42 protein-coding genes and 3 pseudogenes (2 of these 45 only partly in view) are annotated in these 57,671 nt (G+C 49.9%); 36 read left to right on the plus strand and 9 right to left on the minus strand.

Annotated features, from left to right (window positions below):
- From ET464_RS02165 to ET464_RS02180, 4 genes and pseudogenes are all read left to right on the plus strand, one after another.
- A protein-coding gene (locus tag ET464_RS02165) for an ABC transporter ATP-binding protein (protein ID WP_244226634.1) crosses the window boundary here: on the plus strand, positions 1-235 show its 3' end. The gene continues 1,496 nt to the left of window position 1, outside the view; the window shows 235 of its 1,731 coding nt (coding positions 1,497-1,731); its start codon lies off the left edge, out of view; it ends in the stop codon at positions 233-235.
- The gene (locus ET464_RS02170; RefSeq protein WP_129437860.1) at positions 210-2,021 is read left to right on the plus strand and encodes an ABC transporter ATP-binding protein; all 1,812 of its coding nucleotides are present in this window, start codon (positions 210-212) and stop codon (positions 2,019-2,021) included. Before ET464_RS02165 ends, ET464_RS02170 begins: the two co-directional genes overlap by 26 nt.
- A gap of 50 nt (positions 2,022-2,071) precedes the next feature.
- A pseudogene (gene cysK, locus ET464_RS02175) lies at positions 2,072-3,015 on the plus strand (cysteine synthase A).
- A 280-nt stretch (positions 3,016-3,295) separates the two neighbouring features.
- On the plus strand, positions 3,296-4,471 hold the full coding sequence (locus tag ET464_RS02180) for a serine hydrolase domain-containing protein (protein WP_129437862.1): 1,176 nt from the start codon (positions 3,296-3,298) through the stop codon (positions 4,469-4,471).
- 122 nt (positions 4,472-4,593) lie between these two features.
- Here ET464_RS02180 and ET464_RS02185 read toward each other — a convergent pair whose 3' ends face one another.
- Both ET464_RS02185 and ET464_RS02190 read right to left on the minus strand, forming a co-directional pair.
- The gene (locus ET464_RS02185) at positions 4,594-5,268 is read right to left on the minus strand and encodes a helix-turn-helix domain-containing protein (RefSeq protein WP_129437864.1); all 675 of its coding nucleotides are present in this window, start codon (positions 5,266-5,268) and stop codon (positions 4,594-4,596) included.
- The gene (locus ET464_RS02190; RefSeq protein ID WP_129437866.1) at positions 5,220-5,465 is read right to left on the minus strand and encodes an AraC family ligand binding domain-containing protein; all 246 of its coding nucleotides are present in this window, start codon (positions 5,463-5,465) and stop codon (positions 5,220-5,222) included. Before ET464_RS02190 ends, ET464_RS02185 begins: the two co-directional genes overlap by 49 nt.
- 127 nt (positions 5,466-5,592) lie before the next feature.
- On the opposite strand from ET464_RS02190, the gene ET464_RS02195 reads away from it, so the two are divergent.
- Positions 5,593-8,268, plus strand: a complete 2,676-nt coding sequence (locus ET464_RS02195; RefSeq protein WP_129437868.1) for an alpha-L-rhamnosidase — start codon at positions 5,593-5,595, stop codon at positions 8,266-8,268.
- 155 nt (positions 8,269-8,423) lie between these two features.
- Here the strand turns inward: ET464_RS02195 and ET464_RS02200 are convergent, their stop codons facing one another.
- Positions 8,424-10,826, minus strand: coding sequence for an MMPL family transporter (locus ET464_RS02200; RefSeq protein WP_129437870.1), 2,403 nt, complete (start codon positions 10,824-10,826; stop codon positions 8,424-8,426).
- A 42-nt stretch (positions 10,827-10,868) separates the two neighbouring features.
- A complete protein-coding gene (locus ET464_RS02205) occupies positions 10,869-11,483 on the minus strand; it encodes a TetR/AcrR family transcriptional regulator (protein WP_129437872.1) in 615 nt (204 codons plus the stop codon).
- Positions 11,484-12,157: 674 nt separating this feature from the next.
- On the opposite strand from ET464_RS02205, the gene ET464_RS02215 reads away from it, so the two are divergent.
- The 4 genes from ET464_RS02215 (at position 12,158) to ET464_RS02230 (ending at position 15,813) form a co-directional block, all read left to right on the plus strand.
- Complete coding sequence (locus ET464_RS02215) at positions 12,158-13,366, plus strand: ABC transporter substrate-binding protein (RefSeq protein WP_244226635.1); 1,209 nt, start codon at positions 12,158-12,160, stop codon at positions 13,364-13,366.
- A gap of 80 nt (positions 13,367-13,446) precedes the next feature.
- Positions 13,447-14,337, plus strand: coding sequence for a carbohydrate ABC transporter permease (locus tag ET464_RS02220; RefSeq protein ID WP_129437878.1), 891 nt, complete (start codon positions 13,447-13,449; stop codon positions 14,335-14,337).
- A 32-nt stretch (positions 14,338-14,369) separates the two neighbouring features.
- Entirely contained in the window at positions 14,370-15,203 is an 834-nt protein-coding gene (locus ET464_RS02225) for a carbohydrate ABC transporter permease (protein ID WP_129437880.1), read from the plus strand.
- A 385-nt stretch (positions 15,204-15,588) separates the two neighbouring features.
- Positions 15,589-15,813 (plus strand): RHS repeat-associated core domain-containing protein, encoded by a 225-nt coding sequence (locus ET464_RS02230; protein WP_165279870.1) that lies wholly within the window; start codon positions 15,589-15,591, stop codon positions 15,811-15,813.
- Positions 15,814-16,087: 274 nt separating this feature from the next.
- Here the strand turns inward: ET464_RS02230 and ET464_RS02235 are convergent, their stop codons facing one another.
- Complete coding sequence (locus ET464_RS02235; RefSeq protein ID WP_129437884.1) at positions 16,088-20,647, minus strand: hypothetical protein; 4,560 nt, start codon at positions 20,645-20,647, stop codon at positions 16,088-16,090.
- Positions 20,648-20,881: 234 nt separating this feature from the next.
- Between ET464_RS02235 and ET464_RS02240 the strand changes: the two genes are divergently transcribed.
- The 3 genes from ET464_RS02240 to ET464_RS02250 all read left to right on the plus strand — a co-directional run bounded on the left by ET464_RS02240 (position 20,882) and on the right by ET464_RS02250 (position 21,887).
- On the plus strand, positions 20,882-21,133 hold the full coding sequence (locus ET464_RS02240; RefSeq protein WP_244226636.1) for a CopG family transcriptional regulator: 252 nt from the start codon (positions 20,882-20,884) through the stop codon (positions 21,131-21,133).
- Between the two features lie 138 nt (positions 21,134-21,271).
- Positions 21,272-21,580 (plus strand): DUF6809 family protein, encoded by a 309-nt coding sequence (locus ET464_RS02245; protein ID WP_129437886.1) that lies wholly within the window; start codon positions 21,272-21,274, stop codon positions 21,578-21,580.
- Entirely contained in the window at positions 21,555-21,887 is a 333-nt protein-coding gene (locus tag ET464_RS02250; RefSeq protein WP_129437888.1) for a DUF6061 family protein, read from the plus strand. Before ET464_RS02245 ends, ET464_RS02250 begins: the two co-directional genes overlap by 26 nt.
- A gap of 456 nt (positions 21,888-22,343) precedes the next feature.
- Here ET464_RS02250 and ET464_RS02255 read toward each other — a convergent pair whose 3' ends face one another.
- Positions 22,344-22,586 (minus strand): helix-turn-helix domain-containing protein, encoded by a 243-nt coding sequence (locus tag ET464_RS02255; protein ID WP_129437890.1) that lies wholly within the window; start codon positions 22,584-22,586, stop codon positions 22,344-22,346.
- A gap of 134 nt (positions 22,587-22,720) precedes the next feature.
- Between ET464_RS02255 and ET464_RS02260 the strand changes: the two genes are divergently transcribed.
- The 5 genes and pseudogenes from ET464_RS02260 (at position 22,721) to ET464_RS02280 (ending at position 25,122) form a co-directional block, all read left to right on the plus strand.
- Entirely contained in the window at positions 22,721-22,900 is a 180-nt protein-coding gene (locus ET464_RS02260; protein WP_165279871.1) for an aspartyl-phosphate phosphatase Spo0E family protein, read from the plus strand.
- A 183-nt stretch (positions 22,901-23,083) separates the two neighbouring features.
- Positions 23,084-23,440, plus strand: a pseudogene (locus tag ET464_RS20160) (DUF6075 family protein).
- A gap of 387 nt (positions 23,441-23,827) precedes the next feature.
- Positions 23,828-24,196 carry a DUF6984 family protein gene (locus tag ET464_RS02270; protein ID WP_129437894.1) on the plus strand — a complete coding sequence of 123 codons (369 nt, stop codon included), beginning with the start codon at positions 23,828-23,830 and terminating at the stop codon, positions 24,194-24,196.
- A gap of 123 nt (positions 24,197-24,319) precedes the next feature.
- Positions 24,320-24,652 (plus strand): transposase, encoded by a 333-nt coding sequence (locus ET464_RS02275; protein ID WP_129437896.1) that lies wholly within the window; start codon positions 24,320-24,322, stop codon positions 24,650-24,652.
- Between the two features lie 29 nt (positions 24,653-24,681).
- A complete protein-coding gene (locus tag ET464_RS02280; protein WP_129437898.1) occupies positions 24,682-25,122 on the plus strand; it encodes an IS3 family transposase in 441 nt (146 codons plus the stop codon).
- Positions 25,123-25,173: 51 nt separating this feature from the next.
- On the opposite strand, the gene ET464_RS02285 is transcribed toward ET464_RS02280, so the two are convergent.
- On the minus strand, positions 25,174-26,394 hold the full coding sequence (locus tag ET464_RS02285) for an IS256 family transposase (protein WP_129437127.1): 1,221 nt from the start codon (positions 26,392-26,394) through the stop codon (positions 25,174-25,176).
- A 383-nt stretch (positions 26,395-26,777) separates the two neighbouring features.
- Here ET464_RS02285 and ET464_RS02290 point away from each other — a divergent pair, with 383 nt between their 5' ends.
- On the plus strand, positions 26,778-31,658 hold the full coding sequence (locus ET464_RS02290) for an immunoglobulin-like domain-containing protein (RefSeq protein ID WP_129437900.1): 4,881 nt from the start codon (positions 26,778-26,780) through the stop codon (positions 31,656-31,658).
- Positions 31,659-31,754: 96 nt separating this feature from the next.
- Here ET464_RS02290 and ET464_RS02295 read toward each other — a convergent pair whose 3' ends face one another.
- Positions 31,755-32,663, minus strand: coding sequence for an AraC family transcriptional regulator (locus ET464_RS02295; RefSeq protein ID WP_129437902.1), 909 nt, complete (start codon positions 32,661-32,663; stop codon positions 31,755-31,757).
- Between the two features lie 169 nt (positions 32,664-32,832).
- Here ET464_RS02295 and ET464_RS02300 point away from each other — a divergent pair, with 169 nt between their 5' ends.
- From ET464_RS02300 to thiI, 17 genes and pseudogenes are all read left to right on the plus strand, one after another.
- Complete coding sequence (locus ET464_RS02300) at positions 32,833-34,629, plus strand: ABC transporter ATP-binding protein (RefSeq protein WP_244226637.1); 1,797 nt, start codon at positions 32,833-32,835, stop codon at positions 34,627-34,629.
- Between the two features lie 176 nt (positions 34,630-34,805).
- Entirely contained in the window at positions 34,806-36,206 is a 1,401-nt protein-coding gene (gene uxaC / locus ET464_RS02305) for a glucuronate isomerase (RefSeq protein WP_129437904.1), read from the plus strand.
- A 57-nt stretch (positions 36,207-36,263) separates the two neighbouring features.
- Positions 36,264-38,330, plus strand: a complete 2,067-nt coding sequence (locus ET464_RS02310; protein WP_208543888.1) for an alpha-glucuronidase family glycosyl hydrolase — start codon at positions 36,264-36,266, stop codon at positions 38,328-38,330.
- Positions 38,331-38,730: 400 nt separating this feature from the next.
- Complete coding sequence (locus ET464_RS02315) at positions 38,731-39,699, plus strand: carbohydrate ABC transporter permease (RefSeq protein ID WP_129437906.1); 969 nt, start codon at positions 38,731-38,733, stop codon at positions 39,697-39,699.
- Positions 39,696-40,547 carry a carbohydrate ABC transporter permease gene (locus ET464_RS02320; protein WP_129437908.1) on the plus strand — a complete coding sequence of 284 codons (852 nt, stop codon included), beginning with the start codon at positions 39,696-39,698 and terminating at the stop codon, positions 40,545-40,547. Before ET464_RS02315 ends, ET464_RS02320 begins: the two co-directional genes overlap by 4 nt.
- A 100-nt stretch (positions 40,548-40,647) precedes the next feature.
- Positions 40,648-42,390: a sensor histidine kinase gene (locus tag ET464_RS02325; RefSeq protein WP_129437910.1), complete on the plus strand. Its 1,743-nt coding sequence runs from the start codon at positions 40,648-40,650 to the stop codon at positions 42,388-42,390.
- Positions 42,391-42,508: 118 nt separating this feature from the next.
- Entirely contained in the window at positions 42,509-43,825 is a 1,317-nt protein-coding gene (locus ET464_RS02330; RefSeq protein ID WP_129437913.1) for an ABC transporter substrate-binding protein, read from the plus strand.
- Positions 43,826-43,919: 94 nt separating this feature from the next.
- Positions 43,920-45,539 (plus strand): response regulator transcription factor, encoded by a 1,620-nt coding sequence (locus tag ET464_RS02335; RefSeq protein WP_129437915.1) that lies wholly within the window; start codon positions 43,920-43,922, stop codon positions 45,537-45,539.
- 177 nt (positions 45,540-45,716) lie between these two features.
- On the plus strand, positions 45,717-46,256 hold the full coding sequence (locus ET464_RS02340) for an NADPH-dependent FMN reductase (RefSeq protein ID WP_129437917.1): 540 nt from the start codon (positions 45,717-45,719) through the stop codon (positions 46,254-46,256).
- 160 nt (positions 46,257-46,416) lie between these two features.
- On the plus strand, positions 46,417-47,625 hold the full coding sequence (locus ET464_RS02345; protein WP_129437919.1) for a hypothetical protein: 1,209 nt from the start codon (positions 46,417-46,419) through the stop codon (positions 47,623-47,625).
- A 6-nt stretch (positions 47,626-47,631) separates the two neighbouring features.
- Complete coding sequence (locus tag ET464_RS02350) at positions 47,632-49,056, plus strand: MBOAT family O-acyltransferase (RefSeq protein ID WP_129437921.1); 1,425 nt, start codon at positions 47,632-47,634, stop codon at positions 49,054-49,056.
- A 511-nt stretch (positions 49,057-49,567) separates the two neighbouring features.
- On the plus strand, positions 49,568-50,494 hold the full coding sequence (locus ET464_RS02355; RefSeq protein WP_129437923.1) for a prenyltransferase: 927 nt from the start codon (positions 49,568-49,570) through the stop codon (positions 50,492-50,494).
- Positions 50,495-50,554: 60 nt separating this feature from the next.
- Positions 50,555-51,292: a DUF6081 family protein gene (locus ET464_RS02360; RefSeq protein ID WP_129437925.1), complete on the plus strand. Its 738-nt coding sequence runs from the start codon at positions 50,555-50,557 to the stop codon at positions 51,290-51,292.
- A 232-nt stretch (positions 51,293-51,524) separates the two neighbouring features.
- Positions 51,525-52,885 (plus strand): annotated as a pseudogene (locus tag ET464_RS02365) (dicarboxylate/amino acid:cation symporter).
- A 187-nt stretch (positions 52,886-53,072) separates the two neighbouring features.
- Positions 53,073-53,786 carry a lytic transglycosylase domain-containing protein gene (locus ET464_RS20520; RefSeq protein ID WP_129437927.1) on the plus strand — a complete coding sequence of 238 codons (714 nt, stop codon included), beginning with the start codon at positions 53,073-53,075 and terminating at the stop codon, positions 53,784-53,786.
- A 94-nt stretch (positions 53,787-53,880) separates the two neighbouring features.
- Positions 53,881-55,044 carry a cysteine desulfurase family protein gene (locus tag ET464_RS02375; protein WP_129444000.1) on the plus strand — a complete coding sequence of 388 codons (1,164 nt, stop codon included), beginning with the start codon at positions 53,881-53,883 and terminating at the stop codon, positions 55,042-55,044.
- 10 nt (positions 55,045-55,054) lie between these two features.
- The gene (thiI, locus tag ET464_RS02380) at positions 55,055-56,284 is read left to right on the plus strand and encodes a tRNA uracil 4-sulfurtransferase ThiI (protein ID WP_129437928.1); all 1,230 of its coding nucleotides are present in this window, start codon (positions 55,055-55,057) and stop codon (positions 56,282-56,284) included.
- 58 nt (positions 56,285-56,342) lie between these two features.
- Here the strand turns inward: thiI and ET464_RS02385 are convergent, their stop codons facing one another.
- Positions 56,343-57,044 carry a TerC family protein gene (locus ET464_RS02385; protein WP_129437930.1) on the minus strand — a complete coding sequence of 234 codons (702 nt, stop codon included), beginning with the start codon at positions 57,042-57,044 and terminating at the stop codon, positions 56,343-56,345.
- Positions 57,045-57,187: 143 nt separating this feature from the next.
- Between ET464_RS02385 and ET464_RS02390 the strand changes: the two genes are divergently transcribed.
- A protein-coding gene (locus ET464_RS02390) for a TerC family protein (RefSeq protein ID WP_129437932.1) crosses the window boundary here: on the plus strand, positions 57,188-57,671 show its 5' portion. The gene runs 188 nt beyond the window's last position; only the first 484 of its 672 coding nucleotides appear in the window; the start codon lies at positions 57,188-57,190; its stop codon lies beyond the right edge, outside the window.

Genomic DNA, 57,671 nt, shown 5'->3' on the forward strand with positions numbered 1-57,671 from the left:
GGAAAAAGAAATTATCGCGTCGATACGCAGAGAAAGAGCGGATAAGACCACCATTATTATCGCGCATCGGATAAGCGCGCTTAAACACGCCGATGTCATCCTGGTGCTGGATGAAGGCGCAATCGTCCAGAAGGGCACACATGAGCAGCTGCTGCGCGAGCCTGGATTATATGCGGAGCTTTATGCCATACAAGAGGAGGGCCTTCACCATGCGACCGGCACAAGCTATTCATAACTGGCAGATGGATCAGAAAACCGAACCGAACATGCCGGAACAAAAACCGCAATATGTATCCGCATTCCGTACGCTGCTGCGTTATATTAGGCCGCATCTTGTTTCATTCGGGCTGGTCTTCCTGTTTACGGTCATTGCCATTTTGTCGGATTTGCTGCAGCCGTATTTGATGAAAATCGCCATCGACGATAATCTGATCGTCGGCCATAACGACTACCGGGGTTTGCTGCTCATATGCGCTGCTTATTTCGCCTTATCGGCGACCAGTTTTCTGTTTACGTATTTACAGAATAATCTGCTGCAGCGGGTGGGGCAAAGCATCGTCGGATTAATCCGGAAGCAGCTGTTCAGCCATATTTTAAGGCAGTCGATGCGTTATTTCGACCGGATGTCGTCAGGCAGCCTTATTACGCATATTTCAAGCGATACGGAAGCTTTGAATCAATTTTTTAATCAAGTGCTGCTTAGCCTGTTCCGGGACGGCTTGACGCTGATCCTCATTGTTGTATTGATGTTTCATCTCAATGTACAGCTTGCATTGTATTGTCTCGTACTGCTGCCAATCATTATGATAATCGCGATTGCATTCCGGTCGTTCATGCGCACTACTTATCAGCTTGCAAGGACGCGGCTGTCGCGGATGGTTGCATTCGTAGCGGAAAATTTGGCAGGCATGAACCTTGTGCAGGCATTCCATCAGCAAAGGCAGCAGGAGCAGCATTTCAACGAACGGAACGGGTTGTATTTTCAAGCGAATATTAGGGAAATCCGGACAAACGTCCTGTTCGGCCGGACGTTTGACGTACTCAGCAATTTATCCATTGCATTCGTCACCTGGGCCGGCGGAAAGGCTGTCCTGAACGAGAATTTGGAGTTTGGGGTGCTGTATGCCTTCATTACGTATATCCGCCAGTTTTTTCAGCCGATTAATACGATTACGCAGCAGTGGAATACGCTGCAATCCGCTACGGTCGCCATATCCCGGATATGGACTGTATTTGACAGCGAACCGGATGTGCGAGATCCAAAGAAAGCCCCTTCGGGCTGGGACGAAGAAAACATTCGCGGCCGGATCGAATTTGATCGCATTTCATTCGCCTATGAGCCGGATGTGCCGGTCATTCGTCATTTGCAGCTGACGATCGAGCCAGGCGAAATGATTGGTGTCGTCGGAACTACCGGTGCGGGGAAAAGCTCGCTCATCAGCCTGCTGTGCCGATTCTACGACGTTCAGGAAGGGGCCGTCCGGATTGACGGCGTCGATGTCAGACATATTCCGCAAGCATCACTCCATCGGATCATCGGTTTGGTGCAGCAAGATCCTTACCTGTATTCCGGCAGCATAATTGACAACGTCCGCCTGTTCGACGATTCGGTCAGCCGGGAAGAGGTTATCGCTGCTTGTGAATTTGTAGGGGCAAGCACGGTTATCCAGAAGCTTGCAAACGGTTATGATACGAAGCTGTCGGAGAGAGGAAGCGGACTATCGTCCGGCGAGCGGCAGCTGATCTCCTTTGCAAGAATTATTGTGTTTAAGCCTAAAGTGCTTATTTTGGACGAGGCCAGCGCCAATTTGGATTCCCAGACGGAGCAGCTGATCCAGAACGCACTGCATGCCGTCTCCCGGAACCGGACGACGATTGTGATTGCCCATCGGCTGTCAACGATTCAGCAAGCAGACCGCATCCTCGTTATGAGCAAAGGCGAAATCGCCGAAGAAGGCACGCATGAGCAATTAATAGAAGCCGGCGGCCATTATTCGCAGCTGTATGAAAATTCCAAATAAAAGAAATGGCGCTGCTGTTGTCCGGCAGCGTCCAATGAGGAGGAACGATCATGAGTCTGGTCGTCAACAATATTACGGAGCTGATCGGCAGAACACCGCTTGTCCGCTTGAACAGCCTGGTGCCGGCTACAAGCGCGGATATTTATTTGAAGCTGGAATATTTTAATCCCGGGAGCAGTGTGAAGGACCGGATCGCTATCAGCATTATTGAAGAAGCGGAGCAAGCCGGACGGTTGAAGAAAGGCGACACCATTATCGAGGCCACAAGCGGCAACACCGGCATCGGTATCGCGCTTGTTGCTGCTGCGAGAGGATATAAGGCAATATTGGTTATGCCGGAGACGATGAGCCTGGAGAGGCGCAACTTGCTGCGGGCTTACGGAGCGGAGCTCGTGCTTACCCCGGACTGGAAGGAATGAAGGGCGCAATTCGTGTTGCACAAGAGCTGGCGGCGCAGCACCCCGATTACTTCCCGGCAGCCCAGTTCGACAATCCGGCCAATGTCAAAATCCACCGGGAAACGACAGGGCCAGAAATTGTGAAAGCTATCGAATCCATTGGCGGAATGCTGGACGGTTTCGTAGCCGGAGTCGGAACCGGTGGCACGATTACCGGAGCGGGCGAAGTGCTGCGCCAGCATTATCCGGGCATCCGTATCGCAGCTGTCGAGCCGGCGGCATCGCCCGTATTATCGGGAGGTACCGCCGCTCCGCATAAAATTCAAGGCATCGGAGCAGGATTTGTGCCTTCGATCCTAAACACAAGCATTTATGATGAAATTATACAAGTCAAAAATGAATCGGCTTTCGAGATTGCGAGGCGGCTTGCAAAGGAGGAAGGGATTCTTGGCGGCATATCCTCGGGAGCGGCTGTATACGCCGCGCTTCAGCTGGGCGAGAAGCTTGGACCGGGCAAACGAATTGTAGCGGTCATTCCCAGCAACGGGGAACGCTATTTGTCGACGGTGCTTTACCAGCAGGAACAAACATTATAAGCCGCAAGTAAATGCTAGAGAAAACGGAGCCAATGGACTGGCTCCGTTTTTGTTATGCAATTTCGCTTATTGCTTCTCGCAAGCAAGCCGGCACATGCTGGCTGTCGTGCCGCCATCGGCAAGCAGGTCTATGCCGGTCATGGAGGACACGCAGCCGCTGCATAAAAAATAAACAGCGGATGCGGCTTCGGACCGATTAGTTTCTCGAAAGCGTTTACCTCAGCTTGAAAACGGTTTAAAATTTACAACGAGACTTAAATTGAAGGAGGAGAGGACAAGTATGCTAGATCAATTTGCAGTCAAGCAGCTGAAGAACACATTAAGGAACGGCATTGAATCGAACGAAATTGCCGGTGCGAATTTGCTTGTGCTGAAAGAAGGCAGCGAGCTTTTTTACCATGAAGACGGATTGGCGGACCGCGAGACGGAGAAGTCCATAACAAGAGATTCTATATTCCGCTTATATTCGATGACGAAGCCGGTTACCGCTGCTTCCGTTATGATATTGCTGGAGCGGGGCATGATTGATTTGTTTGATCCTGTAAGCCGTTACCTTCCGGGGTTTAAAAATCAGACTGCAGAAGTAAACGGGGAACTGGTGCCTGTTCATCGGGAGGTTACCATTCACGACCTGCTGTCGATGACATCCGGATTGTTGTACGGGGGGACAAACCGGACCGGGAGAGCAACCGAAGCGCTATTCGAGGAAGTCGACCGCCGTTTAACCGGCGATTCACCGATGACGACGCAGGAAATCGCCAACCGGCTTGGCCAAGGGCCGCTTGCTTTCCAGCCGGGCTCGTATTGGGCGTACGGCACGTCTGCAGATGTGCTTGGCGCGGTCGTTGAAGTGGCTTCGGGTATGCGTTTCGGGGAGTTTTTGAAGCAGGAAATATTCGAACCGCTGGATATGCACGATACCGGCTTTTGGGTGGAACCATCCAAAAGAGAGAGGCTTGTGAATACGTACCAAAATAACAGCGAAGGCGGACTGGCGCTGTTTGCGGGCAGCCATCTTGGCATTAACCACCGGATGGACCGCCAACCGGCTTACGAAGCGGGAGGCGCCGGCCTTGTTTCAACGATTGACGATTACGCCCAATTTGCTTCTATGCTGCTGAATGAGGGCACTTATAAGGGAGTGCAAATACTGCGGCCGACAACAGTGCGTTACCTCACTTCGGCTGTTCTGAACGAAAAACAGCAAAAAGGTTTCGAGAACTGGCATATGTTGACCGGGCACAGCTATGGCAATCAAATGCGAGTTATGACCGACAGCAGAAGAGCGGGGATTATAGGCACAACCGGCGAATATGGCTGGGACGGCTGGCTAGGCGCTTATTTCAGCAACAGCCCGCAGGACAAGCTGACGGTTCTGTTTTTGACGCAAAAGAAAGACGCCGGAACGCTGCCCGTTACCCGCAAGCTTCGCAATATTGTATACAGCTGCCTGTAGTCCCTGCCGGCATAAGCTTGCTGCGGGAAGGAGCGGCGAATTGATATCGGACGCTCCCGGCGCAGGAACGAGCATCGGGGCAGCCAGCTTTCGCTGCGGAAATGCCGCGGGTATGCTTCGGCTTACAGATGGCGGCTGCGGGCGGCCGCTTCTTTCCGGTATTCGCTGGGAGACAAACCGGTTACTCGGCGAAATAACCGGTTAAAGTAGCCGATATCCTGGTAGCCGGCCGCCGCCGCGATGTCGGCCATTTTGCGGTCTGTCGTGCGGAGCAGCAGGCATGCCTTATCCATTCGCACAGACTGGACATATTCGATAAAGGTCATTCCTGTACGCGCCTTCAATTTCCGCAAAAACTGGCGTTCGCCAAGGGCTGCAAGTTCGGCGATTTCCTTTACTGTAATGGCAGCATCAAACCGGGTGTGGATTACACGCAGCGCCGCCTCCATGCCCGGTGACGATGTTGGGTGCGCCTGCTTACCCTCTTCCGCCGGGCAGCGGTGGAGATACAGCAGCAGCTCCAGCACCGCTGCAAAAAGTCCGGCCTCCCACCCCGGCCGCTTGGAGCTGTATTCGTCATGAAGCTTATGAAACAGCATCCGGCATTCCCCGCGGCCGTCATGATAATGCTGCCAGTCCGGCTCGTCAAGCAGCGGTTCAAGCAGCTTTCCGCCAGGGAAGCTGAGCAGGATCGGCCGGAACCGATCCGCCGCCACAACACAATTGTAAACGATAAGCGGGCGGCTGCTCACAGCCGGCCGGAATACATGAGAGACGCCAACCGGAATAAGAAACATATCCCCTGATGCACCTGCACCGTCTGATCCCCGATATAATGCGTGCCGGAGCCTTCCCCTACACAGCAAATTTCTACAAAGTCATGTTTATGTTCAATGAGGTCAAAAGCTTCCGCAGCCCGGTTGACGAAAACCGGTATCTCCGGACGGAAAAAGGTTTCGCCTTTCAATAATTCGATTGGACGCTGAATCGTCACGGATGTAGACCTCCTATTGGGATTCGATGTCGGAAATGGCTACTATAAAAGTCGCAAATACCTGCATGTAAGCGTTCTTCTTCATCTTATGATGATATCGATACGAGTTCAAGCAGGAGGGATTGTCATGACCGAATTGCAGGTTGCCCAAATAACGGCTGAATATCGCCGGAACTGGCTGGGGACGGATGTACGCAAGCCCCGCTTCAGCTGGCAGGTGAAATCCGGCAGGCGCGGGACAATGCAAGCCGCTTACCGGCTGCAGGTGGCTGTCGCAGATACCGGATTTACCGATTTACAGTGGGATTCGGGCAGGGTGGAGCATGCCGGATCGCTTCATGTGGAATATGGCGGCCGTCCGCTTCAGTCCCGGACCCGCTACGTCTATCGTGTTAAGGTATGGGACGGGTTCGGGCGCGAATCCGCCTGGAGCGATGAGGAATGGCTGGAGACGGCGCTGCTGGATGCCGGCGAATGGCAGGCGAGATGGATTACGCCTTCAGCGGAAGCGATTGATCCGGCTTCCGAGCCGGTTTTTATGCTGCGTACAACGTTTAAGGCGGATAGCCCAATTCGTTCGGCGCGAATATATGCCAGCGCGGCAGGCGTATACGAAATCGAATTAAACGGCTGCCGCGTGTCGGATCCGTTTATGGCTCCCGGATGGACAAGTTACCACAAACGGATCCAGTATCAGACCTATGATGTGACAGGCGCCCTGCGAGCAGGGGATAACGGAATTGGCATTATGCTTGCTGACGGTTGGTATAAAGGCAATATCGGTTTTGGCGGCCGAAGAAATGTTTACGGCGAACGGAGAGCCGCTTTGCTGCAGCTTCATATTGTCTATACAGACGGAACAGAGCAGATCGTGGCAACCGATCCATCCTGGAAAGCTTCCACCGGTCCGATTCGTTATTCCGAAATTTATCATGGCGAAACGTACGATGCACAGCTGGAGCAGCAAGGCTGGAGCGAAGCCGGCTTCAACGATTGCGCTTGGGCGGCTGTAGAGACAATTGATCTGCCGATGTTCACGCTGGTCGCCCAGGAGAACTGGCCGTCGCGTGTAACGGAAATTGTGAAGCCGGTTTCTTATATCCGTACGCCTGCCGGTGAAGCGGTGCTGGATATGGGGCAAAATATGGTTGGTCGGATCCGGTTGTCCGCGGAAGCCCCCGCCGGAACGGAAATACGGCTGCAGCATGCGGAAGTGCTGGATCAGAACGGCAACTTCTATACAGGCAATTTGCGATCCGCCAAGCAGACCGTTAATTATATTGCAAAAGGCGGCGGGCTTGAGACGTATGCACCGCATTTTTCGTTTCAAGGGTTTCGGTATGTAAAGATCGAGGGCTATCCGGGGCAGGAGAACGGGCCGCCGCTGGATCGTTTTGCCGGCGAGGTCATTCACTCGGACATGGAACCAACCGGCGAGTTCGAATGTTCGAACAGCATGGTCAACCAGCTGCAGCGCAACATCGTGTGGGGACAACGCGGCAACTTTCTCGATGTGCCGACAGACTGCCCGCAGCGGGACGAGAGGTTAGGCTGGACAGGGGATGCGCAAGTTTTCGTCCGTACGGCTGCTTTTAATTACAATGTGGCGCCTTTTTTCACCAAATGGATGCGCGATATGAAAGCCGATCAATTGCCGAATGGCGGCGTGCCGTATGTTATTCCTCATATGCTGGAAGAAACCGCACATTCTTCTGCGGCCTGGGGAGACGCTGCGGCCATTTGCCCTTGGACGATGTATTTGGTGTACGGAGATACAAGGCTGCTTGCGGAGCAATTTGACAGCATGAAGGCATGGGTGGACTATATCCGGAGTCAGGGCGAAGACGAATATTTGTGGAACACGGGCTTCCATTACGGGGACTGGCTTGGTCTGGACGCGAAGGAGAATAGTTATATCGGGGCTACGCCCAAAGATCTGATTGCATCCGCTTTTTATGCGTATTCCACACGGCTTGTGAAGGACGCTGCGGCCGTGCTCGGCTATACCGGTGAGGCGCAGATATACGGCGAGCTGCTCGATCGGGTCGAGCAGGCATTCCGCCATGAATTTATTACGCCGGCCGGCCGCATTGCCGCGCCAACCCAAACCGCATATGCGCTGGCGCTTAAGTTCGGCCTCGTGGAAGGGACGGCAAAGGAGAGAGCGGCGCGCGAGTTAAATGAAATGGTTGTCCAAAACGATTATCATTTGACGACCGGTTTTGTCGGAACGCCATATTTATGCCGCGTTTTGTCGGATAACGGTTATCATCATACAGCGGTCAAGCTTCTGCTTCAGCAGTCGTATCCATCTTGGCTTTATCCGATTACGAAAGGCGCGACGACGATTTGGGAGCATTGGGACGGCATTAAGCCGGACGGTTCCTTCTGGAGCGACGATATGAACTCTTACAATCATTATGCATACGGCGCAATAGGGGAGTGGCTGTACCGTTCGGTTGCGGGGCTTGATCTGGATGAGTCGGCTCCGGGTTATAAACGCCTTCGTATCGCTCCGCAGTTCGGAGCCGGCGAATTAACAAGCGCCCGGGCATCGCTTGCCACGCCGTACGGGCAAGCTGAATCGAGCTGGCGCAGCGAAGCGGGAGAAACGACGCTTTCTTTGCAAATACCGGCCAATACAATCGCTGATGTGCTGCTTCGCGGGACATGGCTGGAACAGGTGCGCGAGAGCGGCAATCGGCTGGAGGATGCCGAAGGCGTCAGCCGCTGCCAGCAGACCGCGGACGGCGTTCAGCTTACCGCCGGATCGGGTTCTTACGAATTTACTTGGCCTTCATGAACAAAACGCCTCATTCCGCTGCCGGAACGAGGCGTTTTGCCGAGGGCGCAGGGCAACCGTCATAATCGTTTATATGAAGAAGCGGCTGCCCGCTGTTTGCGGGAGCCGCTTCTTCATGTTGCCAATGCTATTGCTAAAGGGGCTGCCGCCGCTCTTTAATGGGCACGGGAAGGGATGCCCGCCGCTTTGGGCGCGCTGCTCTCGCTCTCCTTCAGCTGGGCAAGCAGCTTGTCTCCTTCAACATCCAAGTTTGGAAGCAGGCGGTCCATCCATTTTGGCAGCCACCAGGCTTTGTCGCCGAACAGCGCCATCACGGCAGGAACAAGCAGCATGCGAACGATAAAAGCATCGATCAGAATGCCGGCCGCAAGCGCGAAGCCAATCTGCTTAATCATAATGTCGGCTGCAAAAATAAAGCCGGCAAATACGGATACCATGATGACGGCTGCTGCGACAACGACGCGGCTCGCCTGGCCGTAGCCATGGATGACGCTCGCGGTTCCGCGGCGGCCGTGCACATACGACTCGCGCATGGAGCTGACAAGGAACACCTGATAGTCCATGGCCAGGCCGTACAAAATGCCGGTAACCAGAATCGGCATAAAGCTGAGCAGCGGTCCGCCGGTGTCGAAGCCAAACAGCGAGTGGAGCCAGCCCCATTGATAAACGGCGGTCGTAATGCCAAACGTTGCTAAAATGCTGAGCAGGAAACCGACGGTAGCTTTAATCGGCACAATAATGGAACGGAACACAAGCAGCAAAATGATGAGCGATAAAAGAACGATGACACCGACATAAACCGGAAAAGCGCCCGCCAGCTTCGAAGACATATCAATATTGATAGCGGTGAAGCCGGTAACGCCAATTTTTACGCCATACGTTTGCGCGATTGGCGAGTCAGGATCACGCAAGTCGTTTACCAGCTGTTTGGTTGCTTGATCCGTCGGGCCGGATTTCGGAATGAGGCTGATGATGGCGATATTTCCAGCTTCGTTCAAGCCCATCGGCGATACGACGGATACATCTTCGTATTGCTGCAGCTCCTGCGTAATGCCGGCGAGCGTTTTGGCGGACAGTAGCTCCGAGGGCTGGCCAGGTTCGGCCACGATCAGGAGCGGGCTGTTATAGCCTTCGCCGAACCCCTTCGCAATGGCGTCATAACTTTGCCTCGAAGGCGTATCCAGGTTTGCCGTGCCTCCGGAAGGGATGCCCATTTCCATCTTGGCGACGGGAATCGCAACAATGCCAAGCAAGGCAATAACAGCGATCACAATAAGCACGCGGAACTTCAGAACGCCCGAAACCCAGCGCTGTGCAAATCCAAGGCGGCTTTGGCCCGCAGAAGCATTCGTTTTGAGGCGTGCTTTTCGGGAGCAGATGCGTTCCCCGACAAGGCCAAGCAGCGCCGGCAGGATGGTTAATGCAATTAATACGTTGACGAACACCGCTACTGCGGCAACAAGCGCCATGGCGGACAAAAACGGAATGCCGATAACGAGCATGCCGCAAAGCGCGATAATGACGGTCAGGCCGGCAAAAAATACCGCGCTTCCCGCAGTGCCAACTGCGCGGCTTGCCGCTTCCCGGGCGCTTAAGCCCTGGTCCAGAATCATGCGCCGCTGACGGTTTACGATAAACAGCGAATAATCGATCCCGACGGCGAGTCCGACCATCAGCGCCAGAACCGGCGTAATATCAGTCATCTGGATAAACTTCGAGAATGCGAAAGCGCCTCCGACGCTGATCCCTACGCCAAGCAAGGCTGTAATCAACGGCAAACCGGCAGCGACAACCGAACCTAGCGTCATAAACAGTACAATGGCCGCCACCACAAGCCCGATAGCTTCCGTTGAGCCGATGGCCGGCTTGCTCGACAGCGAATCGCTAGGCAGCGGAGTAATGCCCGCCTCCTTAACCGGCTGCGCCGCAGCGATCACTTGATCCGGCACTTCTGCCGGCAGCGACATTTGCTGGACGGTGAATTGAAATTGGAACAGCGCGACACTCCCGTCACCTGAAAGCATAACACCCGGAACAGGGGCGCCGTTTACGATTAGCGGCCCATAGGACGGCGCGCCGCCGGTAGCAGCCTGCTGTGCAGCGCCGGCGGAAGAACCGTCCTGGCCGGCTCCGCTGCCCGTGCCGGCAGCATCCGCGCCAGCGCCGGCCTGGCTGTCCGTTCCTGCAGACGCCTCCGAACCGGCGGCAGCGCCGGAAGCTGCGGCCATTTCGGCCGGATTGTTCACATAGGGATTGTGATACACGTTTTGAACGGCTTTGGTAATAGCTTCGAGGCGTGCCGGCGTGTCCAGCCGTTCGCCTTCCGGAGCGGTAAAGACGATGCTGGCTTGCCCGCCGGAAGCTTCCGGCAGCTCATGAGCCAGCTGATCGAGCACCTTCTGCGATTCTGTGCCTTCAATCTTCATCTCGGAGCCGGCATGAATGCCGTTAATGCCAAGCAACACAAGCGCAGCGGCAAGAATGGCAATCCAGCTGACGATAAACGGCCACGGCTTGCTGTAAGCGGTTTTTCCTATTTTATACAGGAATGTCGACATATACGTAAGTTCTCCTTTAGGAAACGGTTTGTGGGAGCAGGTTTAAAAACCGCTGCGCAAATAGCTGAATATGGAATCTAAATATTGATCGAGCGGTATAGCTTCCGGGCTTCGTTCTTCCGGTTCACCGGGCAGCAGTACATCCAGGCTGCCGTCAAGCAATGGCATGGCAGCCCCATAGACGGCGCCGGCAAGCAAATGGCTGTAACCCGCCGGATATTGGCCATGGGACAGCTCATCCAATGTTTGCTGTGCCGTTGTTTGCAGGTCGTGAAACGTGCTGAAGATGTAAGGTTCCAGCGACGGGGTATCTTTGGACAGCGATACAATCTGGCGCAGCTTGCGGAGCAAGTCCGCGGTAAGCTGCATTCTCATCAGCCGGTGCAAAATATCAAGCGGGGATGCGTCATGCGGCAGCTGGGCAATCAGATCTTCCGCTTCCGATTTGCTCTTGAACGTAACGGCTCCGGATACGACCGCTTCTTCCTTGCATGAAAAATGGTTGGCGAACGTTCTTCGGGCATAGCCGGCTTTCTGAACGATGTCATCGACGGTAAAACCGTCCATGCCGCGCTCCAGTACAAGCTCGAATGCTGCATCGGCCAGCGCGTTGGCCGTCGCTTCTTTTTTTATATCTCGCAGATTTTGTTTGTTCATAGATTATCGCTGCAGCGCGTGCCTCCTTTCCTGTAAAATCCTTATTCTAAACTAATTATAGTGATATTGTTGCCCAATAGGCAATTATGCCCAACGGGCAATGTATTACGAATATGTGTCAAATTTCTGGAAGATCGGCATTTGGCCGCTATTGGCCGGAAGCAAAGAAAGTAGCAGCATAGGAATTGGGAGATTTAGGGGGCGGCGTCTATTGCCGCTTTTTTGTATGCAACCAGCTGCCGGTCTAATCGCTATACCGAAGGTTACATGCAGGCGAAGTCATCTATTTTGAGTATCATGTCGCAATCTTATAGTCAAATCTCTTGATATTCATCGCATATTGCGAAAAGAACTTTAATATCTATTGAATATAGCACAATGAAAGCGCTTTATAGAAAACAGTTCAATAGGGAGGGTTCATATTTGAAGACCGGTAAAAAAATGTGGTCAGTAACCGCCTCGCTCGTATTGTGTTCAGCATTATTGTTTGCCTGCTCGAACAATTCCGGCACGAACAATGCTGGCAGCTCGAGTAATCCAAGCAGCACCCCGCAGCCATCTGCTTCGGCATCGGCTGATACGGCAACGGATAATGGCGGGGGACGAAAACCGACGGGCAAAAAACAGTCGTCTCGATCACGTACCGCGATGACGGCATCGGCGAACAGGGCGTCATGTACAAATGGATTCAGGATATTGCGGCAAGCTTCCCGGATAAAAGCATTGAAATTAAGCCAACGCCAATCCAGGCGTCCGAAGGCGATTATTTTGCCAAAATCGCATTGGCGCTGAAATCGAAGGATACGGCGCCGGATATCGTGACGGAAGATACGTTCATTCTGAACTCGGATGCAAGCGCCGGTTATTTGGAGCCGCTTGATGACAAGCTGACCGGCTGGGAAGACTGGAGTAACGGCTCGTTTATCGAAGCGCTGAAAAAAGGCGTTACCGCCAGCGACGGCAAAGTGTACGGCGTACCTTACAACACCGATTCCCGCGGTCTCTGGTATAACAAGACGCTCTTTAAACAAGCGGGGCTTCCGGAAGACTGGGCGCCAAAAACGTGGGATGAAGTGCTGGACGCCGCCAGAACGATCAAGCAGAAGCTTCCGGATGTCGTGCCGTTCTGGATGAACATGGGCAAGGCAACAGGCGAAGCAACGTCCATGCAAACGTACGAAATGCTGCTGTATGGCACGGGCGAACGGTTGTATGATAACGCTACCAGCAAATGGATTACGAAAAGCCAAGGCATTCTCGACGCGCTGCAATTCATTCAAACGATCAACAAAGAAAAGCTTGGCCCTCCGCTTTCCAAAGTATTAAACGGCCAGGCGGGCAATACGTCAGCACGCGAATATTTGCCGCAGGGCAAATTGGCGATATCGCTTGACGGCTCGTGGATTCCAGGCAACTACCTGCCGAATGGAGCAGCTCCTTGGCCGGAATACAAAGACGTTCTTGGCTTTGCGCCGATGCCGACAAGCAAAGGCCAAGCACCGGGATCGATTACGCTGGCCGGCGGCTGGGCGCTGTCGATTCCAAGCAATTCGCAGCATAAGGATGCGGCATGGGAAGTCATCAAGTATGCGCTCAACAAAGAAAACTCGAAGAAGCTTGTCATCGCATCGGGCAACATCACGGTACGCGCCGACGTCGCGCAAGATCCGGAATATACGGCGATGCCGTTTAACGACTTGGCAACGGCTTATCTGGCTAACGCCGAATTCCGTCCGGCGCAGGACAAATATCCGGAAGTATCGACGCAAATTCAAACGATGGTGGAATCCGTTGCGACAGGCACTTCGCCTGCGGACGCCGCCAATAAATACGCGCAGGATGTGACGCGTATCGTAGGGGACGGCAATACAATCGAGAAATAACTGAATAAGCAGGCTTGCTCAAGCGCTTCATCCGAATGCCGCTTGAGCAAGCTTTCTTTGTACAAGGAGGGAATTGCGGCATGAGCAGCTTGGCAGTTGCAAGCGCGGGAAGACGAAGAAAAACATGGACGTGGCTCTACTTTTTGCTGCCCTCACTCGCCATCATGCTTGTCTTCTTTATTTACCCCATTATATTAACGGTGTTTTATTCGTTTACGAACTTGGCGCTAACCGGTGAAGCGGCCAAAAATTTGAAGTTTATCGGGTTCGATAACTACACGCATATGTTTGAAGACCCTACAGTACGGACCAGCATCTGGAACACGCTTGTATTTCTGATCGGCTCGGCAGTTGTTGGCCAGCAGGTGCTCGGATTTCTGATTGCATTGTTTATGAAGCATAAAAACAAATGGTTCCGAAGAGTGGTCGGGACGATCGTACTGGCCGGCTGGGTCACGCCGGAAATTGTGTGCGCGTTATGCTTGTACAGCTTTTTTAGCGATGAAGGGACGCTTAATGCGATGTTGCAATCGGTAGGCATACCGGAGGTGACATGGCTGTACACTGTCCCGATGATTACAATTATCCTTGCCAATATTTGGCACGGGACGGCATTCTCTATGCTGGTGTTCCAAGCGGCTTTAGACGATGTGCCAAGCGAGATCGAAGAAGCGGCCGTTGTGGACGGCGCAACAAAATGGCAGATTTTGACCCGGGTAACGATCCCTTATATTAAAGAAACGATTACGACGAACATGATGCTGGTTACGCTGCAGACGCTTGGCGTTTTCGGCTTGATCTATGCGATGACCGGCGGCGGACCGGGCACTTCCACGACAACTTTGCCGATCTTTATGTACAATCAGGCGTTTGTTAATTACCAGCTTGGATACGGCACCGCTATTTCGCTGCTGCTGCTTTTTATCGGTATTATATTGAGTTTGTTCTATATCCGTTCGATGCGAGACTAGAAAAAGTACATGAAAATAAGGAGAACAACCTTATGAATTCGAAACAGCGCAAATGGATTTATAACATTTTGCCTTATACCATTCTAGCTATTGTGGGCATCTGTTTTTTACTTCCCTTGTTATGGGTGCTGGTCGCGTCTGTGGACCCCCATGCGATGCAGTCGCTTAAAATGCCTGACCGGCTGACCGGCAACAACTATGTCGATGTGCTCAAAAACCCGGATAATCAGCGCGCATTCCTGATCGGGCTGCTGATGTCCGGCGGCCAAGCTTTGATGGTAGTCTTATTAGGCCTGCTGGCGGCGTATCCGCTGTCCAGATATCAGCTGAAATTCAAAAAGCCGTTTATGCTGACAATTTTGTTCATGACCTCACTGCCGATCACGGCCGTTATGGTACCGGTCTATCAGCTTTTTTTAATCCTCAAGCTGTATAACAACATTTTTGGCGTCATCTTGTTTTTTATCGCTTCGGCGATGCCTTACGGCATATGGATGCTCAAAAACTTTATGGACTCCGTATCCATCGAGTTGGAGGAAGCGGCATGGATCGACGGAGCGTCGGTGTTCACCGGCATCCGTAAAGTGATTGCGCCGCTTATGGTTCCCGGTATATGCACAGTCGCGATCTTCACCTTTTCCGGCAGCTGGGGAAACTTTTTTGTCCCGTACATTCTGCTGCAATCGCCGGAACGGTTCCCGGCTTCGCTCAAAATTTACCAGTTCTTCGGGCAATACGGGATGGCTGACTACGGCAAGCTGGCGGCTTTTTCCGTGATGTACGCCATTCCTTCGATCGTGCTGTACATATTGTCCCAGCGCTTTATGTCCAAAGGCTTCAGCATGCAGGGCGGGATGAAGGGGTAAGAGAGAGGGAAGGGAGTAAAAGGGTCGAAGGTAGAGGAGATCATCCAAGAAGCTCATCTCTAATGGATGGAAGCACAAGCGACCATTTACAGGTGAGCTTCTTTTTTGTGCTTGAAGAGTGTATTGGACCTAATTTCGTGTAACTATTACAACAATTTCCTGATATTTAAGACAGGACCAATGTATTCAACAAAGAAGACCAGCTAAGCAAGTAACCACGAATGGGACAACCGTCGATTATCGGAATAACGGAGATGGACTTCTGGTTGAACGTACGCAGAATAAGGAGACCACACGCAACTACTATGACGGAGATCAGATTATGAAGCAACTGCTGTAAACGGGACCCCGCAATTCAAAGTGCATTATATACGGGGGAATTCAGTTGGAAGCAAACCAATATGCTGATGTAAGTAAGGCTTATGTATCTTATAATGGTCATGGAGATATTGTGGAACTTAGAAATCAGAACGGGACGCTGTTGAATACCTACACTTACGATGTATGGGGTAATCCAACAACAGAGGAGGAGCAAGTATACAAACCATTCCGTTATTCCGGCGAATTATGGGATAGCACTACTCACCTGCAATATTTGCGAGCCAGATAGTACAGTCCGAGTGTCGGTTTATTAATAAGGATACGTATGAGGGGCAGATTGATAATCCGCTGAGTTTAAATCTTTATACGTATGTAAATAACAATCCGGTGTTCTGTTTTTTACGAGGTGGATTTGAAACATGGGAATCGGCAATAAATCGGCATGAAAGACCATCTTCCGAACAATAAGGAGGTGGCCTTTTCATATATCCTTGGAGAGGTGGCGTCGTTGCCGCGCCACCTATTATCGACGCCATATGTCGCTTAAAATAGAAAATCTATTGCTATCTTTTCATCATTTCATGGCTTAGTCTTCTAACTGGTCCGATCTGCTTTTCAAACATTAAATCCCAAATGTCCAGGCATTCTTGTGCTATGTGCTTTAACTCCGGCCTAGTATCTCCAGAAGTCTCATCGTATAGTCCAATCACCAGTTTAGATATTTCGTCATGTATCCCCCACGCACCCTCGTAGTTCTTAGTGTCATTCTGGATTAAATGACGGCTCATTGATAGTATTATATCTTTGTATTCAACTACCGACTTTGCTTCTTCTTCTAGGTAATGCACAAATGCATGCAGTGTTCTACGACTTAAATTCGAACTCATTATTTCTATCAAAAAATCCTTATCTCGCTCTAAATTAATTCGATTATCATAAAATAATCTTGAAACCGGCATTTCTAAATCCAGTGTGCTTGTTTTAAATTGAAGTATGATATTTTTAGCTAATGCGTTGTACTCTTCTTTGTTAAAGTACAACATGACCATATATACAACCTGTTCAGCTTGTAATTTGCTCATAGTATCTACATTTGTCATTTCATTTACAAATTCATTTTTAAGAAAGAACATTTCTGACAAGCAATGTGCTCCACATTTTATCAATTCTTCATCTTCAGAATTGTAGCATTGCATAATAATTTTTAATATGCGTTGACGATACTGAGGGTACAATAAAAAAAACATATTTTTTGTATCATGAAATCCGGCTAGTCGAAAATCTTGTTCATAGAGATAAAGAATCTTTTCAGATGCCCAATCTCTATCAATATTATATGAAGGCCATAATGCAAATAAACTTGCCAGTCTTACCGCAGGATTTTCATCCATTACTAACTGTTCAATTGTTTTTTTAAATTCTATAAAAAGTTCACTTTCTTTCCATAATAATTGAGCTATTGCTCGGGACGCCCTGCCTCTTACGCAATTCAACGCATTGCTTTGTAACATATCAAAACTGCGCATTTCTTTATCTTCATTATTGGTCACATTCGGTTTTCCAATTTCAGGATTTATGTGGTAAATCGCAATGTCCTTAAGAAAATCCAATATCTCCTGTGACCACTCCGACCTACCGCTATTTTCAATAATCGTACATATAGAACTTGCCCTATAAGAAGCGAAATCGAATGAGAACTTCAAAATCATTTCTTCCAGCATATTCAATGGAACATTCTTTAATGTTTTACTATAAGCTACTCCGCTAAATAACGAATCAATGTAGATATCCAAGATCGTATTATTACATGAAAGCATCAGCTGTATCATTCTTTCAGGTTCTTCGGATACGGCATTACTAAAAGAGCTTGAAAAAGATTCAATCGAACTCTCTACAAATCCCCCAGAGACTTCTTTCCAACGGGAAGCATGTTTTTTTCTAAGTTTATCATTAGTCAATATATCTATCCATTTTTTATTACTGAGCTTTTTCCCTGCAACAGGGGAACTTACAAATCCACTGTGTCCATGAGAATACTTATATAAAGTAGTTTCGTTTGAGAATTTACGCCTTAACACATGAACTAAACCTTTGGCTTTTTCACTAAGTCGATTATATGGCAACACTTCTAGGACTTCGTTTTGTAAATCCCCCCAAAAGCTCCAATAAACTATGTAACCATTATCTTCACGGTTAAATTCAATTCTACGTCGATATCGTTCTTTAGCTCGTGGCGATACGTAACCAATAACCGTTTTTTCTAGCACATTAAAAATAGCTGAGTCACAGTGTTCGGAGTGTCTTGCTAAAACTTGTTTGGCAAGTAACAATTCATCGCCATTACCACTTGTTCTTTCAAATATGTTTTTGTCAAAATCATTACATAAATATTCGACAATAGCGTTACTAAAGGAAGTTGGCAACTTAGACATTGCATCTAATATAATCTCGTTGTACAAATCATTTCCTATTCCCATGTATTCTTTATACCGATCCCAAAATGCTTCTGGGTTTGAAGAAATTACTGCTGCACTGGCTTTTTTTAAGATTTGAATGCATGTCCTTTCAAGACCTCTTCTGTGAGAGTATCTTCCAGACCAATCACTAAAAAATGAATTTTCATCATCTAAAATCGGAATATAAGGTAATAATAAGTCTATGACTTCTATACCTTTTTCAATTAAAAATTCCGAATCTTCTACCAAAAATTCTTCTTCATATCTATATAAAGATTGGGTATGTCGGTTCAGTTTGTTTTCCAAAAGAAATGCAAACACTCGTATTGTTCGCATTTCACATTTTTTTAGCATTGCCTTAAAATCTAGATAATTTTCCGCCATTTTTGGATATTGACGATAAAATTTCATTCGTAATTCAAACATCTCATCGATATCCTGATTGATATCATGTAAAAAACATTGAGAAAAACGAGTATCATCTTCTTGAGATTGAAATGCATACTTTTCTATAAAATAAACATCTTCTATATCATAATTAGATGAATTGCTAATAATTAAATTAAATACGAGATCTTTCTTCTCACTACTTTCAAACCATTTATCTAGAATACCACGTTTCCTAAGTAATTTAATGTACTGTGGTTTGGAATATATTACATTATTAATGATATGAGGACCATGAGCTTCGTCTTCACAACTATTAATAATATAGTTCTGAATATTCTCGTCCAAATCTTCCAACTGATTTAATAATTCAAAAAACACAAACTTTACACAATATCGGATCTGCTCAGATGTCAACATCTTTTGACCTGCGTTAAGAAAATCCGAGCTGTCGAATTCAATTAAGTTCTGTAACAGCATTTGGACTTGGTATCTTCTTCCAGGTGTTTGCTTTTCCTTAATCCCAATAACTTCTAGGATATTCTCGGTCTCATAGTACTGTTTCAGCATCATTTCGGCCAGAAAGCAGTCTAATATCGATTGATGAGCAAATGAGATCCTATTTCCCTGTATTACAAGGAAACCATTTGAAGATAAAAAATCTAGACTTGATCTATTGACACTTAATAAATTTAATGGAATAGATATCCGACCTAACTTATCAAAATAACTTATAATTTTCTCCTTAGTTCCATTCAGATCTCCCTCACTTAGTCCGAATTCAAAACATTTTCTTTCTAATTGCCTCCACCATTCCGAAACTAGATGATTGGCAGTCGAACATTCATTGTACTCTCTATTGCTGTCTAAATGCTTCCATATATATAGATTACTCGGAATTCTCAATATTTCCTTTAATTTTCCTGTCAAGCTTTCATATCGGTTTCCAATAACATTTCTAACTGTCTCATCATACAACTCATTGATTTGAACATTATTCCACTTCAAAACTGATCTTTGTTTATCATCATTTTTAAACAAGGATTTAATATTATTATCATTTTCTAAGTCGTACGTTCTACATACAAAAACCACTGAAATCTTATTTTCTCTTTCTAAATTCACTCGTTCTACTTGATCTATTATTTGAGTACATACCAATAAAGCTTCCCTTGAGTGTGCTTGAGTCCAGCGTAATGCATCTAATTGATCCAATATAATTACAGCATTTTCGGTCTTAGACACACTGTGGATACAATGAACTAGAGAAGAGGGCAGCCCTAAATCTTCACCCCATTTCTGGGCATTTCCACTTGGAATACGTTTATCTAATTTTATAGCTATATACGGTATAGCATTTTCTCGACAATAGTTAATAATATCCTCTGTACAACCACTTTTTCCTCTTCCGGCCTTTCCGTGTATTATCAGTGACTCTCCTGAACTTATTACCTGTCTACTTTCGGAGAATTCATTTCTATTAATCAGTTCATTATTTACTGGTTTAAATACAGATCTATATTCTCGATTCAACTCCTCCAATCTAGGAATAATTCGTTGATCCGATGCAAGATTCTTTAGTTTAATCTCTTTCTCACTAAATAAATGATAGATGACGGATTGAGTAATTTGTTTCCCTAAGATATCCCCGTCTATAACCCAAGTCACCAATGTCTCATATATGTCTTCTTCATTCCCAAGCAACAGATAGTTGATTTTTGATAAGATCAATTTTTTTAATTCGCTATCTGGAATTTGGCGATATGATATCTTCTTCAAAAGAGAAATACATTTTATTAAATCAGCATCTTCTTCGGGTTTTAAATCCATTGCTTTACAAAAATTGCTAAAGAAATCTTTTAGTTCTTTACTAGCGCTGAGTACTTGATTATTATAAAAATCTTGAGGTAAGGTACTTGTATTCTTTGCTCTTGTAATTAAATCTTCTAATAGTGTGAAGGCTAATGGGGACACTAATGAAACTGTGTTTGACTCGTTCCTTTCTAATTGAAACTTCCAATTTGCAAAAATGCCTTTTGCATTAGCTGTGCCGTAATCCCAATACTCCTTACTCGAATTTCGTCCTTTACATTGCTGAGCTTCTCTGATGCCATTCTTTTGGCCAGCCCAAATATCAACGCCCCGCTCGTCATCTCCAAGAGCTTCAAGCGTAATATAATCCAGCCTTTCGTCCAATACATCAAGAATCTGATATATTGTCCATCTAATTTCAAATCTATTGCCACTTTTATCTGCTCTTCCACCTAATTCATTTGGCATACTAGATACCTCCGCTTTGGGACGTTATCTGATTGAGAGAATATTAATAATTGACATTCAATAGATGCTTTGTCTCCATGTATCATTAAAAAATTAAATTCGTCAAATAACCCCAATATCCTCCATTTGACCATAACATTTGAGTTACGTGCAACGTTGCAGTGAACAAAGTTTGATGTTCCTGTAAGGAATTTTCTACGGCAATCCAGTAGTAGGTCACAAGAGATATTGCTTGTGCCTGTTTGGATTGACTTTTTGTTGCTACAAATATATATTTATTGTGGACACAAAAAGCGAGGTGAAGAGATGCCGTCCAAGAAGATGGGGCGTCCTCCATCTGACAAGCCCAAAAGCGAATTGATTCGAGTACGGGCCGATCAAGAGATTTTGAGCAAGCTTAATGCTTGCACCGAAAAGCTCAAAACAACCCGTTCCGATGTTATTCGCAAAGGGATTGAAAAGGTGTATGATGAGCTCCAAAAATAAAGAAGGAAGCAGCGTGAGTCCCGAGAAGAACACCGCTACTTCCTACCCGCAATCGCTACATGAGCAGACTGCATAAATATCCTACCATGTGCAGGAATCTCATTCAAGCGATGCGATGACAATGATGGGAGGATGACCATGAAATCGATTCTGGAAGCCTTATACCGCGGACAGCTTCATCCCGAGGAGATCATTGTACCGACTCATCCTGAATATCGGCCGTTAAGCCGACAACTTGGCACTATGACTGAAAAATGGAGAAAGGAACTCAGCGACGAGATGTTTCGTGAGCTTGAGAAGTATTCTGATCTATGTGTGAGCGTGAACAGCCTGCATGTTGAAGCTGCCTTTGTTCATGGATTCAAGCTCGGCGCCAACATGATCATAGAAATCATGGATAAGCGTGAGGAGTTGGTACCGAATGAAGCTGCGGGCGTGTCATTATAATGAATGCAGCTACATCATGACGGTTGTATTTGAGGATGGAACAACACGTCGCCTTAACTGCTCCGAGATCGAAGCAACGTATGATATGCATGCATCAGCGTGTTCTCGTTTGATCTGGCTTAAAGAAAATGACCCGTTTGCTTATGCCGAGTTGGTTCTCAACAACAATTTGAAGCGCTATGCAGAGGAATACAGCCGGGAATACCTGAAGCAGCAGAATGAACTGGCCGAGCAACTTGAAGCTCACTATCAAGATAAGGCCTATGCGCAGGCGATTGCGAGAGAAATCATGATGCGCGGCGATTAACGCTAAGTTTCATTGAGGGAAGCGTCAAAGGCGGAGGAAGCTTTCAAGTCAACCAGTCAAAAGGACGGATGACAATCGAAAGCATCGTCGCTTGACGCTTCCTTCATTCTTTTTCCCGGCAGATGCCCGGAAGGCAACCTCGGACGATGTCCGAAGTTGCAGCAAGCACTGAATTTGGATATCCAAATTCGCTTGTTAGGGGCGAAGCCCCTAATACCCCTTTCGACAGTCGAGATTCATCCATTCATTCCCCCGTCGCTTTTGAATCAGTTCGAAACCATCCATTCACACTTTCCTCCAAATACAGTAAATTTCGATAGCGTCACATCGTACATTGCCGGGGCTTGGGGGCGCAGCCCTCAACAAGCGAATTTGGGAGACCAAATTCAGTGCTTGCTGCACCGTTACATGGCGCCAAAAAGCACCTTCCGGGAACAATAGGAAGGGCTGCCGGAGTCAAGAACGTTTCTTCGCGCGGGGCGGATAAGGCGTTTTTTGATCGGTGCGGCCAAGTAAATAATCGACACTCGTTTGATGGAAGTCGGCTAATGAGATTAAGAGCGCTGTCGGAATATCGAGCTTTCCCCGTTCGTAATCGCTGTACGTTCGCTGTTTGCAATTCAGATGCGCGCATAACTGCTCCTGTGATAGATCCTTATCTTCACGTATGTTTCGTATTCGTTCATAGACCACAAGCATTCACCTCAGGATGAGTATAGTTCAGTGGATAATCCGCTATTTACTTTCAGTGTGTTATACACTAGAATTTTCTATACACGCCTTTACTCATGCCGGGGCGAGCCGGAACGATGTGGTCGGCGAAGGGGGACATCATGGTGAAAGGAGTCGAAGAACTGCTGGCACGTATCGAAAGCGTTCGCCGGGAACTGAATGAGCAAGCCCTGCATGACAGTCTTCCAAGCTCGACGATGCTTGAAAAATCCAGGGAACTCGATCGTCTGTTGAATGTGTATCAAGCGGTCAAGACGGGAGCGCGGCTCACGCAAGGCTGACACCCCTGCTTTTTTTAAGGTAATCGGCACAGAGGTGTCCGATTTAAGCGCGAAAATGAAACGGTTAGTAGAGGGCTGTATTTGAAGAAGCCCTCCGACTAACCGTTTTATTTTGGAGAGGAGAGCGAGAACATGAAGTCTCCCGTCTTTCGTGACGACCAGCATGAAGCTTTTTATTACCGGATGTTAGCCGAACGTCGTTGTACCGACAGCTACCATCGAGCCTTGTTTTACACGCTGGGACTGTCGAAGGATACCCGTGCCCATATTCAGGACTTGTTCGACTTTTCCGATGGTGACATCAAACTGGAAGGTCTGTCTGCTTACTGGCAAACCGGAGGCTCCCTCCGCATCTGACGTTTGGCGTTTAATCTCTGGAACGGCTGGAGCAAAGCGGGCGAGGAACGATATTCAACTCCGTATGAGCTGTTTGATTGCGAAGCAGCTCCCTACTTTTTTGAAGCAATACGACTGCGATATCCGGAATATGTTCGCCAACTGACACCCGTCATCAAGCCTCATGCCGAACGCACGCGGTGAGCCGCGTTTGGGAGATTTACGGAAGGGAGAGACGCGGATGAATGTAGAGAAGCTTCCTTTGTCATCGACTCCGGCAGACCGCGACCGCGATCTGATACACGAGATGCAGTTGGGGAAAAGCTTGTATATCGTGAAATGTCACTTTATCGGTAATGAAACGCTCGGTGATAGAATCGAACGGCTTGTTTTGCGAACGTGGGAGGATGAAGCGCTAAGGAGCCGATGAAGCCGGAAGGGAACCAAAGGACAATTCTACAAGGGACAGGTTAAAATAGGTACTACTACGATTGAACATACTTCATTCGGTTTAACCGATAATAAGGTTAATGTAGGAACATATTATGTTAAGAAATAGAAAGGGAGTTATAGATGCAAGGAACCCATGGAATGAACCTTATTGAATCGGAAAGAGGCTTATCACTAGAAGAGCATCAATGGTTTTCAAAACTTTTATCTGAAAGCTTTGAAGGTAGAGATGGACTTAAAGAACAAGTGAAGAAGTGCTCAGTAGTTGGACGCTGTGGGTGTGGATGTCGTACAATCGATCTAAAAGTAGAAGAGTCAGCCCCTAAGCATTTTTTTGAAACTAGAGTACCAGTTGAAATGCTTGTGCAGACAGATGATGGTATTCCAATTGTATTTTACTTACATGTTGTTGATGGCTATATTAAGGAATTAGAAGTATTTAAGGCGGACTCTTCTCCTATAGTCCGAATGCCTGATATTAGCAAAGCCCTAGTCACAATAAATGTATGAATAATCTCAGCCACATGCGAGTGTAACAACTCCATGTGGTTTCTCTTAAGCCCCAAAATTGGATTTGAGTCTAGGTTACTTAACGTAGTAGGCTAGATGAAGAATCAATGGAGGGGATTTTTTATGCAACGGAGACGATTTACGATCGAGTTCAAACAGCAAGTAATTCATGAAGCCAAAGAAGTCGGGAATGCTGCACAAGTAGCGCGCCGCCATAACATAAATCCGAAGATATTGTACCGTTGGATGGAACAAGCAGAGCACACGGATTGGAAAGCAACCAATTCCTCTGCGAAAGCGGTCAGCGCCTATGTACCTTCGCCACAGGAGTTTCGAACACTTGAAGGTGAAAACAAACAACTGAAGGAGCTCTTGGGCGAGAAGGATTTGGAGATCGCAGTCCTTCGTGACTTGTTAAAAAAGCAGAACCCAGCTTATCGGACAAGATTGAAATAGCCGACAAATGGATTGAGCTGGGGCATGCAGTGAGCCGCATTCTGCGGATCGTCGGTGTAAGCGAACAGACTTATTACAACCGTAAAAAACAGCCAGGCAACCAAGTCTCTGTAAAGCGTAGAGGTGGTCGTCCTGTGCCTGGTTTCTCGATGACCAAGACAGGAATACCGATTAGTGACGGCCAGATCCAGGAATGGCTCTGTGAACTGTTGAACGGAGAAACAGACGTCTATGGTTACCGTAAGCTGACGATTTGTTTGCGACGTGAGTACGAGCTTGTGATTAACAAGAAAAAAGTATACCGGCTGCTCGATGAGATGGAGATGCTTCAGCCACAGCGGCGTAAACGATTAAAGCATCCGCGCAAACTGGCGAATAACCGTGAGATTAAAGCTTCGAACGAGCTCTGGGAAATGGATATTAAGTATGGCTATATCGCAGGAGAACAGCGCTTTTGGGTCTGTCAATAATTTCGTGTAAACTCTTTTGTAAGAATCCTCCCCCGAGGGGGGAGCGGCCGCCTAGCGAAGATGCTGCCCGACCCGGTCCGGAAAAAAGACGGAGAGCTGGAGGAGCATCTGCCCCCAGTTCTGAACGCGGCCGGTCCATTTACGGATCACGTCCATTGTTGAGAGATAAAGCATTTTGAGCAGCGCCTCATCGGAGGGAAAAATGCTCTTACCTTTGGTCACCTTGCGCAACTGTCGATGGTAGCTCTCGATGATGTTCGTGGTGTAGATCAGTTTGCGGATTTCCGGCGGGTACTTGAAAAAGGTGGCGAGTTCCGACCAGTTCGTGCGCCAGGAACGCACGATGAGCGGGTACTTCGTGCCCCAGATTTCCTCAAAGCGATCGAGTTCCACTAACGCAGCTTCCTCTGTGGCGGCCTTGTAGATCGGCTTCAGATCCGCCGTGACTTTCTTGAGATCCTTGTAGGATACGTAGCGCGTGGAATTCCGGATTTGATGAATGATGCACTTCTGGATTTCCGTCTGAGGGTAACAGGCCGTAATCGCTTGGGTGAAGCCGGTCAGGTTGTCCACACAGGTGATCAGGATATCCTGAACGCCGCGGTTCTTCAACTCATTTAAGACGCTGAGCCAGAACTTCGCGGACTCGTTCTCGCCGATCCACATGCCCAGCACATCCTTGTTCCCGTCCAGATCAATGCCGATGACCATGTAAGCCGCTTTATTCACAATGGCGCCGTCTTGCTTCACTTTAAAATGGATGGCATCCAGGAACACGACGGCGTATATGCTCTGCAGCGGGCGATTCTGCCACTCTTTGATGAGCGGCACGATCTTGTTCGTGACATTGGAGATGAGCGTTGGCGACACCTCAATGCCGTACAACTGCTGCAGATGATCCTGAATCTCGCGTGTGCTGACGCCTTTGGCATAGAGGGCGACGATCTGATCTTCGATGCCCGTGACGTTCGATTGATGCTTTTTCACAACCAGCGGCTCAAAGGGGCCTTCGCGGTCCCGAGGAACAGCGATCTCCTGCTCGCCATATTCGCTGGTGACCGTTTTTCGGCTTTTGCCGTTGCGGCTGTTCGTCGTCTGTTTGCTTTTTGCGTCATGCTTTTCGTAGCCCAGATGCGTGTCCATTTCGGCTTCCAGCATTTCCTGCAGCGTCTCGGCAAACAGATCCTTCAGCGCGTTCTGGGCATCCTGTGCCGTCACCAATTGGTTTTCCTTAATAAACGCGCGCAGCTGTTCTTTCGTCCATAATCCCATGTGTGCTCCCCAACCTTTCTTCTGCTTTCATTGTAATCGGTTTTTGGGAGTTTACACATTTTATTTTACAGACTCCAACAGCCCTTCACCCCAGTCTAGAATGCACGTTGAGTATCTTTCAGTAATGACAGTCCTTTCTTTTCTCTCTTTTTGTAGTTACTAATTGTATCGAAATTTATCGAACAAACAAAAAGCCTACTCAAAACCTCGCAAATACAAGCATTTACCCCCTTGTAACATGAAACTAAATGTATCAAAAACTTGATTTTACAACCCTATTATCTTAATTTCACCTGTTTGAATTTGATAATGTAAGCGCTATTATTTGAGTAGACATGCCAGCTAGACTTCCAACATTAAATTACGGGAGGTTATACGGCTACATGAAAAAGAAAAAAAAGGTGACGGCTGCATTATCGGCGCTGACACTTGCGGTTGGTCTCGTTTCATTCTCTCCGTCCGTTTCACACGCGGCAATTCCGGCATCACCGGCGAACTCCACCATATTTGGCCCCAACGTTTACGTGTTTGACGACTCCATGTCCAAAAGCGATATTGAAAGCGTTACCGGCGCGGTCTTTAACCAGCAGGAAAGCAATGAGTTTGGGCCGGAGCGGTATGCGCTTCTGTTCAAGCCCGGCACTTATGATGCCAATGTTAAAGTTGGTTTCTACACATCCGTTGCAGGGATCGGGCAAAATCCTGGTGATGTCACGATTACGGGCGGGGTCAATACAGATGCCCAGTGGGATAATGGCAACGCAACCCGCAACTTCTGGCGTTCGATTGAGAACTTGACGATTGCGCCTACGGATAAGTCCAATCCGTCACAGTTTGCCGTTTCGCAAGCTGCCCCGATGCGCCGTGTCCATGTGAAAAACGACTTGTGGCTATTTGACTTGGATCACACGACATGGAATGCTGGCTGGGCCAGCGGCGGCTATATGGCTGATACACTGGTAGACGGTCAAATTACACCGGCTTCGCAGCAGCAATGGTTCGCCCGCAACAGTTCTTGGAACAACTGGTCCAATGGCGTGTGGAATATGGTGTTTGTCGGTGACGAGAATGTGCCAAGCGGGGTGTTCCCGCAAGATCCCTATACGAAGGTAGACACGACGCCGGTTGTCCGCGAGAAACCTTATTTATATGTGGACGGCGATGGCAACTACCAAGTATTTGTACCTTCACTGGAAACGAATACAAAGGGTGTAAGCTGGGCGGACGGTTCGACGCCGGGCACTTCGATCTCGATTGATGATTTCTACATTGCCATAGAAGGACAGGCGACTTCGGCCGATATTAATGCGGCGCTTGATGCCGGCAAAAATGTGCTGTTTACGCCGGGCAATTATCATCTCGAGGATACAATCCATGTGACCAACCCGAATACGGTTATACTCGGCATCGGCCTTCCGACGCTGATTCCGGATAACGGACAGGACACGATGCTCGTTGACGATGTGGATGGCGTTACGCTCGCGGGTCTTGTGTTTGATGCGGGGGCAAACCATTCTTCCACACTACTGAAGATAGGTGAAGATGGCAGCAACTCGGACCACTCTGCAAATCCAACCTTGTTGTCCGATATTTATTTCCGTACAGGCGGAGCGACAGCGGGAAGCAACGACACTGGCCTTGAAATTAACAGCAATAACGTCATTGGCGATCACTTCTGGATTTGGCGCGCTGACCATGGCGAAGGAGCAGGCTGGACGGATAATGTATCGAGGAACGGCCTTATCGTTAACGGTGAAGATGTAACCATCTACGGCTTGTTCAACGAGCATCACAACGAATACCAGACCGTATGGAACGGCAATGGAGGACGATTGTATTTCTACCAGTCGGAAATCCCGTATGATGTGCCGGACCAGCAATCCTGGATGAGCAACGGCGGGGATACAAACGGGTATGCCTCTTACAAAGTAGGCGATAACGTAACGGATCATGAAGCATGGGGACTGGGCATTTATTCGTACTTCCGGGATGCTGCCGTGAAGCTGAACAGCGCCATTGAAGTGCCGGATAATCCGGGCATCAAGCTTCATCACTTAACGACTATTTGGCTGAACGGTACGGCTGGCAGCGAAATTACGCATATCGTAAACAATCTTGGCGGCAGTGTCACATCAAGCGCGGATATGCGCAAGACGTATACCGAATTTGTGGGCAATGATACGGAAGCGCCAACCGCGCCAACGAATCTTACCGCAACGGCAAGCGGCGGCAGTGAGATCCGATTGGCATGGGATGCTGCTACGGATAATGCGGGTGTAGATTCTTACGATATTTACCGTAACAGTACCTACATTGCATCTACTTATGGCACAACTTTTAGCAATACCGGATTAAAAGCAAATACGACTTATTCGTATAAAGTCGTTGCCAAGGACAGCGTCGGCAATACATCTCCGGCGAGCAATACGGCAAGCGCAACAACTGCGGGAGGAGACGGGAAGCTTGTCCGTACGGGATGGACGGCAACGGCTAATCCGACAAGCGCCGGGGATGTCCCATCCAATATGTTCGACGGAGTGAATACTTCGCGCTGGTCGAGCGGTGCAGCCATGCAAAACGGGCAGTATATTATTGTAGATATGAAGCGTTTTGCCAATATCCAGCAAGTCGTGATGGATTCTAACGGAAGCGGGGACTATGCACGGGGTTATGAAGTGTATGTTTCGGCAGACGGAGAAACATGGGGCGACGCCGTTGCAAGCGGTACCGGCACCTCTTCGCTTCTGGCAATTAACGCAGAAGCAAGCCATGTCAGATACATTAAAGTTGTGCAGACAGGAACTTTGAGCAACTGGTGGTCCATCCATGAGTTTAATGTGTACGGAACCTATGAGGATGAAGGCAGCGTAACGCCGCCGGAGACGGAAATTACAGATAAACCTGCCCTTATATCGAATGATTCTTCGCCTTCCTTCAGCTTCGCCAGCGAAACCGGCGTAAGCTTTGAATACAGCCTTGATAATGGCGGGGAGTTTTATGTGCCTAGCTTCAGTGCTATTACACTGCAAGGCTTGAAAGACGGCGAACATACCTTATATGTCCGTGCTGTAAATGCAGCGGGGGATGTCGATGTAACGCCTGCAGCTTACGCCTGGACAATCGACACGGTGAAGCCGGTTATTACCTTGAATGGCGACAGCGCAATTACGCTGGAGCAAGGAACGGCATTTAACGATCCGGGAGCAACAGCTTCGGATGATCTCGCTGGTAATTTGACCGAAGCGATTGTGGTAACGGGAACGGTGGATGTGAGCGTACCAGGCGTTTACACCTTGTATTACAATGTCAGCGATACGGCCGGCAATGCGGCGGATCAAGCGGTTCGTACGATCCAGGTGAACAGCGGAGATACAGGCGAACAACCGCAAGCACCGGACACTTCCATTATAAGCGCTCCTCCATCGGTGTCTAACAATAGCAGCCCGGCATTTACATTTGGCAGCGATCAAGAAGAGGTAACCTATGAATACAGCTTGGACGGAGAAACCTATTTGCCGAACGAATCCAACGCCGTTACGCTTTCAGATTTGCCGGACGGCGAATATACGCTGTATGTCCGTGCTGTTAACGCGGCAGGGGATGCCGATGAAACGCCGGCGTCCTACAGCTGGACAATCGACACGGTGAAGCCCGTTATTACCTTGAATGGCAACAGCACAATCACACTGGTGCAAGGTACAGCCTTTACAGATCCGGGGGCAGCAGCATCGGACAATTACGATGGTGACCTTACCGATGCCATTGTTGTATCGGGAACAGCAGATGTGACGGAACCAGGCACTTACACGCTGGATTATAATGTAAGCGATGCGGCCGGCAATGCGGCGGATCAAGTTACCCGCACCGTTATTGTCCAAAGCGCTGAAGAGCCGGAGGCGCTGGACACGACGATTGCCAGCAAGCCTGCTTCTGTAACCAATGCAACAAGCGCGGCATTTACGTTTAGCAGCAATAATGAGCAGGCATCGTTCGAATACAGTCTGGACGGCGACAGCTACTCGGCAGCTGAATCCGGCGCCATCACGCTTTCGGATTTATCGGACGGTGAATATACGCTGTATGTCCGGGCTGTTGATGAAGACGGCAATGTCGATGAAACGCCTGCTTCGTACACCTGGACAATTGATACGGTGAAGCCGGTAATCACGCTTAATGGCAACAGCTCCATTATCGTAGAGAAAAGCTCCTCCGCGTTCACGGATCCGGGAGCAACGGCTTCGGATAATCGGGACAGAGGCTTGACCGACGCGATCGTCGTAACCGGTTCGGTTGATCAAAGCAAAACAGGCACTTATTCGCTTTATTACAACGTGAGCGACGAAGCCGGCAATGCGGCAGATCAGGTGACCCGCACGGTGCGTGTTGTATCGGGCGTTAACCCTTCGCCTCCGTTATCCAGCAACGCGAATCTGAAGTCGCTCAGCGTGAAGGCGAGCGGAGAATCAGTTAGCCTGACGCCGGCGTTTAGCTCGTCTACGACTTCGTATACCGCACGAACGGATCAGGCGCAAGTTGGGCTGAGCGCAGAGGCAGCCAGCTCCGCTGCCCAAATCAGCTTGACCGTTAATGGTAAATCGCAAACATCACTCACTGCAGCTGATCTGAAAATCGGCGACAACGTGCTCGTATGGAAAGTTACAGCAGAGAACGGCAACACGAAATCATATACGCTGACGATTACCCGTACCGATAACGAACAACCGGAAATTCCTGTATTTACGGATATCGCCGGACATTGGGCGGAGTCGTATATCCGGCAAGCAGCTGCGCTGCATATTGTAAACGGCTATACGGATGGCACGTTTAAACCCGATAATACGGTAACGCGCGCCGAGTTTGTCGTTATGCTCGTGAATGCACTTCAACTGCAGGGCTCAGGCGAACAGCTTTCGTTTAACGATGCATCCGATATCGGCACCTGGGCGAAAGACGCTGTATCTATCGCAGTTCAAGCCGGCATTATCGGCGGTTACGAAGACGGAACGTTCCGTCCGAATGCGACCATTAACCGTGCCGAGATGGCGGTCATGATTGCACGTGCGCTTAAACTGACAGCTTCATCGGCATCGGCATCTCCATTTGAAGATGAGAACCAGATTCCGCAATGGGCCAAAGACGCGATTCATGCGCTTGAGGAGCAAGGGTTGCTTGAAGGACGCGACGGCAACCAGTTTGCGCCGAACGGCACAGCGACCCGCGCCGAAGCTGCAGCAGCGCTGCTTCGCTTGCTTGGCCAGCAATAAGCAATTCAATTGGCCATGTGCGGTAACATGCAAAACCAATAAACAAACGAGCCTCTGGATTTATTCCAGAGGCTCGTTTGTTTATTCCCCGGCTGCTTACAGCTCCAGCGGCGTCAAATGATGGACGCCGCTCGATTCCAGCTTCCGGAATTCGCTGGGCGTATAACCCGTCCATTCGGTGAACTGGCGGCTGAAGCTTTGCACATTCTCATATCCGACACGATGCGCGACCGTCTCAATCGTATCCCGGCTGCCGGCCAGCATTTGCATCGCTTCCTGGCGTTTCAGCACCATTAAATATTGGCGCGGCGACATGCCGTAGGCTTGCCTGAATACACGATGCGCGTGGCGCCTGCTGACACCCATCTGCTGCGAGATTTGCTCCAGCCAATTGTCATTGGTTGTATTCGCCGCCTGCTGCTCTTGTCCGTCGGCAACAACAAGACGTTCGATTTCTTTGGCAATCCGGTACGGAGTGGAAGGCTGCCAGCCGCCATCTGGTCTCCGGTTTGTGCTCAGCTGTTTTTCCAGCTCGTAGCATATGGCGTACAGATTGGCGAACAGCCCGATGCGGGAGTTGACCTCGCCGGACAAAGCCGAGGCGATTTGCCGGATGTATGGCGTCAGCGCTTCATTCACCGGATGGCCTCCCGGATACAAATTTATATTTTCGCGTTCAAGCAATTCGATGAAATAAGGGTCGGGCAGCTGCACATGCATCGTAAAATAATGCATTTCGTCCGACTCGTCCACGCGAAAATCATGCATTTGCATCGGAGAAACAATAAGCAGATCGCCTTCCTGCTGCACGAACTCGGCGCTGCCGACGGTAACCGTCGTTTTTCCTTTGAAGACGAGATTGAACTCCGTCATCATATGATGAAGATGCTTCCCGCATACCCAGCCTTTGCGGGCGACCGCCGAATGGGAGCCGTACAGGCACGCTTCGGACCGGATGTAAGGCGTGAGATGGTTGTAGGTCAAACCGGATGTGCTAATGGCCATAATGTATCCTTCCAGTCTAGGCTTGATGTCTCATTATGTTAAATCATTTCGGCACATAAGACCGAATATGTTATAGATGTCTCGTTTCGGCAGCCGTATACTTGGAACGGAGAAAAAGACCAAAAGAGAGAATGCCTTTATTGTAAAGGCAAAAGCGGGTGGAGAGAAGATGGGAAAAATGTCTATTGCTTCGGATGCCGGGCTGTCGCTCGATTATTCGAAGCCGTTTGAGAACGCGCGCGGCCGCGGTCAGAAGCCGCTTCGGCTTCTGATGCAGCTGTACCGGGGCCACTGGGACAAAGTGCTGCTGTCGGCCTTGTTTTATACGATCAAATCGTCGCCGGTTTTTGTCCTGCCGATTGTAACGGCGAATGTCATAAACATGATTACATATCCCGACCGGCATTCGATGAACGAATTTTGGATCAATCTGGCCGTCATCGTAGCGGTTATTGTCCAAAATATCGGGACCCATACGCTTCATGTCAGTTATATCAGCAAAGCGGTCCGCCATGTGGAAGCGGGACTGCGGAGCACGCTCGTCCGCAAGCTGCAGCAGCTGTCGCTCAGCTATCACGGCGATTTGAGCGGCGGCAAGCTGCAGGCGAAGGTGCTGCGGGACGTCGAAGCGATTGATTTCTTGTCGCGTCAAATGATGATGACGATTATTCCGGCTTTTATCAATCTGGTTATTGTCGTTGGCATTACGCTTTATCACAGCTGGATGGTCGCTTTGTTTTTTGTGCTGATGGGACCTGCGGCCATCGTGCTTGTCCGCGTATTTCAGCGCTGGATGTCGAAGCGCAACCGGGAAGTGAGGCAGACCATTGAGGAGATGTCCGGCAAAGTGTCGGAGACGGTCGAGATGATTCCGGTCACGCGGGCGCATGGCCTGGAGGATGTGGAAATCCGCAAGGTAGACGGCGCGCTGCATCATATCCGTGAGCGGGGGCACCGGCTGGACGTGCTGGAAGCGTATTTTGGCTCGACGAGCTGGGTGGCGTTCCAGTTGTTCCAGGTTGCTTGCTTGTTTTTTACGGGATACCTTGCGCATGCCGGTTATATGGAGATTGGCGATATTGTCATGTATCAAGGCTTTTTCGGCATGATGGTCGGCTCGGTCAACTCCATTCTGAACGTCTACCCTAACCTGTTGAAAGGAACGGAATCGCTTCATTCGGTATCCGAGGTGCTGATGTCTTCACAAACAGAGGAATACCGCGGCCGGGTGAGGCCGGATGACATTCGCGGGGAATTCGAGTTTAGCGGCGTTGGGTTCAAATACCATAACGGCGACCGGCATGTGCTGGAAGATTTGACGCTGCATGTGCGGCCGGGTGAGAAGGTGGCTTTTGTAGGGGAGTCGGGCTCCGGCAAATCGACGATTCTGAACCTTATTATCGGATTTTACCGCCCGCAAAAAGGGATGATCCGCATCGACGGCATTCCGATGGATGACCTCCGGATGAAACGTTATCGCCAGTCGCTTGCAATCGTGCTGCAAAACAACATTTTATTCTCCGGCACGATCCGGGAAAACATTACGTACGGCTTGCCGGAAATTCCGGAAGAACGGCTGCAGAAGGCGATCTGGATGGCCAATCTGCAGGATGTGATCGACAGCCTGCCGGAGGGGCTGGATACGAAAGTCGGCGAGCACGGCGGCCGTCTGTCCGGCGGGCAGCGGCAGCGCATTGCCATTGCCCGGGCGCTTGTCCGCGACCCGCGCATCATTATATTGGATGAAGCGACATCCGCTTTGGACAATGTCAGCGAAAAGCATGTTCAGGAGGCGATGGAGCAGCTGATGGAAGGGCGCACGACGTTTATTGTCGCGCACCGGCTGTCAACGATCCGCAATGTTGACCGCATTGTCGTCATGAAGAAAGGGCGCATTGCCGAGATGGGAAGCTATGACGAGCTGATGGCAAACCGCGGCGAGTTTTACAAGCTCAGAAATATATAACGGACATAAGCAAACCGGTGTCAGGATAAAAAGCTTGAGCGATCAAGCTTTTTATTTTTTTCGTATTTTTCAATCATAATCGGATGATTTTGTTCTACCATACTACCATACAAGTATGGTAGTATGGTCATGAGAGCGTTTTATCAAAATTATCAATCATGCGGAGGGACATTGGAATGATTGCTTTTCATACCGATAAGCTGCTATTGACGAACAATACGGCCAAAACCTTGTTCCATGAATATGCATCGCAAATGCCGATTTACGATTATCACAGCCATCTGGACCAAAGCAAAATCGCTGCGGGCTATCAGTTCAGCAACATCACCGAGCTGTGGCTGAACGGCGATCATTATAAATGGAGAGCGCTGCGCTGGCTGGGTGTGGATGAAGCGTACATAACCGGTGCGGCTTCTGACAAGGACAAATTTCTGGCTTGGGCGAAAGCGGTTCCCAAAATGGCCGGCAATCCGCTGTACCATTGGACGCATCTGGAGCTTGACCGGTATTTTGGCATTACCGACCGCCTGTCCGAGCACAATGCCGAGGATATCTGGAACCGCTGCAACGAGCAGCTGCAGCATAAATCGTTAAGCGCATCCGGTATTTTAGATAAGTTCAATGTCAAAGTCGTGTGCACGACGGATGATCCGGTCGATTCGCTGAACGATCACCGTGCTATACGTGATCAAGGCAAGTTGTCCACGAAAGTGGCTCCGACATTCCGTCCTGACCGCATTCTCGATATTCAGCGCGCCGATTTCCGCGACTATATGCGCCAGCTTGCAGAAGCTTCGCGGACGGAAATTAACGGGTTGACCGATTTGCTTCAGGCCGTGGCTGTGCGGGTACAATATTTCCATGAACATGGCTGCCGCTTATCCGACCACGGCATGGGCGAGCTGCCGTTTGCACCGGCAACGGAGCAGGAAGCGTCCCGCATCCTGAAGCTGGCGCTTGCAGGCGAGGCGGTGAGCAAAGCCGAAGCGGAGGCGTACCAGACGTTTATCATGCTTCGCCTTGGCGAGCTGTACAGCAAACACGGCTGGACGATGCAGCTGCATATCGGAGCGATCCGCAACAACAATACGCGCATGTCCGCTTTGCTGGGCAAGGACAGCGGATACGATTCCATTCTCGATTATCACTTGGCGCGTTCGCTGAACGGGCTGCTGAATGAGATGGACAAAACAGACCAGCTGCCAAAAACGATTGTATACTCCTTGTACCCGTACCAATACGAAGCGATTGCGACGGCCATCGGCAACTTCCAGGGCGGCGGCGTAAGCGGCAAGCTCCAGCTTGGCGCGGCATGGTGGTTTCACGACCAGAAGGAAGGCATGCTGCAGCAGATGAAGGCGTTGTCGAGCATCGGCCTCATCAGTACGTTCGTCGGTATGCTGACCGATTCGCGCAGCTTTATGTCGTTCCCTCGCCACGAATATTTCCGCCGTCTGCTGTGCAGCATGTTCGGCACATGGATGGAAGAAGGCGAGCTGCCGATGGATATGGAATACGCAGGTGAAATGATACGCGATATTTGTTACCGCAATGCTGAAGCTTACTTCGGCATTTAATACACAACTCGGACAATCACTCAATTGTTTGGAAGCATTGAAGGAGGATTTTGCATAATGGAGAAAGCATCAATTCAATCGCAAGCCGGCTATGGCGCCTGGCTGAATCACCTGCCCCTGGCTGAAGGAGCATATCGGGAACACGCCGCTTCCTGGACGAAAGCGGTAGTGGCGGAAGGAACGGAGCTGTGCGTATTGACGGCTTTGTCCGAACTCGAGGACGGTATTGCCAAGCTGACGGGCAAACGCCCGGAGAAAGATATCCCGCAAAACGGCAGCCGCTACATTGCCATCGGCACATTCGCCGGCAGCGCTGCCGCTAAAGAAACGTTCAGCCGCGAAGAGCAGGCTGAAGTAGCGGCGGAAGGCTTCCGCATCCGCACGAGCGGCCGCTCCATTGTCATTGCGGGCGCTTCCGCGCAAGGGGTTCTGTACGGCGCGTTTCATTTGCTGCGCCTGATCAGCAGCGGCGCATCGCTGGATGAGCTTAATCTGCTCGAAAATCCGGTTAACGGCATCCGGATGATCAACCAATGGGACAACATCGACGGCAGCATTGAACGCGGTTATGCCGGCAACTCGATTTTTTATGCCAACGATGATATCGTGGACGATTTGACGAGAGTGCGCGATTACGCCAGAATGTTGGCATCGGTAGGCTTAAACGCGATTTCCATCAATAATGTGAATGCTCACCGTTACGAAACAATGTTTATTACGGAACGCTTTCTGCCGAAGGTGGCACGCGTAGCGGAGACGTTCCGCAAATACGGCATCAAAACATTCCTAAGCATTAACTTTGCGGCGCCGATCGAAGTCGGCGGGCTGGAAACAGCCGATCCGCTGGAAGCGTCGGTTCAGGAATGGTGGAAAGAACGCGCGGCTGAAATTTACCGCTACATTCCGGATTTTGGCGGCTTCCTTGTAAAAGCCGATTCGGAGAACCGCCCAGGCCCGTTTACGTATGACCGCGACCATGCCGACGGTGCCAACATGCTGGCGGATGCGCTCCGCCCGTTCGGCGGCGTTGTCATCTGGCGCTGCTTCGTGTACAACTGCAAGCAGGATTGGCGTGACCGCAAGACGGACCGCGCCCGCGCTGCGTACGATCATTTTACGCCGCTGGACGGACGGTTTAAGGACAACGTCATCCTGCAGGTGAAAAACGGCCCGATGGACTTCCAGGTGCGCGAACCGTTGTCTCCGCTGTTTGGCGCGATGCCAAATACGAATATGACGATCGAATTCCAGATTACGCAGGAATATACGGGCCAGCAGCGCCATCTATGCTACCTGGTGCCGCAGTGGAAGGAAGCGCTTGAGTTTGAAACGTATGCGCGCGGCGAAGGCTCGACCGTGAAGCGTGTAGCTGATGGAACCCTGTTTGGGCGTTCCTACGGCGGATTTGCAGCGGTGTCCAACATTGGCGACGACGCCAACTGGACCGGTCATCCGCTTGCGCAGGCGAATTTGTACGGCTACGGCCGCCTCGCCTGGAACCCGGACTTGACTTCGGAGGGCATCGCAGCGGAATGGATTACACAAACGTTTGGCTCTAATGAACAGGTGCTTGAAACCGTCAGCGGCATGCTGATGGAATCGTGGAGCATCTATGAATCCTATACGGCACCGCTTGGCGTAGGCTGGATGGTAACGCCTCATTATCATTACGGTCCGGATGTGGACGGTTATGAATATTCGAAGTGGGGAACGTACCATTTTGCCGACCTGCACGGCATTGGCGTAGACCGTACCGTGAAGTCGGGTACCGGTTATACGGCGCAATACCAAGGCTCGAACGCGGAAGTCTACGAGTCGCTGGAGCGTACGCCGGACGAATTGCTGCTGTTCTTCCATCATGTGCCGTACACGCATGTGCTGAAATCCGGCAAAACGGTCATTCAACATATTTACGACACTCGTTTTGAAGGCGCGGAGCGTGCTGCCGGACTGACGGCGAAATGGAATTCGCTGGAAGGGCTTATTGAGCCGTCCATCTTTGAGGAAGGCAAGCAGCGCTTCCTCATTCAAGAGGAGCATGCCCAGCATTGGCGCGACGTGCTGAATACGTATTTCTTCCGCAAAAGCGGGCTGCCTGACGCATTAGGCCGCACCATCTATTAAGTTTCAATAACGAGAGAGCAGCTCCGAAAGTCGTCATAGATGACTTTCGGAGCTGCTCTTTTTTAGGGGGCGGGCAATCCATGTCATAGGCGGGCAAGGCGGCATGAATTACGCGGCTCATCTCGCTGACAACGGATTCCCCGCTGCATGAATGCATTTTACGCAGCCACGCGTCCGACCGTGCAGCTGTGCGCGCCTGTTCCTGCGGACCGGCTCATCCCCCCGCAAGCCAGCGCATTAACGACAAGCCCGTCCGGCACAGCCGCGTCCCTGTGATTCGTCCGCTTTCGCTTTTCGGATTTTTTTATAAGAAATCGTACATCTCTCTTCTACAGGCTGTACACCGCTTTTTTTTATAATAAATACATAAAGAAAGTAAACAACAAGAGGTGAGTTCCGCATGAACCGTACCGTAACGGTTAACGACAGCAAGATCGAGCACGCGATCGGCAAGAAGCGCAGCAGTTTCTGGAGCCGGTGGGAAACGCCGGGTATCGGCTATTTGTTCATCTCGCCATGGCTAATTGGCTTTTTTCTGTTAACGCTTTATCCGATGCTGTTGTCCTTGTATTATTCATTTACGAACTACACGCTGATGAAACCGAAGAAATGGGTGGGCTTGGACAATTATCACCGTATCTTCACAGCAGACGACAAATTTATCCAATCGCTGAAAGTGACGTTCTGGTATGTGCTTGGATCGGTTCCGCTTAAGCTGATTGCCGCATTGCTTGTTGCGATTATTTTAAACAAGGCGGTTAAAGGCATCTCCGCATACCGCATTGCGATTTATTTCCCTTCGCTTATTGGCGGCAGTATCGCGGTGTCGATGCTGTGGCGCAATATTTTTGGCGTAGACGGATCGTTTAACGATTTCCTTGGCTTGTTTGGAGTTCAAGGGACAGGCTGGATCAGCAATCCGAGCACAGCGCTTTGGTCGCTAATTGTGCTGACGATTTGGCAGTTTGGTTCTTCGATGGTTATTTTCCTGGCTGGCCTCAAGCAAATTCCAAAAGATTTGTACGAAGCTTCCAGCGTTGACGGGGCAAACCGGATTGTCCAGTTTTTCCGCATTACGCTGCCGATGCTTTCGCCGACCATTTATTTTAACTTCATTATGGGTGTTATCGGCGCCTTCCAAATGTTTACCTCCGCTTATGTCATTACAAACGGCGGCCCGATGAACTCTACGCTTGTATATGCGGTGTACTTGTACGAACGCGCTTTCAGCCGCTATCAATTAGGATACGCTTCGGCGCTGGCATGGATTATGCTTATTATGATCGCAGTGGTTGCCGGACTTATCGCCCTCAGCTCCAAGTATTGGGTGTTTTATGAAACCGACACTGGAAGGGGGAAACGCAAATGAGCTTTTCGGCGAAAAATGTAAGAGGCGGCATCCGCCACATTTTAATGATTTTGTTTTGCCTGCTGATGGTGTATCCGGTGTTCTGGTGGATTGGCGCTTCCTTAAAATCGAATGAAGAGCTGACCTCCGCCAGCCTGTGGCCGGATCATCCGCTTTGGAGCAACTTCAAGAACGGTTGGAATTCCGTGCCGGGACATTCGTTTACGGATTTTTATGTCAACACCTTTGGACTTGAAATTGCCGTATTGATTACGACGTTTGTATCTTGTACGCTTGTTGCTTTCGGGTTTGCAAGGCTGGACTTCCCGCTCAAAAACTTCTGGTTCAGCATTCTGATGCTGACCCTGATGCTGCCGGCACAAGTGCTGATTATTCCGCAATATGCGATGTTCCACCAGTTCGGATGGGTTAACACGTATTTGCCGTTTATCGTTCCGCATTTGCTTGCTTCCGGCGCGGGCGGCACGTTCTTCGTCTTCCTGCTCATTCAATTCATTCGCGGCGTGCCGCGCGAGCTGGACGAATCGGCCAAAATCGACGGCTGCTCCTGGTTCGGGATTTACTGGAGAATCGTCATGCCGCTTACCAAACCAGCCATCGTAACCGTAAGCATTTTCTGCTTCCTGTGGAACTGGGATGACTTTCTTGGCCATTTGCTGTATATTAATTCGGTCGACAAATATACGGTAGGGCTTGCTCTGAAAATGATTAATGACTCGCAATCCGGTACGCAGTGGGGACAAGTGCTAGCAATGTCGCTTGTATCCATCGTTCCGGCAACGATCGTATTCGCTTTCGCTCAGAAACAGCTGGTGGAAGGCGTTGCAACAACCGGTATTAAAGGCTAATATGAAACGGACCGAAGTCCGTTATACCTATCTGAAAAGCGACGGCAACGTCGCTTTTCTATTTATATCGAGGCGGTAAAAAAGGAGAAGGAAGCTGCTCATGGTCAATCCATTTAAACGTTATCGCATTGACTACTTGTTTTTTGGAAGCATTGCCGCATTAATTGTTGCGATATTGGGCTGCACCATTTGGGCCAGCTATGTATTGACCTCGAACGAAATGGTCAAAGCGACCTCCGACAACCAGCAGAAGCTGCTGGACCAGCTGAACAGTGAAATTGCGCTGCGGCTGGTGACCTTGGAGCAAATCTCGTTGTCCACCTCCCGGGATACGGCGCTGCTCAGCTTTTTGAACCGAAGCGAGGCGATGGACCAGTTCACCAGGCTGCAAAAATATAAAGAAGTTCAGCAGTCGCTAGCGAATTTGACTTATTCGATTCCGCTGATTCAAGGCATTGACTTGTATATGGACAATCCGTTTCAATCGGAACAAAACAGCTATATCCAGTTCCGTGATTTAAAGAAAGCCTCTTCGCAAAACTGGTATGCCGCAATGCAAAAAAACGATTCCTATTGGGCGGTAAAGCAAACGATCTCCACGTTTCAGGGCAATGTGAATGTGATCAGCTTTGTCCGGTCCATTGAATATAACAATCATCTGCTTGGTTATTTGGTATTGCATGCCAAAGCGCAGACGATTGAGGAAATGCTGGCCGGCACTTCACAGGACGCCAACCGGATGATGCTGGATGAATCCGGCCAGCCGATTATTTCGATCGGCAGCGTACCGGATGCAAAGGAATGGGCTTCGTGGAAAAACAAGCTGAACGACAGCTCCGGCCTGCTTCATTTAAAAGGAGAGCACCGGGGAGAAGTGCTGCTGGTTTACTCCAAGACGAAGCAGTCCAACTGGACCATGGTAGAAGTGACCCCATGGTCTACGATTACGAAAGGCAGTCTCCGGCTCGCATTTGCGATCGGGCTGATCGGTGTTGCCGCCATCGTACTGGCGCTAATCCTTGCGCTTTGGGTAAGCCGGCAATTCACTTCACCGATCTATAAGCTAGTTTCAGTCATGAAGCGGTATACGCTGTCGGGCAAAAAGGAAGAACTGCCGGAAGATTACCGCAATGAATTTGGATTTCTGTTTACGGGTTACCGGAAACAGATGGAGCGGATCGAGGAGCTGTACAAATCGCTGGAGATCCGCCACGAGCAGCTGCGCAAAGCGGAACTTGAATCGCTGCAGGCGAATATTAATCCCCATTTTCTGTATAACACGCTGGATCAATTGAACTGGATGGCGATCGGCAGCGGTCAGCACGAAATGAGCCGCATACTAGAGCTGATGGGCCGCATGTTCCGTATCGGGCTTTCGAACGGCGAAAGCTTTATAACGATCGCGGATGAGCTGGAGCATATCGGATGTTATCTGGAAATTCAGCGGATTCGGCTGGGCCAAGGCCTGGAATACGAGATTGAAGCGGATGAGACGGTGCGCAGGCTGTTTACGCCGAAAATGCTGCTGCAGCCTTTTGTCGAAAATTCCGTCATGCACGGGTTTCATGCAAGCGGGAAGGGTAAAATATGGATCAAGATGCGTATCCGGGACGGACGTCTTGTCATTACGGTTGAGGATGACGGCATCGGGCTGAATCCGGAACCGAAGCCCCGGAAAATGAGCAAAACCGGAGGATACGGCGTACGCAATGTGCGGGAGCGCATCCGGACGCATTTCGGCGAGCCGTACGATGTAGAGCTGCTGGCCCGGCCGGAAGGCGGCACTATTGTAGAGATTGTTATACCCGTATTGCATAAACGGCCCGGCACCTTTTTGGAATAAAGGTTCGGATTATTTTATAAAACATTGTGCATCTCTCTGCTATAAAAGAAAAATGGGTGTTGTTAATATAGATACAGAAACAGATTTTTTGCAATTAAACTAGGGGAGATGAAGTAAAATGGCATTTTGGAAGCGCTTCGCCGGAGTTTCGACTACCATTGTATTGGCGGCATCCCTTGCGGCTTGCGGGAGCAACAACTCGGGCAACAACAGTCAAGCGTCAGATGCGCCAGCAGCTAACGACAGCGGCGCGGCATCCGGCCAAAAAGTAAAGCTTCGCATTATGTGGTGGGGCGCGGAAGCGCGTCATCAAGCGACGCTGAACGCGTTGGACCTGTACACGAAAGAACATCCAAACGTGACCTTCGAGCCTGAATATTCGGGTATGGACGGATACCTGGACAAATTGTCCACACAAGCGGCTGCGAAAAACGCGCCGGATATTTTCCAAATTGACCCAAGCTGGGTGTCCGACTGGGCTTCCCGTGGTCAATTGGCAGAGCTGCCTAATGTAGATCTGTCTAACGTAGATGCTAAGCTTGTTAACGCTGGCAAATACGAAGACAAGCAAATTGCGGTTCCGCTCGGCTCCGCTGCGGAAGGCATGATTTACGACAAAGCGGCACTGGAAAAAATGGGGCTGACCGCTCCGCAAAACGGCTGGACTTGGGATGATTTCTTTGCGCTTGCCAAAGCATCAAAACCGAAACTGGCGCAAGGTCAATACTTTACAAAAGATTATGCAGGCGACTACTTCGCATACAGCGCATACCAGTACGCTGCCGGCAAAGGTTTGCTTGTAACGGAAGACGGCAAATTCCATATCGACGAAGAAACGTTCCTGAAATGGACAACCCAGTTCCAGGAGCTGCGTGAGCAAGGCATCGTGCCTCCGGCTGACGTGAACGCTTCGGATAAAGAGTTTGACCCGACAGGCGACCTGATGGTGAAAGGCACGATCTTGTTCCGCCTTGGCTTCTCGAACAACTTTACATCTTGGAACAGCCTGAAGCCTGGCGCATATGCCATGATTACAATGCCTCGTAATGTAGAAGCAGGCGGCTGGCTGAAACCGGCGTTGTTCTTCGGCGTATCGGAGAACTCCGCACAGAAAGAAGAAGCTCAAAAATTCCTTGACTGGTTCACAAATGATCCGGAAGCGGTTAAAATTTTGGGTACAACCCGCGGCAACCCGGTTAACGACAAAGTAGCGGCAGAGATTGCATCCAGCTTCTCCGATGCGGACAAAGTCGGCATTGATATGTACAATGCAACTGCGGTTGACGGCCAACAATGGACAGCAGGCGCAAGCGGCTGGAGCAACTGGGTAGATAAAGACTGGGCGCTTGTACGCGACGAGCTGAGCTTCGGCAAAGTAGATCCGCAAGGCGCATTTGACGAACTGAAAAGCACGGCACAAGAATACGAAAACTAAGCTGTAACGTTATGCCCGGCATTCGCTTCCCGCGATAATGACGGGCATATTGTAGTATTCAAAGAAGAATGGCTTGGAAGGAGATCCTTACGACATGTGGAAAATTGCTATCATTGACGACGACCGCCAAGTTCTGCAAGGAATGAAAAACGCTATTCCGTGGGAAGAGCTTCATGCAGAATGGGCCGGCGAAGCGTTAAACGGCCAGGACGGTCTTGAGATGATCCGTGCAGAGAAGCCGGACATTGTCATTACCGATATATATATGCCGGTCATGAACGGCCTGGATATGATCGAGCAGCTTCGTTCGGACTGCTTTGAAGGGCGGATTATCATTCTTAGCGGATATTCCGATTTTGAATATGCGAGACAGGCGCTCCGGTTAAACGTTAGCGATTACTTGTCGAAACCGATCAGCCTTCCGACATTAAAAGAAGTGCTTGGACAAACGATCAATGGGCTTATGGAAGATGAGGAACGGAAATTAAGGCAGGATGAATGGGAAGAACGGATTAAGCGGCTTGCGCCGATTATGGAAAAAGAATGGATTAAAGGCGCGATTTCCGGCACGCTTGGAGAATTATATAAACAGGATGAAGATGTGGCGGTGCCATATCGCTATTGGACAAGCACGCAGCATGCCGTCATCGGCATTGATATCGTGCGCAATGAACGCGTAGGGTCCGTATCCTTATCGGACCTCAATTTGTTCCGGTTTGCCGTGCGGAACATTGCCTGCGAAGTGGCGGCAGGTTTTTTTGCGCATTTTGAATATACGGAGCTGCACGGCACGCATTCCGCGCTGCTTGTGCACCCGGATCAGCATACGGATGTGAAAGCTGCTGAAGTCCAATTGCTTCAGTTGGGCAAACAAATTAAGGATGCCGTTGAAAGTTACTTGAAGCTGAAGCTGAAAATCGGGATCGGCGGCATTAAATCTTGCTGGAAAGAAATTCCGGACTCTACGGAAGAAGCTTTTCGCGCGATAGACTGGAAGAGCCATCCGCTTGAGCCTGGTGCAGATATATACGGCATCGGCAATACCGCTGAGAAGAAACAAACCCAGCTCATTCGCCCGGTCAAGTTTTATCAAGAGCTTGGCGCAGCTATTAAGGCCGGCCAAGAGACACTTGCCTGCCAGCTGGCTGATGATTTTGCCGGTCAGCTGTCTGGACCGGACGAACCGGACAGCGAATATTTGCAGCTGCTGGCGCGTGAAATCAGCGCAATTATGGCGTACAGCATGTATGAGGTTGGCACTGTGCTGGATGAAATATGCCCAAGCGAGGTTCATGACCAGGAATGGGCCAGCATTGCCACTGTCCAGCAGCTGACCTCTTGGCTGAAAGACAAAATTACATCCATTTGCAGCAGCCGGCAATGGAAAGGCAACGGCAAGCACCGGCAAGCTGTTGACTTTATGATCCAATATATTCATGACCATTACCCGAAAGATATTACGCTGGCGGATTTGGCCGACAAGGTGTTTATTTCGCGCAACTATTTGTCCCACATATTCAAGAGCATAACGGGTGACTCATTTAATACGTATTTGACCCGCGTCCGGATGGAGAAAGCGAAAGAGCTGCTTATGGAGCGGAAAATGCTTGTTTATGAAGTGGCGGAGAAGGTGGGGTACCAGAATGTGCCATACTTCAGCACGTTATTCAAAAAGTACAGCGGCATGAATCCGACCGATCTTGTCAAATCTTAAATTTCAACAAACTTTTAGTTAGTAACTTGACATAGAGAATTACGTTCGGTTATGATACTAACGACTTCGATTTACAATAAAGGGTAAATCAGCCAATGGCTATCCGGTGCTTGATGCGGAGATGCGAGGGCAATACGAAGTAAGGAAAGCAGCGCCAATTAAAAGGAGGAAATAGGAATGTCTAAGTTGAATATCGGCATTATTCTGGGCAGTACCCGTCAAGGACGCGTAAGCCCGCAAGTAGGTCAATGGGTTAAAAGCGTTGCAGATCAACGCGGCGACGCGAACTACGAAATTGTAGATATTGCAGACTATAAGCTCCCGCTGTTTGGCGAAGTGGACGCGTCGGAACAAGCGGCCGCTTGGAACGAAAAGCTCTCCACGCTTGACGGATTTGTTTTTATTGTCCAAGAGTACAACCACAGCATTACCGCATCGCTCAAAAACGCGCTTGATTTTGCTCGTGATGCATGGAACAACAAAGCTGCCGGCATCGTCAGCTACGGTTCTGTAGGCGGCGCACGCGCTGCTGAACATCTTCGCGGCATTTTGGGCGAATTGTCCGTAGCGGACGTTCGCATTCATGCAGCTCTCTCGCTGTTTACCGATTTTGAGAACGGCTCGGTATTTAAGCCGGCTGACCTGCATTTGACGAACGTAAACGGCATGCTCGATCAAGTGCTTGCTTGGAGCGGCGCGCTGAAAACATTGCGTTAATTCCAGCACATCCATACTTACCATACATGCTGTACGAAGCGCTTCTCCTTGCGGAGAGGCGTTTTTTTGTGTCGGGACAGCGGAGTCTGAATGGAGTTTCTATAATCAAATATTGGCGAAAAAATAATGGAAGAGCAGGAATTTTGAGGATTTATGGCGAATGGGAGTATACCAAGTTATGGTATCGGAATATGAAACGACCCCGAAGGAGCGAAATATGCCAAACCCTGCTCAACTGTCTATGCCGGCCCGAAACAAATGGGCCGGGAAACACCCGTTTTCCAAAGTGAAGCGAAGCCGAAAAAGCTTGAAAAGCCTGTGTGCTGCAGCGATTCTGTTCCTGCTGCTTCAGCTGGTTCCCGGCTGGATCATTCATCCCAGCACGGTGTACCATTACCGGATCAACTATCAGCTATTTTTAAACGACCCGGATTCCATAAACGTCGTGCTGGATAATATGAAGAAACGCATTAAACAGGACAAGCTGGACCGGTACATCCTTCTAATCGGCAACTCCGTTGCCTGGGGAACGAATGAAACGTCCGATCATTCACTGGGACGTTATTTGAATGATGAATTTGCGCATGACGGGGAGGTTGTTTTTAATTTGTCTTTGCCGTCCATCCAGCCCGGCGATGCGTATACATTGCTGCTTATGATGCGAAACAAAGGCATCCGGACGGACAATGTCATGCTTGGGGTAACCTATTCCGCCTTTACTAAATCGGTTTACGGCTCCAAGCCTGTGTTTTGGCTGATGGACGATCTGCGCCGCGTGGACAAGCAGGCATACCGGGATTTGCTGCCGCAAATGAGAACAAGCGGGTATAACGGCAGTGCCGGCATAATGCCGCTAAACAAGTGGCTGGATGAGCGGGTCAGCGACGGCGTACATGCGATTCCGATCGTCAAAGATAAAGAGATTTTGAAGGCGGAGTGGGCGCGGCATAAGGACAAGAGCGACCTGCTTGGCGACCCGCGCCCGTGGTATGAAAAAGGCAATGTGGAGCAAAAACGTGAAAATCCGCAATATAAAAGCTTTTTTAATCCGGAGCCTTTTGATTTAAGCGTACATAATTGGGCGGTTTATTTTATGGAGCGGATTTATAAGCTGCAGGAAGGGAAGCGGACGCTTGTGTTTGTTGCCGGAGGCAATGGTGAAATGTCCAAACCGGAAGTAACCAATCCCGGTTATGTGGCTAATCTGCAGGCGCTGGACCGTTACTTTGCTGCCAAACCCGGATTGTACTTCGACTTGCAGGACCGTATTGCTCCCGGACAGTTTACGGATCATGTCCATTTGACGAATGACGGCAACCGGCAGCTGGCACACCTTCTATATGCAAGCTGGACCGGGAAGGGGGCGTAATAGCGGATGCTGTTTAATTCATTGACGTTTCTCGTTTTTTTAACGGTTGTATTTGCAGCCTATTATTTGCTTCCCCGTGCCCGGATCGTGTGGATTGGCATCGCTAATGCCGTGTTTTACGCTTATGCGGGTACCGGATATTTTGTATTGTTTGCATCGGTTGTAACAGTGGTGTACATATTGTCCAAGGCGCTAGGCGGACGTCTTCGCAAGCCGGCTTTGGCGGCAGGCTTGACGGTTGTGCTCGGCAATTTATTTTTTTTCAAATATTCGCTGTTTGCCGTTAGCAGCCTGGAGGACGCGTTTGGCTTTTCCATGCCGGGCGGATTTGGCGAGCATTCGCTTGTGCTGCCGATCGGCATTTCCTTTTATTCGTTTCAGCTCATCGCTTATCTCGTTGACGTATATAAAGGAAAGCTGCAGTCGAGCCGATCCTGGCTGGAGTTTTGGGTGTTTATTTCGTTTTTTGCCCATTCGGCTGCAGGGCCGATTTTGCGGGGCGGCGATTTTTTGCCGCAGCTCCGGCGCATAAACGGGAAAACATGGAACAGCGCCCGTTTTAAGCTTGGCCTGGCTTATTTGCTGATGGGGCTGGCCAAAAAGCTGGTCATTGTGGAACTGATTGTGCCCCACGTCAACGAATATTACAAACATGCAGGTGCGCTAAACGGGGTGGAAGCGTGGTATGCGACGTATTTGTTTGCGTTTCAGATTTATTATGATTTTTCCGCGTACAGCGAGATGGCGGTAGGCATCGGCTATTTGCTCGGGCTGCGGCTTGACCTTAACTTTAGAACGCCGTATTTAAGCGCAAATCCGACGGAATTTTGGCGGAGATGGCATATTACGTTATCCCAATGGATCCGCGATTATATTTATATCCCGCTTGGCGGATCGCGCGTGAAGGAATGGAGAATTTATTTCAATCTGATTGCGGCGATGACGATCTCGGGGTTATGGCATGGCGCAGCCTGGACATTTATATTGTGGGGGCTGTACCACGGCCTGCTTCAAGCGGTTCACCGGTATTATGCCAAGCTGGTCAAAAAATTCGGCTGGACCCGCCTTTATTCGTCCAAGCTGTATCGAGCTGCAGCAGTGGCGCTGTTTTTTCATATGACGGTAATCGGATGGGTATTTTTCCGTGCCGGCAGCTTGGCGGATGCGCTCCATATGATCAAGCAAATGCTGCTCTTTACCGGCGTGGAGCCATCGCCGAGAGTGTGGAAGTTTGTCCTCGTTGCCGGCTGCTTTTATCTGCTTCATTTTGCAGAGCATCTAATAGTCTCCTGGTTCAAGCGGCTGTCGCTTGCATGGCAGACGGGGATCCCTTTCTGGCTCAGAGGCGCAGTATACGCGGCCGTGGCTGCAGCGCTGCTGCTGCTGCTGACGAATGGAAAAGCAAGCAGCTTTATTTACTTTCAGTTTTAAAGACGAATTTAACCGTTCGGCAACCGCAGCTTAAAAAGGCCGCCTCCGAGGTCATTCGATGACCCTGGAGGCGGCTTTCTTGATTGTCAGCTTATATGGCCCATTTCGCAAAGGAAAGGAATATTAGTGCTCTTTATCTTCCAGTTTGATAGCGCTCATGCCGCCTTTGACTAATACGATCATGCCGCCGATAAAGCAAGCCGATAACAAAATAATTGATGCCGTTGCCATTTGCATAACCTCCCTTACGTTCACGCTTCAGCCGTTCTTGATGATACAGCGGGAATATCTTTATCTTTATCATACTAGACGGAGCAGGACGATTGGAAGGGGAAGAAGAGCTGAAGAATTGAAAGGTTAGTGAACTTTCGCTCATCAATTGGCAATCATTCCCCTCTTGCGCTTTCACTTCCGGTTGACGAATGGTTTCGACAAATGTTTCAATAACTAAAGAGATTCTCATTATCATTAGCAGACAGATTGCTTAGCAGACAGGATGGTTGGGGAGTACATGAACATTTTTCAGCAATTTAAAAAGGCGTCCCGTATGAGCGTCATTATGGTCATACTAATTCCGATCGCGCTTGGTGCTGCAGGCGCATATGCGTGGACCGGGGAAATCCGCTGGATTCCGCTGCTGCTGTCCTTAATTGGCGGCGGGGCTGTCCATTTGTTTTCCAATATGATCAACGATTTATGGGATTTTAAAAATGGCGCCGACGGTGCGGCCAAAGAAACGGAAGGCGCGATATCAACCAATTCCGGTTATTTGACGAACGGCGTCTGGTCCTACCGCCAATTTGCCGCAGTAACGTGGACGTTGTTTGGCATAGCCGCCGTCTGCGGCATTGCGCTTGTTTTTATGAGCGGTCCTCTTGTGTGGCTGTTCGCCGGGCTTGGAGCGCTAATTGCTTATTTTTATGTCGCTCCGCCGCTGAAGCTGGGGTATAGAGGCAAAGGCTACAGCGAGATCGCTATTTTGATAGCTTTCGGTTTTTTACCGGTTGCAGGCTCCTATTATGTGCAAACTTCCGAGATCGACTACCGGGCCGTATTGTTGTCATTGCCGATAGGTCTGCTTACAACCCTTATCTTGTTTAACCATCATTTCCTCCATTGGAAAGCCGACCGGGCTGCCGGCAAGCGGACGCTTGTCGTAGTATGGGGTGAGCGCAGGGCGCTTCAGTTTTCACGGCTGCTGCTCCTTATCGCTTATATCTGCCTGATCGTATGTGTGCTGGCCGGAGCGCTGCCGCTCTATGCGCTGCTTGGCTTGCTCATGATCATTCCGATCTATGCCGTCTATAACAAGCTTGGCGCTACGAATGAATCGGTTAAATATTTGCCGCTTATGGGGGCAGCGGTCAAGTCTTCTACACGCTGCGGGCTGCTGATGGTTGCGGCGCTGTTGGTCCAAGGCTTAACGGAATGGCTGTAACGTTTATGGAATGGCTGTACACTAACTGCAAATTACGTTTACAAAGGAGCAGCAGACATCATGGATAACAACGAACAACAATTTGTGCTGGGCGATTTCCACTCGATTTTGGAAGAAGGAAAAGTATGGAAGATAGGCGGCTTTCCGCTGCCGGACGGATCGTTCTGGGAATACCGCGAGCCGGAAGCGGTTGTCATTGTCCGCAACGGTATTTTGTATGTGCGCGCGAAGCTGAGCAAGCAAAACAATCACGTGCAAATTTTGGACAATGCCAAACATATGTATTTCTCCAATGAGCCGGTGAAGGTGCCGGAGAACGGCGAAATCAGCTTTGAGCTGCAGATGAGGGCACGGACGCAAGGTACCGCTCCGGGAGATTTGTACGACGGTTTTGTTTCGCTCAACCTGCTTGATTTTACGACCGGCGCAGCGCTTGATTTTTTTGTGAGCAATGACAAATATGCCAGCGTATATGCCATTCTGCCGTTCCCGGGCGTACAAGTGCCGGATACGGGCAAAACGAAATATTTTTGTGTCTTTAAAGAAGAAACGGATTTTGAAGCGGGCGAATTTAATACGTACAAAATTACGTACAGCCAGGCGGAGGACGAAGCCGTCTTTTATTTGAACGGCCGCGAAGTGCGCCGCGAGAAAAATATCCCGATGAAGTTTAATGAGTTCTACGTCTGCCTAGGCATTATGACGGAAAAAGATTTGTCGCCGTCAGGCAGCGTATCTGTGCACGGACAAACGGTTATCGCCGAGTATTCCCCGGTGACCGTGGAAATTAAAGCGTAATGTAATCGGCATCCCGGAAGCCGGTTTCTCAAAAATAACCGATTCCTCCTAACAGCAGGTCCTGCAACCGGCCCAAGCTCCAACAGCTTGGGCCGGTTTTTTGTGTATATTTTGCCGCACAAGCTCATAAGTATCTCTAGGCCAAATAAGACTGACATCCCCGGGAAGGTAGATGTGATGTTAACGCCCGGGAGACAGGAACAACAATAAGGAAAAGGAGGATTGCTGCACAATGAAAGAAAACAACCTCATTCACGCGATTGAAACGAACTGGGTCAGCTTGCTCATCTCCATTGTTGTCATTGGTGTTTTGTTTTACTTGGGCAGAAGGCGTCTCGGATTTGGTTACCGGGTGCTTATTGCATTAGGCCTTGGCATTGTAGTGGGCGTCATTCTGAATCAGTCCGATCTGGATGCAACAAGCATCGGAACGCTTGGAACGATTTATGTTAATTTGATCAAAATGCTGGTCATGCCGCTTGTCGCCGTATTGGTCATCTCCAGCATTACGTCGATTTCCAGCCTCGGGCAGCTCCGCGCCGTCGGTTCCAAGACAATTGCTTTATTTCTGGTGACGACCGGCATTGCGGCGTTAATCGGGCTGATTGTTGCGCTTATTATCCATCCCGGACATAACTTCAGCCAGACTGCTGCAGACGGCTTTCAGGCTCGTGAAATACCAACCTTCTCGCAAGTCATCCTCGACCTCGTCCCCTCTAACCCGATAGGCGATATGGCTGGGGCAAGGTGGTGCCCGTACTTATTTTTGCGATCTTTGTGGCTGTCGCGATTGTTCATCTGGGCGGCAAAAAGCCGGAAGCGGTGGAGCCGGTCAAACGGCTGATCGACTCCTTGACGCAGGTCATGCATCAGGTTACAAAATATATTATCCGATTGACGCCCTACGGCGTATATGCGCTGATCGGATCAATGGCGTCCCGCTACGGCTTTGACACGCTTAAGCCGTTAATCGCCCTTATTATATGTACGTACGTGGCGTTGATTCTTCATTTTGTGCTTACGTTTGGCGGTCTTGTCACCTTCGGGGCGAAAGTGAACCCGCTGAAATTTTTGCGTAAGGCTTATCCGACGATTGCTGTGGCGTTTACAACCAGAAGCAGCTACGCGACGCTGCCGGTTAACCTGGAAGTGCTGACGAAACGGTTGCGCGTATCGCCGCGTATTGCAAGTTTTGTCGCGCCGCTCGGCGCAACGATGAATATGAACGGCTGCGGCGGGGTATGGCCGGCGGTCGTGGCGATTTTTGTAGCCAACGTATACGGCATTGACCTTAGCTTCTCGCAATATGTGCTCATTGTTGTAGTCAGCATGTTCTCGTCGATAGGCGTAGCCGGCGTTCCTGGGCCGGCGTCGATCTCGACAACCGTTGTATTAACCGCGCTGGGCTTGCCGCTTGAAGGACTGGGGCTGGTGCTGGCGATTGATGCAATCGTCGACATGGGCCGCACGGCCGTCAACGCAACCGGGACGACGGTCTCCACGCTGCTGGTCGCCGTATCGGAAAAAGAATTCGACCGCGAGGCGTTCGACCGCAACGAGGAAGACCCGCTTGAGCTGAACCCTGCTTCTTAACCGGCTGGCTGGCCAGCTGGCATCTATACAATAATGAGATGGAGCTGCCCGGAGCCGGGCAGCTCTGTTGTCGTTAGGCTCAAACCCGATGTCATTCGAAAAAAATAGCCGCCGGGTCTAAAAACAGGTACAATAAAATCCGATAATAATAGGAAATGATTTCAATTAGACCTCATGGGAGGGCATCATGAATATTGATCCTCGAATCATAAGCAATATGCTTAAGCTGCAGCTGACGCCGGGCCTTAATTTGACTTCTTCGTCATCCGCCAGTGCGCTGGGTACGGAAACGGATGATAACGGAACTTCAATATTTGATATGCTTTTGTCGCAATATATGAATGCTGGGGCAAGCCCGTCGAGTATCGGGGCGCTCGATTTCGGAGAGGATAACTCTGCTGCCGGCGCCGGTTCAGCCGGTTCTTGGCCCGGCTTGCAGGGACTGAGCGATTTAAGCGGTTTGGGTGACTTGAGCGGATTAGGCGATTTAGCCGGGGCTGGAACGGATTACGACAGCCTCATCACGAACGCCGCCGCCAAATACGGCGTAGATCCGCAGCTGATCCGATCAGTGATCCAGACGGAATCCGGTTTTCGGCCGGACGCAGTTTCATCGGTTGGCGCAAAAGGGCTGATGCAGCTGATGGATTCAACTGCCCGTACGCTTGGCGTTACGAACTCGTTTGACCCGGCCCAAAACATTAACGGCGGCACTCGTTATTTGTCCTATTTGCTGCGCAAATATAACGGCAACGACCAGGTCGCGGTAGCTGCTTATAATGCCGGTCCCGGGACCATTGACCGTCTCGGCATACAGACCAATGAGGAACTGCAGCAAAAACTAAGCCATTTGCCCGAAGAAACACGCAACTATGTGGCAAAGGTATTAAATGTGCGGTAGACTGGTTAAGGCAGTCTTCGTATTATAAAATGAGGTTATGAAAAGACTCCGGTATGGAGTTTTTTCATTTTTTAGGGAAGGTGTTTTGATAAACATGCTATATTTTGACCATTGCGCTTCAACACCTCCGTATGATGAAGTGATTCAGACACTGGCAGAGGTGATGAAGGCGCATTACGCCAATCCGTCGTCCATTCATGGCGCCGGCTTGCAGGCTGATAAGCTGGTGGAACGGTCAAGAACCGTTCTTGCTGGCGCAACGGGAACGAAGCCGGAAGAATGGCTGTTCACTTCGGGAGGAACGGAAAGCAATAACCTCGCTGTGAAGGGAGCGGCAAAATTTTACCGCAGCCGGGGCAATCATATTATTACGACCGCTATTGAGCATGCTTCGGTCTATGATGCGTACAAGCAGCTGGAAGCGGAAGGCTTCCGGGTTACGTATTTGCCGGTCAATGTGACCGGCCATGTCGACCCGGGCGAGCTTCAGAAACAGTTGTCCGACGATACGATTCTGGTTAGCGTAATGCATGTGAACAACGAAACCGGCTCGGTACAGCCGATTGCCGAAATCGGCAGGCTGCTGAAAGACCGGCCGAAGACGCTGTTCCATGTAGATGCGGTGCAAAGCATCGGCAAGCTGCCTGTAGATATAAAAGGCTGGGGAATCGATCTGCTGACCGGTTCGGCCCATAAGCTGCGCGGCCCGAAAGGGGTCGGCTTCTTGTATGTGCGCGAAGGGTTGCGGCTGCAGCCGCTGCAGTCGGGCGGCTCACAGGAGCACGCGCTGCGGGCCGGCACGCAAAATGTGCCAGCCATCGTTGCGGCGGCCAAAGCGTTCCGGATGACGATGTCATCCGCAGAGGAGCGGGCGGAAGCAATGTATGCGCTGCGCAGCCAGCTGATTAAGGCGATTGAGTCTATTCCCGAGCTGAAGCTGAATGGCTCTGCCGACGCGATGGCGGCCGGCGCGCCGATGGCTCCGCATATCGTGAATGTGTCCTACCCGGGGATGAAACCGGAAGTGATGGTCCATATGCTGGAGGAGGCCGGCATTATTGCCAGCACCAAGTCCGCATGCTCCTCGAAGGATGACAAGCCAAGCCGCGTGCTGCTTGCCATGGGCTTAGAACGGGCGCAGGCATCTGGCGGCATTCGGATCAGCTTTGGAGACGAGCATACACCGCAAGACATCAAGAAGCTGGAAGACGGCCTAAGAGCCGTCGTGAGGCGGCTGAAGCCGCTGGAGAGGGGTTAAGAAAGCGAAGATGCGTTATGAAAGAATACTTGTCCGTTACGGCGATTTAACGTTAAAAGGAAGAAACCGCGGCCGTTTCGAACGGCAGATGGAGCAGCAGATCAAGCGGGCGCTGGCGCCGTTTACAGCGCTGACCTATACGAAAATTTACGGCCGGCTGTACATCCACCTTCACGAACAGGCCTACGAGCCTGTAGCGGAAAGGCTGAAGGATGTATTCGGCATTATTTCGTTCAGCCCGGTGCTTGCGGCGAAACCGGAGCTGGAAGCGATCCGGGAGAAGGCGCTGGCGCTTATGCAGGAAGCGGTGAAGCAGCCGTCCACCTTTAAAGTATCGGCAAGAAGAACATGGAAGCCGTTTCCTCACGGCTCGCAGGAAATGAATCATCTGGTCGGTTCCCATGTGCTGCGGGCAATACCGGATTTGACGGTGGATGTGCGCAACCCCGATGTGCAGCTGAATATCGACATTCAGCAGGAAGCTGCTTATTTGTACAATGTCACTGTACCGGGCGCAGGAGGTTTTCCGTTTGGTACGAACGGCAAAGCGCTCTTGCTGCTGTCGGGTGGAATCGACAGTCCTGTAGCGGGCTATATGGGCCTTCGAAAAGGCCTTGAGCTGGAAGCGGTCCATTTTCACAGCTATCCGTTTACAAGCCAGCAGGCGAAAGATAAAGTGATCGAGCTGGCGAAGCGGCTTTCGTATTATGCTGGCGCGCCGTTTAAGCTGCATATGGTGTCGTTTACGGAAATGCAGACGGTGCTGGCGCAGCAAAAGCAGGACAATCTGATCATTACGATGATGCGCCGGGCGATGCTTCGGATTACGGAGCAGCTGGCCGGCAAATATAAAGCGGGCGGCATTGTAACCGGCGAAAGCCTCGGCCAAGTGGCCAGCCAGACGCTGGGCAGCATGAATGTGATCGGCAAAGCGTGCACGCTGCCGCTCATCAAGCCGCTCATTATGATGGACAAAAATGAAATTATTCATATCGCAGAGCAGATCGGCACATTTGAAACGTCGATTTTGCCTTATGAAGATTGCTGTACGCTGTTTTTGCCAAAGTCGCCCAGCACGAATCCGAATTTGGGCGTTGTCGAGAAGGTGGAAGCTTCCATCGAAAATTACGATCAGCTTCTTGCAGACGCTGTTGCTTCTACCGATACGATTGTGCTGACGCCGGACGAGCCTTTAAACGCTCCGGCAGGGGAATCTTCCCCGGAGGACGACTGGTTCTGACCCGGCCTTGCCGTTCTTAGGAGTTAGGCCATCTACACACAAAAAAGCAGGGAACCCGCTAGTGGGATTCTCTGCTTTTTTGTTGCAGCATTTTGCTGCGGTTTTGATTGTTTTTCCAAACGCCGGCCAATAAAATCAATACGATAATGACGGCAACGAATGACCAGTAGAGCAAGTCGTTTGAGGTGAAAAAATCGCCGAACGCTTTTTCGTGCGCAATCATTTTGGCTGACGTGTAACCTAATACTGCGGCGCCGATATAAGCGATCCAGCTGAATTTCTCGATCAGGCGGATAAATATTGTGCTGCCCCATACGACAACCGGAATACTGATTAACAGCCCGATAATGACAAGCAGATCGTCTCCGTGCGAAGCGCCGGCTACTGCCAGAACGTTATCAATGCCCATTGCCGCATCCGCGAGAATAATGGTGCGGATCGACTGGCCTAACGTATTGCCGGCTTTTATATCGTCGTGATTTTCCTCTTCCGTCAGAAGCTTATAAGCAATCCAGACGAGCAGAAGCCCGCCGATCAAATGCAGCCATGGCACGCCCAGCAGCTTGACAACAATAAGCGTTGCGACAATCCGGATAATAACCGCGCCGGCTGTGCCGTAAATAACCGCTTTTTTTTGTTGGCTTTTTGGCAGGTTGCGGGCTGCCATGCCAATGACAATGGCGTTATCGCCTGCCAGCATTAAATCGATAAATACAATGACGAGCAGAGCGGACCAAAAGTCAACTGTAAACAATTCCATTCGTTTGTCCCCTCCTTTTTGGCGGCTTGTTCCATCCTTAAAAGTCTACATTATATACGTTTGATTTTAAAGATGGGTTCATTTTTTAGGACATATTCTTTTTGGACAGGACATACAGGTGTAAGAGAGGAGGCGGAGAACCGGTGGATAACCTGATTATTTTTATTGAAATTGTATTGGTCAACGTGCTGTTAAGCGGCGATAATGCCGTTGTGATCGCGATGGCGAGCCAGCATTTGCCTCCCGTACAGCGGAAGCGGGCGATTTGGTGGGGAGCGCTGGCCGCTGTCGGCTTAAGATGCCTGCTTACATTCGCGGCGCTATCGCTGCTGGATACGCCTTATATACAGGCTGTTGGTGCCGTTCTGCTGCTGTATATTGCCATCAAGCTGCTGACGGATGCCGGCGAACCGGCCGGAGGGCATGCCGGCCCCAAAGCGAAGACGCTCGGACAGGCCATCCGCACGATTGTAGCGGCTGATTTCGTGATGAGCCTGGACAATGTGCTGGCAATCGCCGCTGTTGCAGATGGCAAAGCTGTTCTTATTTTGCTCGGGATTGCGTTAAGCATACCTATGATTATTTGGGGCAGCCAGCTGATCGGCACGATGCTTCAGCGGTTCCCGG

The organism is Paenibacillus protaetiae, assembly GCF_004135365.1.
In the GTDB taxonomy this organism is placed as follows: Bacteria; Bacillota; Bacilli; order Paenibacillales; family Paenibacillaceae; genus Paenibacillus_AP; species Paenibacillus_AP protaetiae.

Excerpts from the sequence above, each read along its gene's own strand:
- ET464_RS02335 (WP_129437915.1), top strand. The coding sequence starts at position 43,920 with ATGTGGAAAATTGCTATCATTGACGACGACCGCCAAGTTCTGCAAGGA.
- ET464_RS02270 (WP_129437894.1), top strand. The coding sequence starts at position 23,828 with ATGAACCTTATTGAATCGGAAAGAGGCTTATCACTAGAAGAGCATCAA.
- uxaC (WP_129437904.1), top strand. The coding sequence starts at position 34,806 with ATGATTGCTTTTCATACCGATAAGCTGCTATTGACGAACAATACGGCC.
- ET464_RS02260 (WP_165279871.1), top strand. The coding sequence starts at position 22,721 with ATGGTGAAAGGAGTCGAAGAACTGCTGGCACGTATCGAAAGCGTTCGC.
- ET464_RS02170 (WP_129437860.1), top strand. The coding sequence starts at position 210 with ATGCGACCGGCACAAGCTATTCATAACTGGCAGATGGATCAGAAAACC.
- ET464_RS02320 (WP_129437908.1), top strand. The coding sequence starts at position 39,696 with ATGAGCTTTTCGGCGAAAAATGTAAGAGGCGGCATCCGCCACATTTTA.
- ET464_RS02215 (WP_244226635.1), top strand. The coding sequence starts at position 12,158 with ATGTACAAATGGATTCAGGATATTGCGGCAAGCTTCCCGGATAAAAGC.
- ET464_RS02385 (WP_129437930.1), bottom strand. The coding sequence starts at position 57,044 with ATGGAATTGTTTACAGTTGACTTTTGGTCCGCTCTGCTCGTCATTGTA.
- ET464_RS02250 (WP_129437888.1), top strand. The coding sequence starts at position 21,555 with ATGAAGCTGCGGGCGTGTCATTATAATGAATGCAGCTACATCATGACG.
- ET464_RS02200 (WP_129437870.1), bottom strand. The coding sequence starts at position 10,826 with ATGTCGACATTCCTGTATAAAATAGGAAAAACCGCTTACAGCAAGCCG.
- ET464_RS02220 (WP_129437878.1), top strand. The coding sequence starts at position 13,447 with ATGAGCAGCTTGGCAGTTGCAAGCGCGGGAAGACGAAGAAAAACATGG.
- ET464_RS02205 (WP_129437872.1), bottom strand. The coding sequence starts at position 11,483 with ATGAACAAACAAAATCTGCGAGATATAAAAAAAGAAGCGACGGCCAAC.
- ET464_RS02300 (WP_244226637.1), top strand. The coding sequence starts at position 32,833 with ATGGGAAAAATGTCTATTGCTTCGGATGCCGGGCTGTCGCTCGATTAT.
- ET464_RS02355 (WP_129437923.1), top strand. The coding sequence starts at position 49,568 with ATGAACATTTTTCAGCAATTTAAAAAGGCGTCCCGTATGAGCGTCATT.
- ET464_RS02295 (WP_129437902.1), bottom strand. The coding sequence starts at position 32,663 with ATGGCCATTAGCACATCCGGTTTGACCTACAACCATCTCACGCCTTAC.
- ET464_RS02185 (WP_129437864.1), bottom strand. The coding sequence starts at position 5,268 with ATGTTTCTTATTCCGGTTGGCGTCTCTCATGTATTCCGGCCGGCTGTG.
- ET464_RS20520 (WP_129437927.1), top strand. The coding sequence starts at position 53,073 with ATGAATATTGATCCTCGAATCATAAGCAATATGCTTAAGCTGCAGCTG.
- ET464_RS02315 (WP_129437906.1), top strand. The coding sequence starts at position 38,731 with ATGAACCGTACCGTAACGGTTAACGACAGCAAGATCGAGCACGCGATC.
- ET464_RS02255 (WP_129437890.1), bottom strand. The coding sequence starts at position 22,586 with ATGCTTGTGGTCTATGAACGAATACGAAACATACGTGAAGATAAGGAT.
- ET464_RS02330 (WP_129437913.1), top strand. The coding sequence starts at position 42,509 with ATGGCATTTTGGAAGCGCTTCGCCGGAGTTTCGACTACCATTGTATTG.
- ET464_RS02325 (WP_129437910.1), top strand. The coding sequence starts at position 40,648 with ATGGTCAATCCATTTAAACGTTATCGCATTGACTACTTGTTTTTTGGA.
- ET464_RS02345 (WP_129437919.1), top strand. The coding sequence starts at position 46,417 with ATGGGAGTATACCAAGTTATGGTATCGGAATATGAAACGACCCCGAAG.
- thiI (WP_129437928.1), top strand. The coding sequence starts at position 55,055 with ATGCGTTATGAAAGAATACTTGTCCGTTACGGCGATTTAACGTTAAAA.
- ET464_RS02225 (WP_129437880.1), top strand. The coding sequence starts at position 14,370 with ATGAATTCGAAACAGCGCAAATGGATTTATAACATTTTGCCTTATACC.
- ET464_RS02285 (WP_129437127.1), bottom strand. The coding sequence starts at position 26,394 with ATGGGATTATGGACGAAAGAACAGCTGCGCGCGTTTATTAAGGAAAAC.
- ET464_RS02350 (WP_129437921.1), top strand. The coding sequence starts at position 47,632 with ATGCTGTTTAATTCATTGACGTTTCTCGTTTTTTTAACGGTTGTATTT.
- ET464_RS02235 (WP_129437884.1), bottom strand. The coding sequence starts at position 20,647 with ATGCCAAATGAATTAGGTGGAAGAGCAGATAAAAGTGGCAATAGATTT.
- ET464_RS02375 (WP_129444000.1), top strand. The coding sequence starts at position 53,881 with ATGCTATATTTTGACCATTGCGCTTCAACACCTCCGTATGATGAAGTG.
- ET464_RS02195 (WP_129437868.1), top strand. The coding sequence starts at position 5,593 with ATGACCGAATTGCAGGTTGCCCAAATAACGGCTGAATATCGCCGGAAC.
- ET464_RS02340 (WP_129437917.1), top strand. The coding sequence starts at position 45,717 with ATGTCTAAGTTGAATATCGGCATTATTCTGGGCAGTACCCGTCAAGGA.
- ET464_RS02275 (WP_129437896.1), top strand. The coding sequence starts at position 24,320 with ATGCAACGGAGACGATTTACGATCGAGTTCAAACAGCAAGTAATTCAT.
- ET464_RS02290 (WP_129437900.1), top strand. The coding sequence starts at position 26,778 with ATGAAAAAGAAAAAAAAGGTGACGGCTGCATTATCGGCGCTGACACTT.
- ET464_RS02360 (WP_129437925.1), top strand. The coding sequence starts at position 50,555 with ATGGATAACAACGAACAACAATTTGTGCTGGGCGATTTCCACTCGATT.
- ET464_RS02245 (WP_129437886.1), top strand. The coding sequence starts at position 21,272 with ATGAAATCGATTCTGGAAGCCTTATACCGCGGACAGCTTCATCCCGAG.
- ET464_RS02310 (WP_208543888.1), top strand. The coding sequence starts at position 36,264 with ATGGAGAAAGCATCAATTCAATCGCAAGCCGGCTATGGCGCCTGGCTG.
- ET464_RS02180 (WP_129437862.1), top strand. The coding sequence starts at position 3,296 with ATGCTAGATCAATTTGCAGTCAAGCAGCTGAAGAACACATTAAGGAAC.